This is a genomic window from Lactiplantibacillus sp. 30.2.29 (genome assembly GCF_018991255.1).
Classification (GTDB): domain Bacteria; phylum Bacillota; class Bacilli; order Lactobacillales; family Lactobacillaceae; genus Lactiplantibacillus; species Lactiplantibacillus pentosus.
Map to the genome: position 1 here is coordinate 1 of NZ_JAGYGU010000024.1, position 44752 is coordinate 44752.

Sequence of the window (44752 nt, forward strand, 5' to 3'; positions counted from 1 at the left end):
TAATAAAATCATATCATCGGTTGTATATCATTTATAAAATGGGGGATTAAGATGACAATCAAAAAAGTCGGACTGATTACATTAGTCCTGGTCCTAGCACTCGGCGTACTATTTGAGCTTGCTAGGTTCGTTGTATTGTTGGGCAAGCTTTTTAGCTGATTTAGAGGGGTAAGAATCACTACTGAAGCATAATTAAGGGCCACTGCAAAGTCCGCAACAAATGGACCTGATAAACGGGGCCACACCAAAGCCTGCTCTGCTGCCAAATATTTGATAAACAGCTATGCTACGGACTGTTAACACGACTGCGCGCAGATCAAGGCACAGACCCAGCTTCAAAAAAGCATGCCACCCCAATCGTGATGATTGAGGTGGCATGCTTTTTGTTTGCTCAGCAGCTTTTCCAACGGTTCTCAGCTGGCCATTCCTGATTGTCAATTCCACAAAAAAACTAGCCCCAAAGCACTCAGGCTCTGAAACTAGCTTAATTGGAATCATGATGTTTGGTATTGCAGGGTCATGACTAGTCAGCAGAAACTGGCAAGATGGCACCCTTGTATTTCTTTTCGATCCACTTCTGGGTACTCTTAGAACGTAAGGCCTTCATCAACTTCTTGATGGCCGGCTTGTTCTTGTCGCCTTTACGGACAGCCACAATGTTAGCGTATGGCGAGTCGGATTTTTCAAGGGCGATGGCATCCTTCTTAGGATTCAACCCAGCTTGAACAGCGTAGTTAGCGTTGATCACAACCGCGTCACCTTCGTTGTTTTTGTAGAAGGTCGGCATTAACTTAGCTTCGTAAGAGTGCTTGAACTTCAAGTGACGCTTGTTGGTCTTGATATCGTTAAACGTTGCAGAAGTCAAATCAGTCCCCTTCTTCAACGTGATCAAGCCAGCATCCTTGAATAAGGTTAAGACCCGACCATAGTCGGCAACATTACTACTTACTAAGACCGTTGCGCCATCCTTCAAGTCTTTCAAGTTCTTGACTTTCTTGGAGTAAACACCGATTGGTTCCAAATGAACCTTGCCGGCAGAAACTAAAGTGCCGTTGTTTTCCTTGTTCCAGTTCTTTAAGAATGGAATGTGCTGGAAGTAGTTGGCATCCAATTCCTTTGAAGCTAACGCTTTGTTAGGCAAGACGTAATCTTGGAAGACTTTGATCTTCAAGTTGACGCCTTCCTTTTTCAATTCTGGTTGCACATGCTTCAAAATCTGTGCGTGTGGTACGGCAGAAGCGCCCACCGTAATCGTCGTGGTCTTCGATTCTGAAGAAGACTTACCACAGCCAACTAATAAAATGGCGGTTGCTGCAACTGCCAATAACCCTAAAATCCGCTTTTTTTGCATGACCCTAATTCCTCCTAAGAACTAACTTTAATTGACCCGCTTATCGATATGACGAACAGCGAAATCCCCAATAAATTGGAAAATAAACACAATAATGACAATAATCACGGTTGCGACCAATGTCACGGCATTGTTGTTGGATTGGAACCCATCTTGATAAGCCAAGTTCCCCAAACCACCAGCACCGATCGCACCAGCCATCGCAGTATACCCAATCAACGAAATCGTTGTTACGGTAATCCCAGAAACTAACGCTGGCATGCTTTCGGGCAACAATACTTTGCGGACGATCTGCCAACGTGTGGCACCCATCGATTCAGCCGCTTCAATCACGCCATGGTCTAATTCATGGAACGCTAATTCGACCATCCGTGCGTAAAACGGTGCCGCTGAAATAATCAGTGAAGGCAGCGCCGCGCGTGGTCCAATGATGGTTCCAACTAACTTGGACGTAATCGGTAATAATAGCACGATCAAGATAATAAATGGAATCGACCGGAACACGTTGACGAACAACGCCACGACCCAATTCAAGATTTTAGCTAAGATATTTTGACTGCCGGCGGTCTCGTAAAGTAACAATCCTAAGGCAATCCCTAAAATTGCCACGACCACCATGGAAACGATCGTCAACCAAATCGTTTCCCAAGTTGAGGACATCATGCTTCCCCAATCCACATTGGAAAATTTGAAGTATGAATCTAATCCTTGACTATTCACGGTTTAAGACCTCCGTTTCGACACGCATGGTTTGTAGGTACGCTAAGGCACCTTTGAGTTGTTCTTCATCACCAGTCAATTGCACGTACAGTGACCCAATTGCGCCCTCTTGCGTCTGATGAATCCCACCTTCAATGATGTTCAAATCAAGTGGATACTTCTTCAACATTTCGGACACAATTGGTAACTGGGCTTGGTCGCCGTGGAACGTCAATTGAACGATCGTCCCCTTAGGATATTTTTCAAGCAACTGATCAACGACCACTGTCGTATCATTCAATGAAGGGGTGACCTCTTCGTTCACGAAACGCTTCGTAACGGCTTGCTTTGGCCGCTTGAAGACTTCGAGCACTGGACCCTGTTCAACGATCTTACCGGCTTCCATGACGGCCACGTGATCCGCAATCTTACGGATGACGTGCATTTCATGGGTGATCAAGACAATGGTTAAATGCAACTTTTGATTGATCGACAACAATAAGTCGAGGACTTCATCAGTCGTTTGCGGATCCAAGGCACTCGTTGCTTCATCAGAAAGTAAGATTTGCGGGTCATTTGCTAACGCCCGGGCAATCCCGACCCGCTGCTTTTGACCACCAGATAATTCTGACGGATAGGCGGTCTCGCGACCAGCGAGTCCAACCAAATCTGCGAGGTGTTCCGCCTTCTTACGGGCTTCCGCTTTGGACTTACCCGCAATTTCAAGTGGAAACATGATATTTTCTAACACGGTCCGTGACCACAACAAGTTGAAATGTTGAAAGATCATGCCGATTTTTTGCCGTTGAGCACGTAATTTAGCGCCACTCAGCGTCGTAATATTCACATCGTCAATCACAACTGACCCGCTAGTTGGCGTTTCGAGCCCGTTGAGCATCCGGACTAAGGTACTCTTACCCGCGCCAGAATAACCGACGATGCCATAAATGTGACCGTCCTCAATCTTCAAGTTAACATCTTGGACCGCGTGAACGGCGCCCTGCTTAACATCAAAGGTCTTTGTCACATCTTTAAATTCAATCAAGTCAATTCCTCCTTATGCATCAAAAAAAGCTTCTCATCCCAGACAATTATCACCATAATCATCAATAGGACGAGAAGCTTAGCCTCGTGGTACCACCCATCTTCACAACCAGCTCACACTGGTTGTCTCAAGAGTTACTCTGAACTCCCGCATGGTAATGGATGCGACCCACGTCCAGCTTGCTTTCGTTCACTGAACGCCATTATTTCAAGACCATCTTCCGCTTCACGATTAATCCCCTTGCACCAACGAGGGACTCTCTAAGTAATCGTAGCCACGTACTCATCTTTTCAAAATGAAGTTTTTTTAATCATTTGTTAATGTAACGAGTATACCGAGCCTGTTTCTAATTGTCAAGGCCTGACAATTAGTCCACGTCGATTAACCAAGCAACCCCGTCTTCAACACTGTTCAAGGCATCAAAGTTGTCCTTAAGTGCGGGATTGACTGCAACCACCGTCCCGTTGATTGGGGCGTTAAATTCTGAGACTGCCTTCGTTGCTTCAACGCTTAAAAACGCACTGTTTTGACTAATCTTGTCGCCAATTGCGGGTAATTCCGCATACTTAACTTCGCCCAATGCTTCGTGAGCGGCTTTAGTTAAGCCCAAGCGTGTGTGACCATCGACATCTTTTGTCCAAAAATAAGCTGCATCTTCACTCATACATTCCACCATACCTTTGCAATAATTTTACTATTCGAACCGGTCGTTACGACTGAACATATATGACTTGTAGTGGAACCGCATCGACATCATCAAGCCGATCCCCGCCATATTGGCAATCAACGCCGAACCCCCTTGACTGATAAACGGCAACGGAATCCCGGTCATTGGTAACAGTCCAATACTCATCCCAATGTTTTCGAACACGTGGAAGAGAATCATCATGATGACCCCGGTCGAAATGTAAGCATAAAATTCGTTCTTAGTATCAAACGTAACCCGAATCATTTGGTAAATCAATAGAAAATATAACAAAATAACTACGGCACAGCCGATAAAGCCAAAGTTTTCACCAATCACGGAGAAAATCATATCGGATTCATGCACTGGCACGGTCACGTGTGACACGTTAAACCCACGACCAGTAATCTGTCCGGACCCAATGGCCTTCATACTCTGCCAAACTTGGTACGCATTGTTAGACGTATCCGTTGAGGGATTCAACCAAGTATCGATACGTGCAAATTGGTACTGTTTGAACCCAATGGCTTCCAAAATATGCCGACCACTTTGAGAAATGACCAAGTACAATGCCGTCCCGGCAGCCGCCGCAACGATTGCAAAGGTCGGTGCAAGTAACCGCCATGAAATCCCAGAAACTAAGATCACACCACCCAAAATGGCGAAGAACACGAGCATCGTCCCAAAGTCATTTTGGAGTTTCAGCAGGATGGCAACGGGAATCATGTACGCCACCAATTTACCAATCAGCTGCCAGTCACCCGCCATGGTATGAGTCGGATGCTCCGTATTATGCATCGTCACCACCCGGCCTAACATCAAGATGAAGGCTGGTTTCATGATTTCAGACGGTTGCAGCGTCAACGAGCCGACCGCAAACCAACTTTTGGCCCCGGTACTCGTGTACAACGACCGACTATACAGGACCAGTACGGCCGCTAGTAGGAAAATCCCAAACCAATACGCGATGGGCGCCACGCGCCACAATTGTTCTGAGTCAAATTGCATCACGATCACGGCAATCGCTGTCCCAATCACAAACCACATGACTTGAGAAATCACCTGTTTCGTGACGTTCACTGAACTAGAATCGTGCACTGCGGCGACATAGATCGAGGCCAACCCGATCAGTCCTAGCATCATCACTGAAAATATGATACCCCAGTCAATTCTTGAATCTTCGTCTTGACTGCGGAGTCTAGATTCTTCTGCCACAAATAACGCTCCTAACCTATTTGAATTAGTCCAACGTCCACGTTGAATCTAACCTTATTCACACTATCAATTGGTACTCTAAGATAGCTTTTATTATACAACAACCTGGTGCCGAATTCTCGGGACCAGGTTGAAGGTTTACTAAAAATTAGCCTTTGTGTAAATGGTAAGCTGACAAGATTTCTTGCAAACTCTCATCAAAAGATTTGGTATGTGCAAATGGTTGGTTGTCGCTAACCATTTCGGCATCAAAACGTTCGCCGACTTGGGTGACCTGACCAATCATCTGCTTTCCAATTAAAACTTCGGTAACCGTCTGACCGTTGACCTTGGTCTCATTTAAAGTGACCGAAATCGCCTTATCTTTTCTTGCCACGGTTGTCTTCCTCCTTGTATTGCGGATTACGACGCAGTGAAAAATGGGCTGGTACGGGGTCGAAGCCCCCCTTAACGAAGGGGTGACAACGCAAGACGCGTGCCACCCCCATCAAACTTCCCTTAACTGCGCCAAACCGGTCGATTGCCTCCAACGTGTAATTTGAACAAGTCGGATAATAACGGCAATGGGCCGGACTAAACGCAGAAAAGGCCCGCTGATAGAAGCGGATCCCTTTCATTAATAACCGTCGCATCGCGAATTATTTCTTGTTCTTTGCGGTTTTCTGCATGTGTTCCAGCAAAATCCCGGCACCCTGAGCCACGTTGTTCAACGGATGTTCAGCAACCATGACGGGCACGCGTAAGTTTTCACTAATCAACTGGTCGAGTCCGCTGAGCAGCGCACCGCCACCAGTTAAGGTGATCCCGCGATCGATAATATCCGCCGCAATTTCAGGCGGCAAAGTTTCCATCACGTGATGCGCGGTGCTGACGATCTGCATCAGCGTTTCGTGAATGGCTTCTTCTACCTGATTTGAGTCAATATCAATTGACCGTGGCATCCCGGTAACCGTATCACGACCACGCACTTGGGTGACCTTGTCATCATCACCATCTTGCTTGAAGACTTGGGCAATCTGAATCTTGACTTGTTCAGCACTGCGTTCACCGATCAACAGGTGATGCTGATCCTTAACGTAGTTGACAATGTCTTGGTTCATGCGATCGCCAGCCATCCGTAGTGAGCTACTTGCGACAATGTCACCAAGCGATAAGACAGCGATATCACTCGTCCCACCACCAATATCGATGACCATGTTACCGCGTGGTTGGAAAATATCCATCCCAGCACCGATTGCAGCAACTTTCGGTTCAACTTCTAAGTAGACCTTGTTACCACCGGATTTTTCTGCTGCTTGTAAGATTGCTTTACGTTCAATTTCAGTTGTGTTCGTTGGGGTACAGATCATAATACTTGGACGTGACATGATTCCCCGAACGTTTAATTTTTTGATAAAATAGGACAACATCTCTTCGGTGACGTCAAAATCGGAGATGACCCCGTCTTTTAACGGCCGAATCGCCCGGATGTTGCTAGGCGTCTTCCCAACCATTTGATAGGCTTCGGACCCAACTGCTAATACTTGATTCGTGTTGGTATCAATAGCGACAACGGATGGTTCATTTAGTACGATGCCCTTACCTGATACGTAAATCAAAACATTGGCAGTTCCCAGGTCAATACCAATATCTAAAGCCATGTTTTTGCTCCTCTCAAACATACAATTATACGACTAATCATTATACCATACTCTACAGTTGATGAGAACTAATGGCTGCATGTACCAACGATTCAGTTGTGCGCGCCAAAACGCTCAACAGCCGCTAGTCATCTTGCCGTTTGGACCATTCATCAACGGTCAACGAATAGATGGCTTCATCACGGTACTGCTCATTGACGAGGATGTTCTCAGGCAACGTTGCATCCAAATGGTATTGCCGACGTTCAGCAACGGCGCGGCTCGCTTGATTATTGACATCCGCGCCCAAACTCAACTTGTGTAAGTCTAATTCAGTAAAGGCAATTTCTTCTAATCGTTCGAGTGCTTTGGTCATCACGCCCCGCCCCGTATAGGCCGCGCCTAACCAGTAGCCGATTTCACCCCGATGATTGACGTCACTGATATTGTGAATGTCCAACATTCCAGCAACCTCACCGTCCACGATAATGGTCGTAATAAAGACTTGCCCGTGCGCTTGCTTGGTCAACATGCTTTCAATGAATTGGCGTTCATCGGCGATAGTCGCAGTCGCATCGACCCACGGCATCCATGGTGCTAAGTGGTCGCGATTCTGGTCAACGAGATCAAATAGTGGCTCAGCGTCAGCCACCTCAGTTGGTTTTAACGAAATGTGTTTGTCGATAATATTAATAAACATAAGTGTCCTCCCGAATGATGGGCGTCAGCCACAGTGGCTCGCCACAAAAAAACCTTCAAACACGAGTTTAGCGCACTTTGAAGGTTTTGTAAGCAATTATTTACATTTATTCTGCTGCCTGGTTGGCAAAGTCTGGATTCAGCGCATAAACGGTGCCATCTGGAATCTCGACCCGTTTGATTTCTGCACCCAGCTTGGCTAACTTACCATGGAAGTTGAAGTAGCCCCGATCCAAATACTTGAGGTTAGTCACTTCGGTATAACCCCGACTGACTAAACCGGCGATGACTAAGGCTGCAGCTGCGCGTAGATCAGTAGCCGTCACTTGCGCCCCGTTGAAATCAGTTGGCCCGTACATGATGACCGACCGTCCTTCAATCTTGAAATCAGCGTTCATCCGGCGGAGTTCATCTAGGTGCATGAAACGATTCTCAAAAACCGTTTCCGTCAGTAAACTAGTGCCTTGCGCACACAATTGCAGAATCGTCATCTGTGGTTGCATGTCCGTTGGGAAACCAGGATGTGGCAGTGTCTTGACCGACGTTGGTTTTAACGTCTCCGGACCGATGACCCGGATACCCCCGCGTTCTTCGGTCACCGTGACACCCATTTCGCGCATCTTTGAGATCAACGGCTTGTTATGTTCCGCAATCGCGTCTTCCACCAAGACGTTACCTTGCGTCACTGCGGCAGCGACCATAAACGTGCCGGCTTCGATCCGGTCTTGGACGATGCTGTGGTCACAACCGTGCATCGTCTTAACACCTTCGATTCGGATCGTTTCAGTCCCGGCACCCGTGACTTTAGCGCCCATCTGATTCAGATAGTTAGCTAAGTCGACGATTTCTGGTTCGCGCGCCACGTTTTCCATGGTCGTCACGCCGTCAGCGAGCGTTGCGGCCATCATAATATTTTGGGTCGCACCAACACTTGGAAAATCTAAGTAGATTGCCGCACCATGTAATTTAGTTGCGGTGGCTTCAACGTAGCCATCGTGGCGTTCGATTTCTGCACCGAGCGCATTTAAGCCTTTGAGATGCAAATCAATCGGCCGTGAGCCAATCGCACACCCACCCGGCATCGCAACCTTGGCATGACCTAAACGTGCCAATAATGGTCCCATCACAACAATTGATGCGCGCATTTTAGACACGTATTGGAATGGTGCTTCTGATGATAATTGACGGCTGGCGTCAATATCGATCGTTTTATTAATTTCATCAAAATCAATTTTAGCATTCAAAAATTTCAAGACGTTATTCATTGTGAACACGTCTGACAAAACTGGTACATTTGATAAATGTGTTTGTCCGTCGCTAGCCAATAAACTGGCTGCTAAAATCGGTAACACAGCGTTCTTAGCGCCCTCGATATGAACATTACCTGTCAAACGTTGACCGCCATGAACTACAATTTCCTCCATGGATAAACCCTCCATCACTAAACGATAATCAATAAACAAGCTACGTCAGATTGCAGACCCAATGAAAACAAAACGGTCTCGCACCACGCAGCAGTACATGTCGCCTTGGCTGCTCAGCATCCCAGAGCGACTGGTTCACGTGATGGTGCAATCTCAATATCATTCAACCGCCAGTTGACTTGAAGGCCCCTAGCCAAACGACCCGAGTGTCATTCAAGTTCAAATCGGTTCCTAATCATCATAACATAGAACTACGGTGAAGAAATATTACATTTTACATTTTCGTTACAATTCCAACACAAATATTAAATACTTATGATTAGTTAACTAATGTTGGATTTGTTAGCGTTTTCGCTTGACAATCAAGCAATTGAATCATCACACACCCTTGCCTGTGTTGATTTAGCTAGCGATGGCAGTGTAAGCAGCCACACTTTGAACGTTCCCTATCAGTATCTATTCATAACCCGTCGTTAGCATTTATTCTATCATTTCCCATCCTGACACGGGTCTAATACGCTCACGGGTATTAAAGATGACTGAAACGTACCGGAGTCGAATTCCTGTTCGTCAGCCGATGATCGTCCTAATTCGACTTCCGGGGCTGGCTGACAACGCTGGAACAGGGCGGACATCGATTTGAACTCACGCAGAAGCCCACTGCGCAATTTCAAATACGAGTCTTCTTCTAGCCCGGGAAATTCACCCGGACAAGAAGAATTTTGCCCTTGAGCATTGTCAGCCAGCCCCTTCAGTCGGGAACCCGCTCGAATGGCGGATGAACGGCCACCTATCTTGGTGCAATTGACCAGTGATTTCTTGTGACTGAACCTTTATGCAAACTTTTAGACAATGTCGATAATGATTTGTGAAATTGAATGCAAATCTGAAAATTATTGTCAATTTTCAAACCGAGCCTATTCTTACAGTTAAATGCAGAATGCTATCCGTGTCTGATTTTAGGATTTGTAGTCTCAATCGACTAGAACGTCTCCGACAATATGCATTAATGCAACTAGTCAGTAGGATCAAAGCACAAGTGCGACGAGAGACTGTCGGAAACTAATCTGAAAGTTAAGGAAAAAAACAAAATGCTACTAAGAACCAACGATCAGTTCATCAAAAGTTGGGTCCACACATGTCCGCCTTTCGAATACCATCCCGGCTGGAAGGTGTTTCTGACAATGCTCAGCGTTTTTCAGAGTGTGAGGTTCAGACGGGTTGGGACTGAGGATTAGCCTAGCTAGAGCGTTAAGCGGTGCATTTCCGCTTGGCGTTCTGGCGTAGCTAACCGGAAGTCCCAGTCTGACCCGAACACGTTTCATCCATATCGCAGGCAACGTGGAAGACCAGTATTTAAGACGTGGGTTGTCGGCTTAAATCTGTGTCCACCACGTTCCAGCGTTGTCAGAAATGCCTGGAAGCCGACGTAGGACGCAGCCACCACTGAAAGTTTACCCTTAACTCGCCCTGTTTCCAACGGGTCTTAGCTGGCCGCTTTTGACCCTAAACGGTGTTCAGAACTCGAATTATCGTGGCACAACAAAAAAGCACCCGCAAATAATTGCAGATGCTTTTCAGAATTTTAAGTTGTGGTTAATGCCGGGCAACGTTCAAACGGTTCATAGCCCGACGCAAGGCAACTTGCGCCCGTGCCAACTCAGCATCATCATGCTTTTGTTGGGCAGCTTTGATTGCCGTTTCAGCGCGTTTCCGTGCATTCTCAGCCCGAGCAACGTCAATGTCATTCTGACGTTCAGCACTATCGGCGACAATGGTAGCCGTATTGTTACTGAACTCAACGAAACCACCGTTAACGGCGATTTCATCGTCTTCCTGATCACTTTCGAGTTGCTTGATCCGAACCTCATCGATTGCCAGCGAAGCAATCACTGGAATATGGTTCGGCAAAATCCCGAGTTCGCCGTCAATCGTCCGTACGATCAACATCGGCGTCTTGTTTTCATAGACCTGACCGTCTGGAGTTACGATGCTAACGGTTAATGATTTTGCATTGTCAGCCATGTAAACCCCTCCTAATCAGTTACCATCGATTTCGCTTTTTCGACCACGTCTTCGATCTTACCAACTTGACGGAATGCGTCTTCTGGTAGGTCATCATATTTACCTTCAAGGATTTCTTTGAAGCCCTTGACCGTATCATTGATTGGCACGTATGAACCAGGTTGACCCGTAAAGTTTTCGGCAACGAAGAAGTTTTGTGATAAGAAGAATTGAATCCGCCGTGCACGTGCAACGGTCGTCTTTTCTTCGTCAGATAATTCATCCATCCCTAAGATCGAGATGATATCTTGCAATTCACGGTAACGTTGCAAGACCCGTTGAACTTCAGTGGCAACTTGATAATGTTCTTCACCCACGATTGATGGGTCAAGCGCAATTGATGAAGAAGCCAATGGGTCAACGGCTGGATAGATCCCTTGTTCCGTCAAAGAACGTTCCAAGTTGGTCGTCGCATCCAAATGGGCGAAAGTCGTTGCAGGTGCCGGGTCGGTATAGTCATCGGCAGGCACATAAACGGCTTGAATCGAAGTAACGGAACCCTTCTTAGTCGAAGTGATTCGTTCTTGTAATTGACCCATTTCAGTCGCCAAGGTTGGTTGGTAACCAACGGCTGAAGGAATCCGGCCAAGTAAGGCGGAAACTTCAGAACCAGCTTGGGTGAACCGGAAGATGTTATCGATAAATAACAGCACGTCTTGACCTTGAACATCACGGAAGTATTCCGCAATCGTTAACCCAGTCAAGGCCACCCGCATCCGGGCACCTGGTGGTTCGTTCATTTGACCATAGACCATGGCGGTATTCTTCAGAACGCCGGAACCCTTCATTTCAAAGTAAAGGTCGTTCCCTTCACGCGTCCGTTCACCAACACCGGTAAACACGGAAATCCCGTTATGTTCTTGAGCAATGTTATGAATTAATTCCTGAATTAAAACGGTTTTACCAACACCGGCACCACCGAACAACCCAATCTTACCACCACGAACATATGGTGCTAAGAGGTCGATAACTTTAATCCCAGTTTCCAATACTTCCGTACTAGTTGTTAATTCATCATATTTAGGCGCATCCCGGTGAATCGGGTTACGTTCTGCGTCTGGACCGAATTCTGGACCACCATCAATGGTTTCCCCTAAAACGTTGAAGACCCGGCCTAACGTCTCTTTACCAACAGGAACGGTAATTGAAGAACCAGTGTCTTCAACCGTCATTCCCCGGCGTAAACCATCCGTACCGTCCATCGCAACGGTCCGAACGACCCCATCACCTAATTCCAACGATACTTCCACCGTTAAAGTGTCATCGTTGTCCTTTTGAATGATCAAGGCGTTATTAATATCGGGTAACTTGTCGTTTAGAGAGAATTCAACGTCAACAACGGGTCCAATAACTTGTACAACTTTACCTGTACTCATTAGTCGTTAATTCCTCCCACTTCGTTATTCTTGCGCAACCAAGCCACCAGTGATTTCAGTAATTTCAGTGGTAATCGCAGCTTGACGCGCACGGTTATATTTCAGATTTAACTTATCAATTAAATCGCCAGCGTTATCTGATGCAGCCTTCATCGCAGTTGACGACGAAGCATGTTCAGCAGTCTTGGCATCCAAGATTGCACCATAAACTAGGCTTTCAGCGTATTGTGGCAACACGGCCGACAAAATCGCTTCTTCTGACGGTTCCATTTCGTACTCAGGACCGACATCGACCCGACTGTCCTTGGCTTTACGGTTGTCTGATTCACTTTGTTCAAAAGTCTCTTCAGAGATCGGCAGCATTTTAACTGACCGGAAACCAGAAGAAAGCCGGTTGATAAAGTGATTGTAGAACACGTAAAGTTCATCAAAGACTTCGTTATGATACATTGATGTGACTGTCTTAACGATTTCACGAACTTCTTTAAAAGTTGGTACGTCAGAGACGCCGCGGTATTCATAGGCCACGTTTAAGCCGTTCTTTTTATAGAAATCCGCACCAGTGCCACCAACCGCCAAAACGACTGCGTTATTGGCATCAAGCTTATGCGTCCGCATGAAGTCATTGGTTTGCTTTAACACGTTACTGTTATAGCTCCCCACGAGACCACGGTCGGAAGTGATGATCAATAAACCAGTCTTTTTAACAGGCCGTTGTGCTAATAATTCGCTTACCGAGATGGTATTGGAATTACTATTGGCAACACCGACACTTGCTGACATCAGATGAGCTTTGGCTAGATGCGAAACGATGCTTTCAACTTTGGAAGCGTACACTTGATACGTCGTCGTATGCTTTTGAATCTGATTCAACTTAGAGGTTGAAACCATTTGCATTGCGGACGTGATCTGATGAGTCTTCTTCGTTGAGTCAATCCGGCGCTTGACATCCATTAATGATTCTGCCATGCACTACTCACCATCCTTTTCAGCCATAACTACTTTGCAGCGGCAGCGGTTGGCTGGAATTGTTCTGCGAATGCATCCAGCGCACTGTTCATCTTGTCGGTATCTGGCAACTTCTTAGTTGATAAGATCGTGTCAAATAGGTCTTGATGACTAGCGTGGACGAATTCGAACAATTCGCTTTGATAACGGGCAATATCGTCTACTGCCACTTTATCGAGATAACCGTTCGTCAAAGCGTATAAAATCATAACTTGTTCTTCAACCTTTAATGGTGAATGAACAGGTTGCTTTAAGACTTCAACGATCCGTTGCCCACGATTTAACTTCGCTTGGGTTGCGGCATCCAAATCAGAACCGAATTGTGAGAATGATTTCAATTCACGGTATGAAGCCAAGTCCAGACGTAACGTCCCGGCAACTGACTTCATGGCTTTGATTTGAGCATCCCCACCAACCCGGGAAACAGAAGCCCCGGCATCGATCGCTGGCCGAACACCAGAATAGAATGAATCACTATCCAAGAATATTTGGCCATCGGTGATGGAAATAACGTTAGTTGGAATATATGCTGAGATATCCCCGGCTTGCGTTTCGATGATTGGTAAGGCAGTCATTGAACCGCCACCCAATTCATCACTCAACTTAGCGGCCCGTTCGAGCAACCGTGAGTGCAAGTAGAAGACATCACCAGGATAGGCTTCACGACCTGGAGGACGACGAAGAATCAATGAAAGTTCACGGTAAGCCGTTGCTTGCTTTGAAAGGTCATCATAGACGATCAACACATGCTTGCCATTGAACATGAATTCTTCACCCATCGCTGCCCCAGCATAAGGTGCTAAGTACAACAATGGTGCTGGTTCAGAAGGTCCGGCGGTAACGACGATCGTATAATCCATCGCACCTAACTTCTTCAACGTTTCAACTTGGGCCCGCACCGTTGAGTCCTTTTGACCAATTGCGACGTAGACACAAATCATGTCTTGGTCTTTTTGGTTCAAAATGGCATCAATGGCAACGGACGTCTTACCAGTCTTACGGTCACCGATAATCAATTCACGTTGGCCACGACCAATTGGAACTAAGGCATCAATGGCCTTGATCCCAGTTTGGAGTGGTTCGCTAACTGATTGCCGTTGCATGATCCCTGGGGCTTTATGTTCGATTGGCCGCGTGTTCGTGGTCTTAATCTCACCTAAGCCGTCGACTGGTTGACCTAATGGGTTCACGACCCGGCCAATCATGGCATCCCCAACTGGAACTTCCATGATGCGGCCAGTCCGCTTAACAGTATCGCCTTCACGAATACCATCAAAATCCCCTAAGACAACGATACCAACATCGTTGCTTTCGAGGTTTTGTACCATCCCGTAAACTCCGTTACTGAATTCGAGCAATTCACCTTGTAAGGCGTTGTCGAGTCCGTGAGCACGGGCGATCCCATCACCAACGTAGGTGACAGTACCGGTTTCAGCAACTGAGAGCTCAGTTTGATAACTTTCTAATTGTTGTTTGATTAGAGCACTGATTTCTTCAGATTTAATGCTCATAAAAGTTTCACCTCTTCGTAAACTAATTGTTGATGAGTGCTCGTCTTAAATTCGTTAGTTGTAACGCAACGCTTCCATCAAACGTTTGATTATTTGATTTCACAATTACTCCGCCAATGATTGCTTCATCGACTTTACGTGACAAAACAACCTGATTGGCACCAACGCGTTCGGCGAATGCCTTTGCGATTGCATCAGCTTGCTCATCTGACAACTTGACCGCGGACGTTACTTCGGCATGCACTATTTTACGACTCTCATCGAAACGTGCTTCAAACGCGTCAACAATGTCAACTAAGTTAGACATGCGGCCGTAATCATACAACATTTGAATAAAGTTTTTAATGTATTCTGAAGCGTGGTCAGTCAAAGTTGACAACGTTGTCTGTTTTTGATCAACCGGAAGCAATGATCCTGAGAGGACCTCTGCCAATTGCGGGTTGTCGACAAAGACTTGCCGTAATTGCTTTAATTCAGCCAGGAATGCTTCGGTCTGATCCTTTTCAACTGCAAGTTCAAAGAGTGCCTTTGAATAGCGACTTGCAATTGTAAGATTATCAAGACTCATGCTTTCCCAACCCTTCAATATACGAATTAATTAATGCCTGTTGGCCTTCCGGATCCAATTGCTTCTTAATGATCTTCGTCGCAATCGCAACCGAAATGTCAGCGACGTCTGATTGGACGTTCTTCAAGGCATCTTGACGCTCCTGTTCAATATCCTTACGCGCATTTTGTTTATACTGCGTTGCTTCGTTTTGCGCATCGGCAATGATACTTGACCGTTGCTTTTCGCCACTCTTTTTCGCGTCAGCGACAATTTCACTCGCTTCAGCTCGAGAGTGTGATAGCGCATCACGCCGTTGATCAGCTAAGTCACTCGCTTCTTGCCGAGACTTTTGTGCTGAATCAATGTCGTTCGCAATCTTGTCGGCTCGATCAGCCATCATTTTTGTGATGGGCTTCCAAGCAACAACAGAGATCAATGCCATCAAAACAATAAAGCTAATCCCGATAAACAACATATCACCAAGGTAGAGACCGGATGCACCGATAATTAAATGCGAGAGCATCTAATGACACCTCCTTCTTTCATTTTCATTAAAATGAACTCGTTGACCAATGATTACTTGTTCATAACCATCAAAGCAACAACGAAGGAAATGATAGGCATTGATTCGACCAACCCAACACCGATGAACATGTTAGTCCGTAATTGACCAGATAATTCTGGTTGACGGGCCATCCCTTCAAGCATCTTAGAAATAACCAAACCGTCACCAATACCAGCACCTATAGCGGCACCACACATAGCAATACCTGCAGCAATTGCTCCCATAATCTGTGTATCCTCCTTAAAATTAAAAAACTAGAAATTATTCCTCGTCGTTAACCTTCTGAGAAATATAAACTGAAGTCAAGGTTACGAACACGAACGCTTGAATGCTCCCGATAAACACTGAGAAACCTTGCCATAAGAGTTCAATTGGAAATGAGTAAACATAGCTCAACCAACCGTTGCTCTTTGCCAAATCAGCAACCTTCGTTAGTAACAATTCACCAGCAAAGATGTTCCCGAACAGCCGAAGACCTAAAGTTAGGAAATCGGTAAATTGTTCAAAGACGTTAACAACCGCGAAAACAGCAAAAGGTTGTGTGTATTCTTTCAAATAACCACCCATACCTTTCTTACGAACACCCGCAGCATGTGCAAGTGCAACGGTCATAAACGATAACGTCAAAGTCACAATCGGATCGGCGGTTGGACTCTTCAGATACGTATACTGCCCGACCTGAACGTGAATGAACAATCCAAGTTGGTTAGCGATGAAGATAAAGAGAAACAATGTAAATGCGTACAAACCGAAGTTAGACGCTTCGTTACCCTTGATCGACCCTTTGACAATGCCATTCGTGAACTCGATGAGCCACTCCAGCACATTTTGTCCACCCTTGGGCTTCATCGTAATATGTCGCGAAAGCAAAAATACAAACAAGAACACAATTAGACAAGTCACGATTACTGAGATGTCATTCGCGATATTAAACGTCAGCCCAAGGAATTTGACTGTAGGAACTGGATCACCCACTGAATATCACCTCTTTCCTTTAATTTCGGTACTATGATAACCTTAACCGTTGCGACTAGCAACGTCAATTTTATCGTAATCCGAAATGATAGATCAGGGTCGCCCCTAATCAAAATACAAAGGTAATAATACCACCACCGTCGAAAAAATTCAAAATAATTTCAACTTTTCGTCAATCAATAAAAATCCAACAACATCAAGCTTTCATGAAGCTTTCACATCGTTGGATTTTCATCATCTGGACTTTATTTTCATGTGCTAACTGACAACCATCGATTTACTTCTCGTTGACAGCCACCTTTGGTAATATCAGGTTCATAGCGATTCCGAGCACTGTTGCGACAGCTAAACCACTAAATTGAAAGCTCCCAATTTGTAAGTAAGCATTCCCAATTCCAATCACCAAAATCGCTGATGCAATCATCAAATTACGCTTCTGATTAAAATCAACTTTATTATCAATCAGGATGCGCATTCCACTGGAGGCAATCACCCCAAATAGCAAGAAACTGACACCACCAATGACTGGAGACGGAATACTTTCAATCAGTGCGGACAGCTTGCCGACAAAACTAAAGATGATGGCAAAAAACGCCGCGCCACCGAGCACGTAAATACTGTGAACCCGAGTAATGGCCAACACACCGATATTTTCACCGTAAGATGTCACGGGCGGGCCACCAACAAAACCAGCAATAATTGACGCGGTCCCGTCACCAGCTAACGTGTGATTAAGACCTGGATCTTTGAAAAAGTTTCGTTTGGTCAACTTGTTCAGCACCATAATGTGGCCCATGTGTTCTGACATCGTGACAAAGGCAATCGGCGCCATACTTAAAATTGCCCCCCAGTAGATGCCGGGATGGTAACTAATAAACGGTAATTGAAAGGCTGGCATCGCAAACCAGTGCGCCTTTTCAACACCAGAGAAGCCCACGATTCCGACTAAGACCGCCAAAATATAACCACAGACGATGCCGAGTAAGATTGGCACTAAACTCATGAAGCCGCGCAGATACATATTAAAGATTACCGTCAGTAACATCGTCGCAATCGCGACCGCAAAATATTTCAAATCATAATTATTGCCATTCATCGTCGCGTCCTTGGCCGCGGTACTGGCGAGTGACAATCCAATCACCATGACGATTGGTCCAACAACAATTGGTGGCAACGCCTTGTCGATCCAATCCGACCCAATCAATGTCACCAACAGACTGACAAGCAAGTAGACGCACCCAACGGCGACCGTCCCTTGCGCGATTGCTGGATAACCAGCCGTCTTCATCAGCGACTGCATAACAACGATGAATGAAAAGCTAGACCCCATGTACGCTGGAATCTTACCACGCGTAATCAGGATATACATCAACGTCCCGACCCCGGAACTAAAAAGCGCAATGCCCGGATTTAACCCCACCAGAATTGGCACCAGGACGGTCGACCCAAACATGGAGAACAGATGCTGTACGGATAATCCTAACCAACTACCAAACTTTGGTCGGTCATGAATGTCTAATACGACTTCATCATTATGAAACGCCGCTTTCTTTGTCATAACGCACCCCTTTATTAAATCATTGCAAAAGAAAAGACAGCCCACCACTCAAAGCGGCTAGGCTGTCCGAAATTACGTCTGGCTTCCTTACAAGTCGACGTCCGTTCATCCTTATCAGCCTCTCTGAGCTAATTTAAAGGAACTGTTTAATTGCAATTAGTGTACTCGTCTGTTGAATACTTGTCAACTAACGGTTTAAATGTCTTTGCTTTTTCGCTGGTATGTTTGGTGGTTTGTGGTTGTCGATCCGTTAAAGTCAACTGCGGCCAGCTTAGGACCGCTGGGAACAGTGCGAGTTAGCGCAAACTTACAGCAGTATGCTCGTCCTACGCCGGCTTCCAGGCATTTCTGACAACGCTGGAACGCGATGGACGCAGATTTAAGCCGACAAACCACGTCTTAAATACTGGTCTTCCACGTTATCTGCAATATAGATGAAACGTGTTCGGGTCAGACTGGGACTTCCGGTTAGCTACGCCAGAACGCCAAGCGGAAGTTCACCACTTAACGCTCTAGCTAGGCTAATCCTCAGTCCCAACCCGTCTGAACCTCACACTCTGAGAACCACTGAGCATTGTCAGAAACGCCTTCCAGCCTGGGCAGTTTTCGCAAGGCGGACATTTGCGGACCCAACTTCAATTGAACTGATCATTGATTCTTAGCCAACCGTTCATTTGATATTTATCTGTAAGACTAGTTTTCAATCACTGACTAAATGTTTGAATTAGATAAAGTATCAGTATCACAGGATATCATCAGGAATATTCACAATTGGCAGAGAAGCCCAAGACCACAGTTGGAAACAAAAGCAAATTTTATCGTCTAACCATATGTTCAGTTTCAATTGGAGTAAATAATAATCTGTGGGCGATTTTACTGGTGTATCTAAATTTCTTAAATCATCAACGATACTGATTCAAGTTTCACTTGAAGGTCGGTCTTCTAACTGCCAGTGATCAATTGCGCTAAGTTAGGTAGCCGTTCATCTGCTATTCGAGCAGGTTTCCGACTACCCCACTGTTTCACCGTAAACAGCCGCTCTCAAAAATTTTTCTGAGACTCATAAAGAACATGCCAACTAATCGTCTTTTTGAATCACATTTAAAGCGAAATAGTGATTAGTGCAACACGTGCACACTTATTCATTCATAGTTTTACCAAAAATCCGGTAGTCTCATCGACAAAGATCAAATTCACTGTGGTAAGTAATCGTGAATCCAGTCTATCTCTCACTGGACAGGTCCTATAATATAGTAAGGATTTTTTCAAATATTAGTGAACCAAAAAGGCAGCCCCACCCCACGCGTTTGTGGAATGGTGCTACCTTTTTTATGGCAACTTACTTCGTACCAAATAACCGGTCGCCAGCATCGCCCAAACCTGGAACGATGTAGCCATCTTCATTTAAATGGTCATCAAGTGCTGCGGTATAAACATCGATGTCTGGATGTGCGTCGCGAAGGGCTTTAACCCCTTCAGGCGCTGCAACTAAGCACATGAACTTAATATTGCTAGCACCACGCTTCTTCAACATATCCATGGCCATGATGGCTGAACCACCAGTGGCTAACATTGGATCAACGACAAATAACTGACGTTGTGAAATGTCACTTGGTAATTTAACAAAATATTCGACTGGCTTTAACGTCTTTTCGTCACGATACATACCGACGTGACCAACTTTAGCCGCTGGAATCATGTTTAAGAACCCATCGACCATTCCTAAACCAGCCCGTAAAATCGGCACAATGGCAACTTTCTTACCAGCCAATGTCTTTTGCGTTGACTTGGCAATCGGTGTCTCGATTTCAATGTCCTTCAATGGCATGTCGCGTGATACTTCGTACGCCATCAACGTTGAAATTTCGTTGACCATTTCCCGGAAGACTTTCGTCCCACAGTTCTTTTCCCGAATAATTGTCAATTTATGTTGAATGAGCGGATGATCCAAAACCTCAAACTTACCCATGTTGCTACGCACACTCCTTAGTGATTTCTTTCTATTGTAGCTAATTTGGAAAGAAAAAACCAGACCTGATATAAATTACTTAATCAACATCAATTGGATGTTTGGCTGTTAATGCCATGGCTTGTTGCTTAACGTCATCCAAGTTTGCTTGGTCTGTCGGCGCTTGTAACGCTTGCAAGATTAATTCAGCAACCTTGGCGGCATCCGCTTCATCAAATCCACGTGTCGTAATCGCTGGCGTTCCTAAACGAATCCCAGACGTCTTAAAGGCCCCTAAAGTTTCGTTCGGGATGGCTTCCTTGTTGACGGTGATGTAGACCGTATCGAGTAGATCTTGAACTTGCCGACCATTTAATCCCGACTTCGTGACGTCGATCGTCATTAAATGGTTGTCCGTCCCACCAGAGATGACCCGGACTAGGTCAGATTCAGTAAAGACCTTCGCCATTGCTTTCGCATTATCAATAATGTGTTGTGCATAGACTTTAAATTCTGGTTGTAAGTCTTCGCCCAAAGCAATCGCCTTACCAGCAATCACGTGGTCTAACGGGCCACCCTGATTGCCAGGGAAGACGGCTGAATTGATTTTCTTACCATATTTTTCCTTCGCGAGGATCATCCCACCACGAGGACCACGTAACGTCTTGTGTGTCGTCGTCGTGACCACGTCGGCGTAAGGGACTGGATTTGGATGCAATCCGGCTGCCACTAAACCAGCAATGTGGGCCATGTCGACCATCAAGAGTGCACCAACGGCATCCGCAATTTCACGGAACTTCTTAAAATCAATTAACCGACTATAAGCCGAAGCCCCCGCAACGATTAATTTTGGTTGGAATTCTTGCGCTTGTGCCAAGATGGCATCATAGTTCAGCTCTTCGGTCTCAGGATCTAACCCGTATCCTTGGAAATCATAGAGCTTACCAGAAAAGTTAACACTCGAGCCGTGTGTCAAATGGCCCCCGGCGTCTAATGACATCCCCATAACCCGGTCGCCCGGTTGAATTAATGCCATGTACGCTGTCGCATTCGCTTGTGAACCTGAGTGAGGTTGAACGTTAGCGTATTCCGCGCCAAATAATTTCTTAGCACGTTCAATCGCTAAGGTTTCAACTTGGTCAATATATTCGTTACCGCCGTAAAAACGGTGACCTGGATAACCTTCGGAGTATTTATTAGTCAGCACACTCCCCTGTGCTGCTCGAACACCTTTCGAGACAATGTTTTCGGAAGCAATCAACTCAATGTTGTGCTGTTGCCGTGCCTGTTCCTTACTAATCGCAGCCCATACTTCTGGATCTTGTTCTTGGTAATTCATGAATAAATCTCCTCCATTTCACAAGTGACAACTTTCGGGTTTTCCCGGCTTGCAATTATTATACACTAAAATGAGTCTGTCCGGCAGATTTATTTAAGCGATTCATGTAAGCTAACCCTAACCCTTTATTTTCAAAGGCTTGGCAGAGAATATCCTTAATTTCAGTTTCCGTATCAAAGTGTCGTAAGCCGGCAAACAATCGTTGACTTGCCGATTGAATATCAGTCCCAAGCGAAAATCGTTCGCAATTTGACGGGATTTGATTTTGATTCAGAATGGCACCCGTCGCCATGACCCCCATCGGGACGTCTTGTTGCGCTGCCCAGGCTAAAGCTTGTGGCCAATCTTCCGAACGATCAACGATATAAACCTGTGCATTCGGTGCATAGTGCTTGTATTTCATCCCCGGCGCCTTAGGAACTTCAGTGGCCCCGACGTGATGTGCTTCTGTCTGAACGGGCATGCCAATCACGGCTTCGATTGCTTCTGGCGTAATGGCGCCGGGCCGCAAAATCGCCGGCTGATCAGTCGACAGATCCAAGACGGTTGATTCCACCCCGACCTTAGTTGGGCCATCATCCAGAATACCGGCAATCTTACCGTTCAAATCGTGATAGACGTGCTCAGCCAAGGTCGGACTTGGTTTGCCTGACGTATTCGCAGACGGCCCCACGATTGGTGTCTTAGCTGCCCGAATCAATGCCAAGGTCGCAGCGTTATCCGGATTGCGAAATGCTGCGGTCTGTAAGCCGCCCGTCACCTCGGTGGCAAGTGCGTTTGGTTTTAACTTAAAAATCATCGTTAATGGTCCGGGCCAAAAGGCTTTGATCAACTTCTTGGCTGCTTCTGATAGCGGCATGGCAAACCGCTCAACTGTCGCCACGTCGGCAACGTGGACGATCAGCGGATTATCACTCGGACGTCCCTTCGCGCGATAAACTTGTTTCACTGCATCGACATTCGTGGCATCCGCACCTAAGCCATACACGGTCTCGGTCGGGAAAGCCACTAGTTCACCCGCAGCTAACAACGCCGCGGCAGCTGGAATTTCATCCGGCTTAAATACTTTGGTTTCCATAATTACTGATTCCTCTACTTTATTGTATTTATAATTTGTGATTGACGATTTAATATGCATTATTAGTGCTAATTTGTCTTGAATCGTGATTACAACGTGCTGATTTTTAAATTCAAAACAGCCAGCTGGAAAATGGGGCGAGTTTCGTGTAAACCTATATGACAGATGCATCCTACTCCGGCTTCCAGGCATTTCTGACAACGCTGGAACGCGATGGACACAGATTTAAGCCGACAACCCACGTCTTAAATACTGGTCTTTCACGTTAGTTGCAGTATGGATGAAACGTGTTCGGGTCAGACTGGGACTTCCGGTTAGCTACGCCAGAACGCCAAGCGGAAGTTCGCCGCTTAACGCTCTAGCTAGGCTAATCCTCAGTCCCAACCCGTCTGAACCTCACACTCTAAGAGCCGCCGAGCATTGTCAGAAACACCTTCCAGCCGGGGATCCTATTCGAAAGTCGGACATGTGCTGACCCAACTTTTGATGAACTGATCGTTGGTTCTTAGTAAAATGTTGTTTTTACATTTAACTTTCAGAATAGTCTCCTACAGTCTCTAGCCACACTTGCGCTTTGATTTTTCTAAGCTAGTAACATTTTTGAATATTGTCAGAAATTCTATAGTCAGTTGAGATTGAGACTACAAATTTTAAAAATTTACATGGATACACGCTGCGACTAACTGTAAGAATTAGTTCTACGTGAAATTGGTCAATAGTCTTCTAATTAGCATTCAATTTTTGACTCACGATTAATGCTGTCTAAAAGTTTGTTTGAAGATCCAGTCACTAAAAAGCTGTGGTCAATTGCACCCAGATGGGTGGCCGTTCATCCGCCATTCGAGCGGCTTCCCGACTGGCCGGACTGCCGGACAATGCTCAGTAGCCAAATTATTCTTAGCTGGAAGTGGGGTACTTCCGGCTTAGAATAAGACTCGTATTTGAAATTGCGCAGTGGTCTTCTGCGTGAGTTCAAATCGTCGGCTGCGTTCCAGCAATTGTCAGCCGACCCCGGAAGTCGGACTCAGACGTTCACCGGCTGACGAACCGAAGTCCAACTCATCAGCACGTTTTAATCATTTTTAGCACAACCCAATAACTAATTGTAAGTCATCTGACCTACCCAGGTTGAACGACCCGTAACATTCGGTCGTGTCCGGCCATGTCTTGACGCAAGGTCACCGTTGCGGTTGGCAACGCTTGTTGAAATAAGTGCTGGACTGCCGGGCCTTGATGATAGCCGAACTCCAAATATAAGCGTCCAGCTGCCGTCAAGTGTGGCGCAACCGTCGCGGCCAGTTGCTCATAGAGTGCTAGGCCGTCGTGGGCCGCAAACAAGGCTGTTTGTGGTTCATAGTCTAAGACGCTGGCATCCATGACATCTTTTTCATTCGTCGCGATGTACGGCGGATTACTGACGATCACGTCAAACGGTTCGGCCGCAATCGACTGCAATAAATCACTCTGGACAAAGTTCACGTCAAGTGCGAGCTGTTCAGCATTGCGTTTGGCGACCGCTAACGCCGCTGACGAGACATCACTCGCCGTCACCTGCCAGCTCGGACGCTCGTGTTTGAGTGCCAAAGCGATTGCCCCGGAGCCAGTACCGATGTCTAAGACCCGTAGCGGGGTATCAGCGGCTGCATAATCGGTCAAAATCCAGTCTACCAGTTCTTCGGTCTCAACCCTAGGAATAAGAACTGCTGGATCGACTTGCAAGTCTATGCCATAAAAAGGTGCCTTGCCCAAGACATACTGGACTGGTTCTCCAGCCACGACCCGCGCAATGCCCTGCTGGTAGGCTTGCCAAATTGACGTTGGCAAACTGTCACGATAATGGATCAAGAGCTGGGTCTGGTCCAGATGGCTTAATCCCAATAACAAAAAACGGGCACTATCGGTTGGCAATTTGGCCGTTTTAAGACAAAAAGAAGCCCACTGCTGGGCTTCAAAATAGGTCGGCTGTTGTGGCTTATTCATTGGTTAAGCGCTCCATCTTTTCAGCCTGGTCCGCTAAGACTAATGCATCGATAACTTCGTCTAATTCACCGTTCATGACCCGGTCTAATTTGTTCAACGTCAAACCGATTCGGTGGTCAGTCACCCGGTTTTGTGGGAAGTTATAAGTCCGGATTCGTTCAGAACGGTCCCCGGTTCCGACTGCCGACTTACGCTCAGCATCGTACTCATTTTGTTCCCGTGATTGATAGTAATCATAGACCCGCGCACGCAAGATTTCCATGGCTTTGGCCCGGTTTTGTTGTTGTGAACGTTGGTCTTGCATCGAAACAACGATTCCCGTTGGTAAGTGAGTCATCCGCACCGCTGAAGAGGTCTTGTTGATATGCTGACCACCGGCACCAGATGAACGAAAGACGTCGGTCCGAATATCTTTAGGATCAATATCAATATCCACGTCTTGGGCTTCTGGCATGACTCCGACCGTGGCAGTTGACGTGTGCACCCGCCCGGCAGATTCGGTAACTGGTACCCGTTGCACCCGGTGTGCGCCACTCTCATACTTCAGTTTGGAGTAAACTTTGTCACCAGAAATAATCAGCACGATTTCCTTAAAGCCACCGACTTCGGTTTCGTTACGGTCAGCGACTTCCACTTGCCACCCCTGCCGTTCAGCATACTTGGAGTACATGTTAAAGAGGTCCGCAGCAAACAGACTGGCTTCATCACCACCGGCAGCACCGTGGATTTCCATGATGATGTTCTTATCATCGTTCGGGTCCTTTGGTAACATCAACAGGGTAATTTCATGTTCAAGTTGGTCTTTTTCAGCGTTGAGGTTCTTCAAGTCGTCCTTGACCATCGCATTCATCTCGTCATCGAGCTTTTCATGCAATAATTCATCGTTTTCCTCAATCTGACTCGTAACTTCTTTGTAGTGGTTATACTTTTCAACCGTCTCACGCAGGTTACCCATTTCTTTAGATAACTTCATAAAACGTTGTGAATCCGCAATCACATCGGGATCACTCAGCAGTTCGCCAAGTTCTTCATACCGATCAGCAACGGCTTGTAATTTATCAAAAAACTTATCCATTCTCAGCTATTCCTCACTTTGTTAATTTCGGCGGGTAAAAATAATGATGGCGACAAACTGGGTAGTACGCCTCATTACCCCCGATTTGAACTTGTTCGCCCTCATAGACTGGCTGGCCGTCGTGGAACCGTAAATTCATGATGGCTTTCTTACGGCAGAACCAGCAGATCGTCTTCATCTCTTCGATTTTATCGGCATACAGTAATAGGTACTTGCTGCCTTCGAACAATTCATTACGAAAATCGTTCTTCAAACCAAACGTCATGACTGGAATCTTCAACTTATCAACGATGTTGGCAAGTTCCAGCACGTGATGTTTCTTTAAAAATTGGGCTTCATCGATCAGGACGCAGGCGGCATCCGGATTGGTCCGCTCAACCACGTCGAAAACGTCCGTGTCATCGAAGACCGGAATGGCTTCCCGTTTGAGTCCGATGCGACTAGCAACGTAGCCGACGCCGTCACGATTATCTAAGCCACTCGTTAAAATAATGACCGACTTATCCTGTTCCTCATAATTATGGGCAACTTTCAGAATTTCAATGGTTTTTCCACTGTTCATCGCGCCATATCGAAAAAATAACTGTGCCAAGTGACTAATCCCCTTTTTTACACATTTCTAGTCAATTATAGCGGATTTGAGCATGAATTTCAGCATTCTGTCATTAAAACTAATTAACGAATTGATAATATGCGTACAAATGGCAGGAGTATCACTTTTCTTTTAGGGGCGTTCAGTATAAAATACTTGAGAGTAGGACATTTCGTCCGGTAATTATGATTTTCATACCCAGTCAGTGCTTTGTTCGCATTGACGGGTAAATCAAGAATTAGGGGTACCGATAACTTATGTCAATTAATAGTACATTAGCCACTTGGACGGGAAAATCAGCCTACTGGTTTTTACACACCTTTCGTGGTGGTGGGAGTTCACTTCCCGGCAAGTTGGCGTTGAAGCTTGATCCATCGATCTTGAAGCATCTCGCCAAAAACTACGACGTCATCGTCATCACTGGGACCAATGGTAAAACGTTAACGACTGCATTGACGGTCAAAGTTTTACGTGAACAGTACCCTGATATTTTAACCAACCCAAGCGGATCAAATATGAAGCAAGGCATCGTCACGACCTTTTTAACGGCCCCGAAAGCGCACCAAAAGCCCCTCGCCGTGCTCGAAGTCGACGAAGCCAACGTGATTATGGTCACCAAGTACATCACGCCAAAAGCGTTCGTATTCACCAACATTTTCCGTGACCAAATGGACCGTTATGGTGAAATCTACACGACTTATCAAAAGATTCTGGACGGCGTGGCGCTGGCACCCGAAGCGACGATCATCGCCAATGGTGACTTACCGTTATTTAACGCCAAACCACTGCCGAACCCCATCCTGTACTACGGTTTCGATTACCAAGCTGACCATGACCAACAAGCCCCAGCCAATACGGACGGCCTGCTGTGTCCACGCTGTCAGCACATCTTGCGTTATCACAGCCGCACCTACAGCAATATGGGCAAGTATTTCTGTCCCAACTGCGGCTTTGAACGGCCTCAGTTGACTTACAAACTGAATGCCTTGACTGCCATGACACCAACCAGTTCGGATTTTGAAATCAACGGTCAGGCGATGCACCTGAACATCGGTGGTCAATATAACATCTACAACGCACTCGCTGCCTATGCGGTCGGTCGTTTCATGGACGTCAGCCCGGCTAAAATTGCCCACGCACTCAGCGACAACGATGAACAAGTCTTCGGTCGTCAAGAAACGTTCCACGTTGGTGACAAGGACGTCACACTGATTTTGGTCAAAAATCCAGTTGGCCTGAACCAAGTTTTGCAAACGATCAGTACTGACGACCGGCCCTTCTCGTTTGCGGCCTTACTCAACGCCAACTACGCGGATGGAATCGACACGAGTTGGATCTGGGATGGCGACTTTGAAAAATTGCCATCGCTGAATATTCCAGCCTTTATTAGTGGTGGCGAACGTTACCGCGATATCACGTTCCGACTTAAAGTCGCTGGTGTCCCTGAGGACCAACTCACTATCATTCCAGATTTAACTGAAATGACGGCAGCGATTCAAAAATTACCAACCAAGCAAGTTTACGTCGTGGCAACTTACACGGCGATGCTGCAATTGCGTAAACAGCTTGCCAGTCAAGGCATTATTGATGGAGGGATGGCATAATGACTTATACTTTACACGCCGCACACCTCTACGGCGACTTGATGAACACGTACGGCGACATTGGCAATATTCTTGCCATGCGGTACTACGCCAAGGCGGTTGACGCGGACATCACCGTTGATTTAGTCAGCTTAGATGATCCATTCGACCCGGCCGCTTATGATTTCGCCCTCTTCGGTGGCGGTCAGGACTACGAGCAAACAATCGTTTCGAAGGACCTGCAGACCAAAAAAGACGCATTAACGGCTTACATTGAAGCTGGCGGCCCCCTACTGGCTATTTGTGGTGGCTTCCAGATGCTCGGCCATTACTACATCGGCGCGCATGGTGAGAAAATCGCCGGAATTGGCGCGCTCGACCATTACACGCTGAGCCAGGACAATAACCGTTTCATCGGTAACATCACGATTGAAAACGCCGAGACGCACCAGACTTACTATGGTTTCGAAAACCACAACGGCATGACCTTCCTGGGCGAAGGCGAACGGCCACTCGGCAAGGTGCTCCAAGGCAACGGGAACAACGGCAAGGATCAGTCTGAGGGTGTCATCTACAAGAATACCTTTGGCTCATACTTCCACGGCCCAATCTTAGCCCGCAATGAAGCCCTTGCCAAACGAATCTTGAAGTTGTCGCTACAACGCAAATATCCGGATGCCAACTTCGACGCCTTGGATCAATTGAACGAAGATTTAACCAAAAACGTGGTCGTTAAGCCGTAATTCAGTGTCGCGTATGTCGATTCAGAAGGTGTTTGGCGTATTCAAACGACTCCAGATCATCTGTGGTATCACGTCAAAGTAACCTCGCCTCATTACAAATTATTTTATACTCGCTGTCAGCAGCCAGGACCCATGCTGACAGCGAGTTTTTGTTTGGGGATAATTAATGGCTGCCCTCACCCAGGTGCTGGTGCTGAATCCAATGCAAACCCTTCCTGTCTACTTTCCACTTTCAAGCATGTCACGATTCCCGTTGACAAAGGGGTACTGGACGGATGCCTCCATGACAAATTGGCAGTGCGCCAAGCGACCCGCACGATATTCCGACAACACTTCGACTAGAATCATCCCGGCAAGAACTTTTGATTGCGCACGACTGATGTAAGCGTCAACATTAGTAAACCCCTTAAAGTTATAATAAATATTTATATACTTTTTGATAGCAATAACTAACAAACTGACAGCATCAGTCTAACTGGCAAAAAAAGATTGATAATGGCAAACGCCAATATCAATCTTTTTTATCCCATCAGGGGTTTAACTAATTAAGCTTTGTCGCCAGGTTCTGAGGCAATGATCTGTAAGTCACCTGACAAGGTCCACTGTTTCACATCGTATGGCAACATGAAGTGGACACCTTTATGCAATGGATAATCCTGACCGTCGACCGTAATCTTTCCGTCACCATCTAAGACGGACACCAAGGTGTAAGGTGCTTTACCGCGGTTGAAAGTCGCTTGGCCATTCGTCAACCGCCATTGCCAAACGCTAAAGAATGGTGATTGGACGTAGGTCGTGACAGTCGCATCGCCGACCTGAGTCGTGGTGATATTCAAGTCCGGATCATGGTGGGGCACATTGGTCGTGTCAATCGACTGTGGTAAGTGCAATTCGCGCTTCTTACCCGTCGTCTTATCAACCCGATCCCAGTCATAGAGCCGGTAAGTCGTATCAGAACTCTGTTGGGTCTCTAAGACCATGATGCCCTTGCCGACCGCGTGAATCGTTCCCGATGGCACGTATAAAAAGTCCCCGGCTTTAACGGGAACCCGCCGTAATAGCTTCTCCCATTCGCCATTGTTGATCCATTCAGCGAGCTGTTCGCGCGTCTTAGCATGGTGGCCGTAAATCATCGTTGCGCCTGGTTCTGCAGCGATGACGTACCAGCATTCAGTCTTGCCGAGCTCATGTTCATGTTCGGCCGCGTATGCGTCATCTGGATGAACTTGAACCGACAAATCTTCACTTGCATCCAAAATCTTAGTTAACAGTGGGAACACATCCCCTTTGGCGTTACCAAAGACGTCGCGATGCTGTGCCCAGACTTGATCTAGGGTCATGCCAGCATACGGGCCGTTTTCAACCGTGGCAGGGCCATGCGGATGTGCCGAAATTGCCCAACATTCGCCGGTATGGTCGCTCGGAATATCATAGCCGAAATCATCATGTAATTTCGTGCCACCCCAAATTTTTTCATGAAACACTGGCTTTAAAAAGTACGGTTCACTCATAAGATTTACTCACTCCATTGCTGAATTTGATACTTAAAGTTTAGCATATATGAAAGCGGTTGTGAAACTAGAGCGGCAATTTTGTAACCGTATCCGCCAACCAAGCCGCAATCAAGCGACGACGCGCTGGTAAAAACTGCTGATTATTGGCAACTGGATGGACGCGGTTTGATAAGAAGACCAGCCCCTGTTGCCGTTGACGGTCGAGCATCAACAACGTGCCGGTGTATCCGGTGTGAAAAATGACCGGTTGCTGTCCTGCTGCACGGTGCCAGAGATTCCAGCCAAAGCTCCGCCGCAAATGGTGGTTCGGCGTCCAGTCTTGATACAGACTTGCAATCGTCTCCGGTTCCAAGACTTCTGGAATCGTCATTTGACCAAGCATCAACCGTGAAAACCGGACCAAGTCAGCAACACTCGCAAATAACCCGGCTGAGCCGCAACGTGCTCCTAACACCCGGGCTTTCGGATCATGTACGATTCCTTGCAATAACCCTGTCGCTTCCGTATACGTCGTTGGAATGGCTTGTTGTGGGTCTGGATCAAACGTCGCGTCTGGCAAGTTCAATGGCTGGATAACACGTTCTGTAATGACTTGCTGAACTGGCTGGTGATAGACTTGCTCAATGACTAAGCCCATCAAAATCAACCCTAAGTCCGTGTAAACGACACGATGATTCCGATTACGTTCACTAAGCGGTAACTGTTGAATCGCAGCTAATAGGGCTGTGGCACCCAACGCATTACGATTCGGAATATACCCGCTCAAGCCACTCGTATGCGTCATCAGGTTGCGAATCGTAACGGTCGTGGACGGTAACGTTGGTAAATAGTCATGAACTGGCCGGTCCAGGTCTAACTTCCCAGCTGCCAACAATTGTAAGGCCACCGTGGTCGTTCCCACGACCTTGGTCACCGATGCCAGATCATAAACGGCGTGTGGCCAAATCGGCTTAGTCGTCGGTTGCAGCTGGGCCACACCCACTTGGCGTTCAATGACCTGCTCACCATCAATCAGTGCATAGCTCGCACCCGGAATCACCTTTTGCGCCACCATTGCCGCAATCTGGGCTTCAGTTCTCTCAAAATTCACCATTAAATCACTCATTCTCTCTCAAATTTATCCCTTGGCTAACATCCTACATTGCAGACCGTAGCCGACTTCATACTACTTATTGTACAAAATACAACTAATACGCATTGTGCTAGTTAATTTGTCATGATTCATGGTTAAATCATGGCAAGTTGGCGTCCTGTTCGTCAGCCGATGAGCGCCTTAGTCCGACTTCCGAGGCTGGCTGACAACGCTGGAACAGGGCGGACATCGATTTGAACTCACGCAGAAACCCACTGCGCAATTTCAAATTCGAGTCTTCTTCTAGCCCGGGGACCCCACCCGGACAAGAAGAATTTCGCCCTTGAGCATTGCCCGCCAGCCCCTACAGTCGGGAACCCGCTCGAATGGCAGATGAACGGCCACCTATCTGGGTACAATTGACCACTGAATATTAAGTGACTGGTCCTTCAAGCAAACTTTTAATCGATATTCGATGATGCTTTATGGCACTTTAATACTGAGAAGACTATCGAATATGATTTACAAAATCCACGGCCGATAGTCCTGAATTTAGTCGATAGAATTGCCTTCGTTTGTAGTTTCTGGCTTTGCCATCTCAAACGGCTAAAGAAAATTCTGACAATTTCAGTGAAACTGCTGGTTAGAAGTTCAAAACATGGGTAAAAAGGTTCAGCTATTGTTTAAAACCAGCCTTACAGTTGAATGTCAAAATGACCGTATGCTAAGAACCGACAACTAATCTAACAAAAAGTTGGGTCCGCACACGTCTGCCTTTCGAATACCATCCCGGCTGGAAGGTATTTCTGACAATGCTAAGCGATGAAATTCCACTTAGCAAGCGTCCTTGGCTTGGTTAGTGGAAGACCAGTATTTAAGACGCGGTCTTCGGCTTAAATCTGTGTCCATCGCGTTCCAGCGTTGTCAGAAATTCCTGGAAGCCGGCCTAGGACGCAGCTGACCAAACAAGTTTACACGAACTCGCACTGTTACCAGCGGTCCTCAGCTGGCGGCACTTGACCTCCGCAATCAGCCTCATGCTCGCCTAAACAGCCGTGGTAGAACCACTAACCAGTAACAGCCAAGCGCGATGCCGCCAATCACGAGTGACCAAGGTTTGGACAGCAGCTGATGTTGATAGCCGAGTGTACACGCAACTAGCACCACCGTACTTGCCCATTCAATAACTTGCCAATGCCGATTCAATACTTTCATCCGCCCATTCGTCTCCTTTTATTGTAACGCGTTCCCCGTCCTGCTCGCAGGATCCTCAATAATCTTAACCTAACCATAATCGCTTGACCACCCTCTTTTGGCCAATTAGAAACCCCTGGTCTTTGTTACGGCTACGAATGATTTTTGCTGACTAATTGACATCAAAAATATCTGCCGCCAGTATCAAATTTTTCACCTACTTACTAACAACAGATCTTATGGCGCCAAAAAACGACCTCAATCGCGTTCGGATTACGAACCGACCAAAGTCGTCATTTAATGCTTCAAAATTAGTCTAAATCAACCTTTTGAATCCAGCCTTCAGGTGCTTCACGGTCACCGAATTGGATCCCAGTTAATTCATCGTATAACTTCTTCGTAACTGGTCCAACTTCCGTCTCGCTATAGAAGACGTGTAACTTGCCTTGATGTTCCAAGCCACCAATTGGTGAAATAACGGCGGCAGTCCCACACGCGCCGGCTTCAGCAAAGCGGTCTAAGTCATCGATGTAAACATCGCCTTGTTCCGTCTTCATGCCGAATTTGTGTTCAGCTAAGTAAAGTAATGAGTACTTCGTCACTGAAGGCAAAATCGAAGGTGATTTTGGTGTTACGAAGGTGCCGTCCTTGGTGATTCCAAAGAAGTTCGCTGAACCAACTTCTTCAATCTTACGATGTTCAACGGGGTCTAAGTAGACACAGTCTGAGAACCCATCGGCATGCGCCTTTTGACCTGGGAATAAGCTGGCGGCGTAGTTCCCGCCGACTTTATAAGCACCGGTCCCTTTGTGGGCGGCACGGTCATATTCAGAAGTAGTGAAGTTCGTTGGCGTCATGCCACCTTTGAAGTAGCTCCCAACGGGCATCGCAAAGACGGTGAAGATATATTCGTCAGCTGGGTGCACACCGATGTTACCGCCGACCCCAATCATGAGTGGCCGTAAGTATAACGTTGCGCCAGTACCATATGGTGGCACGTAGTCTTGGTTCGCCTTGACGACTTGCTTAATGGCGTCCACAAACATGTCAGTTGGCACTTGTGGCATTAATAACCGTTCACAACTCGTTTGCATTCGAGCAGCATTACGGTCTGGCCGGAATAATTGGACACTGCCATCCTTAGTCCGATAAGCTTTTAAGCCTTCGAAATCTTGTTGGCCGTAGTGTAACGCGGTTGAACCTTCACTGATATGTAAGGTTGCGTCTCCGGTTAATTCTTTCTTATACCAGTCACCATCTTTCCAATACGCGCGGTAACGGTACGGAAGGTTACGGTATTCGAATCCTAAGTTGTTCCAGTCCAATTGTACGTCTGCCATATATTTCGACTTCTTTCATATGTAATTTCCAAATTGATTAATTTGAATTTAATTAAAAGATTAATGGTTAATTAGAACTTTGTCAAGGGGCAATGAAACATTTTCAACGTTTGACTCAATTTTTGGTATAATGGGGGTAAATATCGCAAAGGACTGGTTCGTCGTGGCTAGTAATTCAGATTCAATTTATAACGTCATGTTCTATATCGCCCATCATCCGGCTGAAATCGCCTTTACGCAGCCAGAATACACGAATGTCGTGCGGATGGGCATCCCCGACAGCGTCAAGGTCGCTAACCCTGAAATTTATTTTCCTGACAACAAGTTATTAGTCAATCGATTTCAAGATGACTTCGTTGCTAAAAATGGGAACCTGCTAGACTTCTTCTTCGATTATACTGAGAAAAAGGTGCCGAATTACCACGAAGTCTGGGTTTCATCCGCGCATCTCCCAGCTAAGAAAATGTATTTCCTGGAACTTTCTTTTGAATAGTGTGTGGCATTGCTATTAATTAGCGAAAAACCTGTATCACCGTATGCCAAAAGCACCGTTTAGTTCACCCCAATCTTGGGCTGACTAAACGGTGCTTTTAAGTCTGACCTACTTCGTCATAAAAATGTATAAATCCGAAGCAGAGACACCAATCGTGAACCGCACACCCTTAGAGGTGATTGGATCGATGGTGGTCGTCGTACTACTGTTATCCTTAGTTTCCTTTTGGAACTGCTTCATCACCGTCTTGGCATTGGCACCAGTGGTCGTCGCCATTAATGCAAACGCGGTTCCGAAGTTCTTTTGACGGGTCTTATTCTTAAAGGCCTTCGTTGGCACAATCATCGCTGCGCCCATCACGTCACCTTTTTGAACGTTCATCCGAATCTTATAGTCCTTAGTCGTCAAAACATTGCTCAGCCCATCGCTAGGCGTCTTAGTCGGCAACAACTGCGACTTGACCTTTTGCTTAGCAGTCTTCATTGCCGCCGCAACGGCTTGTTGACTCGTCTGGAGACTAGCCGCTTGCGTCTTAAGCTTGGCCGCGGCAGTTTGTTGCGCTTGTAGCGTTTGAGCTGCCGTGGTTGCGCCAGTCCCGCCAGCCTTGAGTTGGGCTTCGGCTTTTTTGACCTTCGTCTGAATCGTGGCCTGTTGCTTCTTGAGTGCGGCACCTTCTGCCTGCAATTTCTGGGCCTTCTTCTGGTCCGCTTTGCTTAATTTCGAGGCAATCAGTGCTTGATTATAAGTCGTCGCCATCTTTTGATAACTGGCGAGCTTCTTAGCCCCAGCCACGTGGACGGTCTTTGAATCAGAACCGGCTTTGATCTTGACCGCTTGGCGGGTCGTCTTGGTCGGAACTTGAATAACGAACGTATGATTATGCACATTCGCCGTCTTTTGTTGGCCACCGTCGAGCTGATAACGAACCGTTTTGGTATTGGCTTTACCCTTAACGGCCGCAACCAGCCCATTCTGTTTGTAAGTGGTTTTCGTTGTCGATAACGTCGTTTTACCACAGCCTGCTAACAAGACCGTTAGCACACCGGCAGTCACGGCAACTAATGCTGTTTTCCGGAACAATTGACACCCCTCCTTTAGCTGAGACTAATATTACCGGTAAATTGGCTATTATATAGATCGGCGTAGAAGCCATTCTTCGCCATCAACTGTTCATGATTCCCAGTTTCGACTACGGAACCATGGTTCATGACGATGATGTTGTCGGCATCTTGAATCGTTGACAAACGGTGCGCGACCACGAAGCTTGTCCGATTCTTTAAGAGCCGTTCCATCGCGTGCTGGATATGAACTTCAGTCCGTGTATCGACTGAACTCGTGGCTTCATCCAAAATCAGAATTTCGGGATCCGCAACGAACGCGCGCGCAATCGTTAATAACTGCCGTTGTCCTTGCGAAATATTTGACGCTTCTTCGTTCAGAACAGTTTGATAGCCATCTGGTAATTTCCGGACAAAACTGTCAACGTGAGCGGCTTTAGCAGCGGCGTAGATTTCATCATCCGTCGCGTCTTCACGCCCATACTTTAAGTTGTCAAAAATCGTTCCAGTGAACAGCCAAGTATCTTGGAGCACCATCGCGAAATGGGACCGCAAGTCTTCACGGTCTAAGTCACGCGTATCCGTCCCATTCAACTTGATCGAACCGCCCTTAATATCGTAGAACCGTTCCAATAAGTTGATGATGGTCGTCTTACCAGCCCCAGTTGGTCCAACAATGGCGACTTGCTGACCACGTTTCACATCCAGATTGTAATCGGTCATTAACAGGTCGTTGTCCGTATAGCCGAATTGGACGTGTTGCAAACTGATTAAGTTATCCGTATCCGTTTCAGCAGGCAAGTTCGACTTGGTCTGCTTCATTTCTTCTTCGTCTAAGACTTCGAAGACCCGTTCGGCAGAAGCGACAGTCGATTGAATCGTGTTCAATAAGTTGGCCATTTGTGAAATCGGTTGTGAGAACTGTTGCGTGTATTGAAGGAAGGCTTGGATGTTCCCTAATGAGACCTTCCCATTGGCAACGTCGATCCCACCAATAATGGCGACAAACACGTAACCGATGTTGTTCAAAAACATCATCAACGGCATGATGATTCCAGAGATAAATTGGGCTTTCCATGCAGACTGATAGTAATTTTCGTTTTGGACTTCGAAGTCATCGATGGCATCTTGTTCCTTGTTGAAACTCTTGATGACCACGTGACCCGCATAGTTTTCTTCAACTTGGTTGTTCAGTAACCCCAAGCTCTTTTGTTGCGTGCCGAAGAATTTTTGTGACTTCGGTGCAATCACACCGACGACCACGACACTCAGTGGAATCGTCACGAGCGCGATCAAGGTTAACTTCCAACTAATAGAAATCATCATCCACAGCGTCCCGATAAAGGTCACCGTACTGGTTACCGCCTGCGTCAGGTTTTGTTGTAGCGTATTGGCGATGTTATCCATATCGTTGACGGCCCGACTCATGATATCCCCGTTAGAATGGGTATCGTAGTATGAGATCGGCACTTTTTGCATCTTGCCCTTAAACGACCGCCGTAATTTATAAACGGTCCGTTGCGAGATCCGGGTCATGATATATTGTTGGATAAAGTTGAACAGTGCTGAGGCCAAATACATGATAATCACGATTAGAATAATCTGACCGATTTTTTCAAAGTTGATTGGATAGCCTGATTGACTGATTCCGGCCTTCTGTTGCGCAGCACCCTTCATGATTCCTTTGTAGATTTCGGTGGTTGCTTTCCCTAAAATCTTAGGCGTCCGAATCTGGAAGATAACAGATGCAATGGCAAAAATCATCACAACGGCCAAACCGACCCAACGATCTGACATGTAGCGCATCAACCGAATCGCCGTTTTCCAAAAACTCTTAGGCTTTTCAACTAAGCCAGCGTGACCACCAGGGCCATGTCCGCCAGCTGGACGTGCCGGTTTTGTACTGGTATTCTTCTCACTCATTACAGCTGATCCTCCTCTCGTAATTGTGATTTCATAATTTCTTGATAAACTTCATTATTAGCCTTCAATTCAGCATGCGTCCCCTTACCGACTAATTTGCCGTTATCAAGAACTAGAATCAAGTCAGCATCCGCCACCGTTGCGATCCGTTGCGCAACAATGACCACGACACTCTGTTGAATCTGCTTATCTTGCCGTAACTCAGCCCGCAGTTGGGCATCCGTCTTGAAGTCCAAGGCAGAAAACGAATCATCAAAGACGTAAGCTGAGGCTTGTTTGACCAGCGCACGGGCAATCGCTAACCGTTGCCGTTGTCCACCGGAGAAGTTACCCCCGCCCTGTTCAACGTGGGCATCTAAGCCGCCTTCTTCTTTGACGAAATCGGTCGAACGGGCAATTTCAAGTGCATGCCAGATTTCATCATCAGTGGCATGTTCGTTCCCAAACTGCATGTTTTCTCGAATCGTCCCAGTGAACAATGTCGCCGTTTGTGGCACGAATGAGACCGCTTGGTGTAAATCAGCTAGTTTCAATTGACGGACATCCGTCCCATCCAGCTTGATCGACCCACTTTCAATATCATAGAACCGTGGAATCAGGTTGACTAAGGTCGTTTTCCCAGACCCAGTTCCCCCAATAATCGCCACAGTTTGACCAGAATGGGCCTTGAAGTCGATATCAGCTAGTGCCAACTGTTCTGCACTTTGATACCGATAGTCGACATGGTCGAATTCCAGCGTATGTTCCGTCGTTGCAGGCAAGGTCGTCGCCTTGTCAGGATCAGTAATTTTCGGTTCAATATTTAAGACTTCTTGAATCCGGGAAGCTGAGGCGGCCGCCCGTGGAATGAAGGCGAACACCATCGCCAGCATCATGAAGCTCATCAGTACTTGCATCGCGTAAGTCATGAAGGCAATCATGTTCCCGACTTGCATGGTTTGGCTGCTGATCAATTGACCACCAAACCAGACGATTGCGACGTTGGTTCCACTCATGATCAAAGTCATGACGGGATAAGCCAAGGCAACGATCGTATTAACTTTAATGGCATTCTGCGTGTAATCTTGGTTGGCATCTTCGAAGCGATTCTGTTCGAATTTATCTTGACGGAAAGCCCGAATAACCCGAACCCCGGTCAAGCCTTCACGAAAGACCAAGTTGATACGGTCGGTCTTGGTTTGCATCGCCCGGAAGAGCGGAATGGCAAAGGCCATGATTAAACCAATAAAGATCAACAGGACTGGAATCGACACGACGAAGATCCAAGTCAATTCATGACTCTTGGTGTAGGCCAAAAAGCTCGCCCCGACCAGCATGATTGGCGCCATGATCATCATTCGCAACGCCATCATGGCAACGTTTTGAATTTGAACCACGTCATTGGTCGTCCGCGTAATCAGCGAAGACGTCTCAACTTTATCAAATTCATCATTAGAAAAGTTGATGACCTTCTTATATATATCTGACCGCAAGTTCTTCCCTAACTGTTGGGAAGACCGCGCCGCCAAGAAGACGTTTCCAAAGGCCGCCACGACAGACAATAACGAAAATCCAATCATTTCAAATCCGATTTTCCAAATATAATCAATGTCACCAGTGGCAACCCCGTTGTTCACAATATTAGATGTCAAACTAGGTAGATTTAAGGTCGCAATGACTTGCACGATCATAAATAAAATCGCGCCAATCACCGCGGGATAAGAAATCCGACCCTTTGCTATTTTAAGCATTTACACGCTCCCCTTCATTCATTATTAAATTAATAATGCAGTATATTAATCTAACGAAAAACGGTCATCTTGTCAACCATCTTTACAAGTCTCACGCAAACTATTGTAACGCACTGACCACTAATTGGCACTTAAAAGGTATTAAGAATTCTTTAAGGCCGGTTGTGACGACTCAAAAAAAGCGCCCGCTAGCAACATTGCTAGTCAGACGCTGGTCTAATCATGATTTTAAGGCTTGTCGTGCGCGTTGTGGGACTGCACTCACCGTGACCGCTTCCCAGGAATTCACATTTTGGCCCTTGGTGTCGATTTTCAAATAGTGGCGTTGTTTCAGGCGGTGATCCGCGGTAAACGTTAACCAACGCCGCTTACCCTGACCGTCACTAGTCCGCAGACGATAGGTGTAGACATCCTCCCCCATCTGACCCAAGTGATGGTCGATTGGCTGATTCGTCAGCGCGTAAACGGTCGTTTCAGCGACCATTGGATTGACATTATCCAATGCCATCGCAAACTCATCACCCCGATCCTTCGTCAAGGCTGGACTCAAGATACCGAGTCCAACTCCGAATAACCCCACCAGTGCAATTAAACCCAGTAACCCCTTTTTCTTCATCATGCGACTCCCCCTCGTATTAATTAAGTTAAGTTCTAAGCTTAACGGAAGTCTGGCACGAACGCCACGGCAATTAGGCTTTCTTAATTGCCTTAACAAATTACTAACATGACTAACACTTCCTTAATTATTAAGGAAGTTATTTTAACAATAGTACAATTATTATCGCGCGACGGTCGGATATCGATTAGAATGAGAAGTAAGATAACTGGTCATTACATTATGGGGGGAACAACATGACTATTCGGGGAATCAAAGCTTTACTCAGTCTGGCACTCGGACTGGGTCTTTTATCAGGCTGCCAAGCCGCTACGACCGCGACCAAGACAACTAGCAGCCAATCCAGTCAGACATCCAGAGTCACCACTAAACGCACGCAGAAGGCCACTCAGCGCCATTCTACAAGCCAGCCGTATCGGCATTGGCATTCTGTCAAAGTCGTCCACTTACCGATTTTAATGTATCACAGCATTTCTAGCGGCAACCAGTTACGCGTCCCAGCAAGCGAATTTCGCACCCAGATGACTTATCTGAAGCGTCACGGGTACCGCACGCTGACCGCCGACGAAGCCGTTTACGCACTCAAAACTCATCGGGTCCCGCAACAAAAAATCGTGTGGGTCACGCTCGATGATAGTTATAAGGACAATCTAACGGCAGCTTGGCCGATTTTGAAGCAGACGCACCAACACGCGACCATCAACTTCATTACCGGCTTCACTAACAAAAAGAATCACCTGACGCTTGCAGATGCCCAACGCATGAAAGCCTCAGGCGTCGTTGATTTTCAAAGCCACACTGTTCGCCATTTGGATCTCAATAACCTCACCTATCAAGTCCAACTGAGCGAGCTCACTAGCTCCAAAAAGTGGCTCGACCAGCATCTGCAACAAAAGACCGCGGTCATCTGTTACCCAGCTGGTCGGGCGAACCAACAGACGATCAGAGCGGATAAGCAGGCTGGCTACCAGTACGCCCTCTCAACCGCGCCAGGAATCGCCACTAGCACGCAATCACCCTACAACTTAACTCGTCAACGGGTCACACCTGGAATGTCGCTAACGGCCTTTGAGAGCTTGCTGACGGGGGTACAGTAAAGCCAGTTGAGTCTTTTATTCATTTGGTCGATTATTGGCGCTAATTTGGCAATCAAATTCAACTTGCGTGATTGTTGGACTGCTGCAATCCATGCTCACTCGTCACACTAACCGTTCGCTTGATGGAGAACCAGAAAATAGGTGCAAAAAAATCCCAGCTAAGCAAGGCGCTAGCTGGGATTATCCGTTTGATTCAATTGGGTATACTGGGCTCGAACCAGTAAATTACGGATTCAGAGTCCGCTGCCTTACCAATTTGGCGAATACCCAATAACAACTATTTAATAGTAACTTTTCCATCAAATACTGTCAAGACTTTGCTGAAATTTTATGCAGCTTTTTTGGATTTTTTCTTGTACTCAACCACGGTCATCAACTAAACTAGTCAACAAGAAGGTGAGGACTTGTCAAAGACAGAACTTGATCGGCTATTTAACCATTTTCGCCAGCAACTGATCGTCTGGGCGGTGACTGCAATTGGTTTAGCCGTGATGCGTAATTTTTTGTTACCACAATTATTAACGTTTGTCTTCTGGTGCAGTGTGGCATATTGCTTGCTACTTTTCATCGGCCTAGTCATCGTCACTATTTTTCGTTGGCGACGCTCATAATTCATTTGACAAGTGCCTTATCATTCGGTAAGATAATAAATGAATTTGTGCCCGCTGGTCAAATTGGTTAAGACGTCGCCCTCTCAAGGCGGAGTTACGGGTTCGATCCCCGTGCGGGTGATTAACCCACGAACGCTGGGAAACGGCAAGGATACGAAACGTTGATATAACAGCGTTTCGTATCCTTTTTTGTTGGCTCAAAAACCCTCAAACACGAAACTCTTGTACTGGATTTGTAACGGACACCTAAAAAGACGCCAAAAATTACGTTCCGTTACAAATTCCATTACAAATTTTAAAATCAAAGATGATTCAATCACTTATGTACCAGCGATTACAGCCGTAATGCAAAAAAAATTATGCAGTCTTTTTTGACTGACATAATTTTTTTGTTCCTATTTTGAAGAATTAGCTATTTGCATCATCTTTTTTGTGGAAGAAGTCTTCGTTCAGCATCTAAGCGAGCTTTCCTAGCTTCCTCTATCGTTTCAAACTTGTATGTTGTAACCTCGTTAAAATAAAAATATGCACAAAAAAAGACCCGCACCAGCCAATTAAGGCTAGTGCGGGATTCGTTGTCACAACAAACGTAGACCAGATTCTTGTTTATCATCCAATGAAGACATTTTCTCATTGATCAACCAGTAGTTAACTTCAGCAATTGACAAACCCGTGGCTCTTGAAATCTCTTTCAAGCTATAATTGGAATTATCATTTGAAAATTTAATCGCGCTTTGAATATAAGATGGCCTTTCTATTGGAATTTCATCATCAAGTGGCTCATTAATTCTCCATTTATTTCTATAAATAGTCTGTCGTAAGAAAAGCGCTTGAGAATCGCTTATTAAGCCCATCTCATTTCCGCGGTAAACTAACGCCTGAATAGCTACTTTCCAATGCTTTTTCAGCTCAATTATATAACTCATATTCGTTCTAATCATATCTAGTGATATTCCATAATCTGGCATTAGTAATGCTCCGGCAAAATGATTCGCTTCACTCTCAATTGTTTTTAAATTTGAACTACTATTAATAATATTACTGGGATAATGTGCATGTAAAAGTATATGTCCTAATTCATGTGCCAAATTGAATCTTAATCTAACACTCGAAAGTCTTCTAGAATTCAATAAGATATACGGCCGTGACATTATATTTCCTGTAACAGCATCTATCTTTTCACTCTCAAGATCAGAAAATTTAACTCTTATCCCCATTCTCTCAACTATCAATGTCATATTTGCAATGGGACCATCGCCTAAATTGAATTGTGATCTTACATTATCCGCAATTCTATCTATTGTTTCATATGACAAAATCTCAAAATCTTTAGACTTATTTGCATAACTAGGTTCTGCATATGTCGGTAAATTAAGTATTTCAGTTAATAATCCATCAACTATTGCAAATCCTTTCTCCTTTGATTGAGCCTGTGTTACCTTTCTTTTTGGTAAAACTGCTGCCTTTCTAAAAAATACAGGGCCATCAAACTCAGGCACATCTACCCTTGACAAGAAAAAATGATGGTCAACATTAAAATGTTTTGACAGACTCATTATGCCAGAAAAGTCAGGTATAGATCGCCCCTTCTCCCACTTTGAAAGTGTAGTCACGCTATAACCGACATCATCAGACACTTGTTTTAAGCTCTCACCTTTCAAATCACGAAAAAATCTTAGTTTTTTGCTCGAAAATCTGCCTGACTCTATTGCTGACATATTCCTCATCCTTCAGTTTTAAATTCTTGGTATTGTCGAAATTCATCCATACTAAACGATGCAACTTCTTTTGCTGTCGTCTTTATATCTTTTTCTTCATTACTAGAAAGTACCTGCAAATTATTCTGCAAATTTAGTCTAGCTTCCCATAAGCCTGTACTATCCGGTTTACCGAGTATTGTAAATGATGGTTGATCTGACTGATAGCCATGGTTCAATTCCAGATAAACTGAATCTTGACTTCTTGCTTCATCATCAAACAGCACAAATCGATTATCACATTGATCAAATAAATCAGCTCTAAACTTTGCATGTCGACTAGCACGTCTATCAGACGGTGTTTGGTTTATAGTTAATATCACTTGTTTTTCATTGTTAATAAGCTTCAAAAATTTATTTTTGTTTTTTTCAATAGTTCCGATTTCATATGAAAATGGAATGATTTTTTGATCGCATGCACGTCTCAGCGAAAACTCAACAGCCATATTCTTCAACTCAGGATATAGCTTTTGGGCCCGATCCATTTGAAGCCACTCTGGTGCGTTAACACTTACGAAATGTTTTTCAGTTTGGTATCCTGCTGCTATAATTCCAACAACTAAACGTTGCTGAGTTGGTGTAAACAAAGTCTGGACTAGTTTTTGCGCTGATTTATTTGATTCAGAAAAATACGGAATTTTCGTCATTGAAGCCAACCACCTTACGTCTTTTTTCTAATTTTACATCTTTATGTGTTTTTTGTAAACCCATTAAAAATTTTCAACCCAGCAATTGCCAGTGTGGGGGTTTTGTCTATTTTATAATCAATTTTTTGCCCGAATAAATCGTTGAATAGATTGTTTTGCCGTTTTTAGTAGCCAGCGTATATACGTTCGAGCCGTTGCGTTGAGCGATCACCCACCATGAGTCACCTGAAACGACCGTGTAATACGTGTGAGAATAACCAGCTTTAGAATACCACCTGCCAATTGCCAGTAATGTAGTTTCACAGTAGTGAGTATTAAAGTTGCACGATTTTCTCATATATTCCTATGATAATAATGGAACCTAGTAATAATCTGGTTTCCTCTTTCGCTGAGATACTTTCTCTTATGTATTAGCCATCTGCCTTTACAGCAGGCGGATTTTTACGCAAAAAATCCCCCACGTCGAAGCGCAGGGGAATTAATCAAGTTATAACTATCATCTAGAAACTACACTAGAGACAATTAATATTATACTTATTACTTGCTATTCTGTAAAGTCTTGTAGTTATCTAATTAGCTATATTGACAGCTAATAATGCTAAATCTAAACTCTCACTAACAAAATATACAGGCAAGCAACACAAAAAAATCTTCCACTCATCAAGCAGAAGATTATCCTCATCACTTCCGGCACCACTAACCGACAATCTTGGGGGGATTTGAAAGCTGTGATACTAATAACAGGACAAGGAACATAATAACACTTGTCGTTTTATATCACAATACCGAAAGTAATCTATATAAAAATATTAATAAGTCCTTGTTATATTAATCAGGTTTAATGTATAATAACTGTGTTCTTTATTATCTTAGGAGAAACAGAACACCCATTTTATTTATTTAAACATTGGGCCAGTCTTGACTGGCTCTTTTTTATATATTTCGTTAACAAAAAATCCCCCACGCCGAAGCATGGGGGGACTAGAACAGTTCACGATTATTATACTACTTTTTCTCC

At 45.7% G+C, this 44752-nt stretch carries 40 protein-coding genes, 2 tRNA genes, 1 pseudogene and 1 other annotated feature; of the genes and pseudogenes, 6 read left to right on the top strand and 37 right to left on the bottom strand.

What is annotated here, in order from left to right; all coding sequences use genetic code 11:
- Positions 1 to 523 precede the first annotated feature (523 nt).
- From KGF65_RS12575 to KGF65_RS12695, 25 genes are all read right to left on the bottom strand, one after another.
- Positions 524 to 1351 (bottom strand): MetQ/NlpA family ABC transporter substrate-binding protein, encoded by an 828-nt coding sequence (locus KGF65_RS12575; protein WP_003639208.1) that lies wholly within the window; start codon positions 1349 to 1351, stop codon positions 524 to 526.
- Positions 1352 to 1378: 27 nt separating this feature from the next.
- Positions 1379 to 2071: a methionine ABC transporter permease gene (locus KGF65_RS12580; protein ID WP_050339391.1), complete on the bottom strand. Its 693-nt coding sequence runs from the start codon at positions 2069 to 2071 to the stop codon at positions 1379 to 1381.
- Complete coding sequence (locus tag KGF65_RS12585; RefSeq protein WP_003639210.1) at positions 2064 to 3095, bottom strand: methionine ABC transporter ATP-binding protein; 1032 nt, start codon at positions 3093 to 3095, stop codon at positions 2064 to 2066. Before KGF65_RS12585 ends, KGF65_RS12580 begins: the two co-directional genes overlap by 8 nt.
- Before the next feature lie 62 nt (positions 3096 to 3157).
- Positions 3158 to 3398 (bottom strand) — a binding site (T-box leader).
- 64 nt (positions 3399 to 3462) lie between these two features.
- Positions 3463 to 3759 (bottom strand): glycine cleavage system protein H, encoded by a 297-nt coding sequence (locus KGF65_RS12590; protein ID WP_003639211.1) that lies wholly within the window; start codon positions 3757 to 3759, stop codon positions 3463 to 3465.
- 30 nt (positions 3760 to 3789) lie between these two features.
- Positions 3790 to 4995 (bottom strand): FtsW/RodA/SpoVE family cell cycle protein, encoded by a 1206-nt coding sequence (locus KGF65_RS12595; protein WP_216748588.1) that lies wholly within the window; start codon positions 4993 to 4995, stop codon positions 3790 to 3792.
- 148 nt (positions 4996 to 5143) lie between these two features.
- Positions 5144 to 5371, bottom strand: coding sequence for a DUF2969 domain-containing protein (locus KGF65_RS12600; RefSeq protein WP_003639213.1), 228 nt, complete (start codon positions 5369 to 5371; stop codon positions 5144 to 5146).
- On the bottom strand, positions 5355 to 5627 hold the full coding sequence (yidD, locus tag KGF65_RS12605; protein WP_003639214.1) for a membrane protein insertion efficiency factor YidD: 273 nt from the start codon (positions 5625 to 5627) through the stop codon (positions 5355 to 5357). Before yidD ends, KGF65_RS12600 begins: the two co-directional genes overlap by 17 nt.
- Before the next feature lie 6 nt (positions 5628 to 5633).
- Positions 5634 to 6635 carry a rod shape-determining protein gene (locus KGF65_RS12610; protein ID WP_050339392.1) on the bottom strand — a complete coding sequence of 334 codons (1002 nt, stop codon included), beginning with the start codon at positions 6633 to 6635 and terminating at the stop codon, positions 5634 to 5636.
- 124 nt (positions 6636 to 6759) lie between these two features.
- Positions 6760 to 7314, bottom strand: coding sequence for a GNAT family N-acetyltransferase (locus KGF65_RS12615; RefSeq protein ID WP_050339393.1), 555 nt, complete (start codon positions 7312 to 7314; stop codon positions 6760 to 6762).
- Between the two features lie 106 nt (positions 7315 to 7420).
- Complete coding sequence (murA, locus tag KGF65_RS12620) at positions 7421 to 8737, bottom strand: UDP-N-acetylglucosamine 1-carboxyvinyltransferase (protein WP_050339394.1); 1317 nt, start codon at positions 8735 to 8737, stop codon at positions 7421 to 7423.
- A 1596-nt stretch (positions 8738 to 10333) separates the two neighbouring features.
- Entirely contained in the window at positions 10334 to 10762 is a 429-nt protein-coding gene (locus tag KGF65_RS12625; protein WP_003639218.1) for a F0F1 ATP synthase subunit epsilon, read from the bottom strand.
- 11 nt (positions 10763 to 10773) lie between these two features.
- Positions 10774 to 12177: a F0F1 ATP synthase subunit beta gene (atpD, locus tag KGF65_RS12630; RefSeq protein WP_003639219.1), complete on the bottom strand. Its 1404-nt coding sequence runs from the start codon at positions 12175 to 12177 to the stop codon at positions 10774 to 10776.
- A gap of 24 nt (positions 12178 to 12201) precedes the next feature.
- Entirely contained in the window at positions 12202 to 13146 is a 945-nt protein-coding gene (locus KGF65_RS12635) for a F0F1 ATP synthase subunit gamma (RefSeq protein WP_050339395.1), read from the bottom strand.
- Positions 13147 to 13175: 29 nt separating this feature from the next.
- Positions 13176 to 14696, bottom strand: coding sequence for a F0F1 ATP synthase subunit alpha (gene atpA, locus KGF65_RS12640; RefSeq protein WP_159258615.1), 1521 nt, complete (start codon positions 14694 to 14696; stop codon positions 13176 to 13178).
- Positions 14697 to 14718: 22 nt separating this feature from the next.
- Complete coding sequence (gene atpH, locus KGF65_RS12645; RefSeq protein WP_056952768.1) at positions 14719 to 15264, bottom strand: ATP synthase F1 subunit delta; 546 nt, start codon at positions 15262 to 15264, stop codon at positions 14719 to 14721.
- On the bottom strand, positions 15254 to 15769 hold the full coding sequence (gene atpF, locus KGF65_RS12650; protein WP_050339397.1) for a F0F1 ATP synthase subunit B: 516 nt from the start codon (positions 15767 to 15769) through the stop codon (positions 15254 to 15256). Before atpF ends, atpH begins: the two co-directional genes overlap by 11 nt.
- Before the next feature lie 53 nt (positions 15770 to 15822).
- The gene (gene atpE, locus KGF65_RS12655) at positions 15823 to 16035 is read right to left on the bottom strand and encodes a F0F1 ATP synthase subunit C (RefSeq protein WP_159258617.1); all 213 of its coding nucleotides are present in this window, start codon (positions 16033 to 16035) and stop codon (positions 15823 to 15825) included.
- A gap of 37 nt (positions 16036 to 16072) precedes the next feature.
- Positions 16073 to 16786 (bottom strand): F0F1 ATP synthase subunit A, encoded by a 714-nt coding sequence (atpB, locus tag KGF65_RS12660; protein ID WP_159258619.1) that lies wholly within the window; start codon positions 16784 to 16786, stop codon positions 16073 to 16075.
- A gap of 277 nt (positions 16787 to 17063) precedes the next feature.
- The gene (locus KGF65_RS12665; RefSeq protein WP_050339399.1) at positions 17064 to 18344 is read right to left on the bottom strand and encodes a uracil-xanthine permease family protein; all 1281 of its coding nucleotides are present in this window, start codon (positions 18342 to 18344) and stop codon (positions 17064 to 17066) included.
- Positions 18345 to 19683: 1339 nt separating this feature from the next.
- A complete protein-coding gene (gene upp, locus KGF65_RS12670; protein ID WP_003639227.1) occupies positions 19684 to 20313 on the bottom strand; it encodes a uracil phosphoribosyltransferase in 630 nt (209 codons plus the stop codon).
- 79 nt (positions 20314 to 20392) lie between these two features.
- Positions 20393 to 21631: a serine hydroxymethyltransferase gene (glyA, locus tag KGF65_RS12675; protein WP_216748587.1), complete on the bottom strand. Its 1239-nt coding sequence runs from the start codon at positions 21629 to 21631 to the stop codon at positions 20393 to 20395.
- A gap of 58 nt (positions 21632 to 21689) precedes the next feature.
- Complete coding sequence (locus tag KGF65_RS12680; RefSeq protein WP_050339401.1) at positions 21690 to 22709, bottom strand: L-threonylcarbamoyladenylate synthase; 1020 nt, start codon at positions 22707 to 22709, stop codon at positions 21690 to 21692.
- 1119 nt (positions 22710 to 23828) lie between these two features.
- The gene (prmC, locus tag KGF65_RS12685; RefSeq protein WP_159258620.1) at positions 23829 to 24689 is read right to left on the bottom strand and encodes a peptide chain release factor N(5)-glutamine methyltransferase; all 861 of its coding nucleotides are present in this window, start codon (positions 24687 to 24689) and stop codon (positions 23829 to 23831) included.
- Positions 24682 to 25764: a peptide chain release factor 1 gene (gene prfA / locus KGF65_RS12690; protein ID WP_003639231.1), complete on the bottom strand. Its 1083-nt coding sequence runs from the start codon at positions 25762 to 25764 to the stop codon at positions 24682 to 24684. Before prfA ends, prmC begins: the two co-directional genes overlap by 8 nt.
- Before the next feature lie 13 nt (positions 25765 to 25777).
- Entirely contained in the window at positions 25778 to 26356 is a 579-nt protein-coding gene (locus KGF65_RS12695; RefSeq protein ID WP_050339403.1) for a thymidine kinase, read from the bottom strand.
- 257 nt (positions 26357 to 26613) lie between these two features.
- On the opposite strand from KGF65_RS12695, the gene KGF65_RS12700 reads away from it, so the two are divergent.
- Entirely contained in the window at positions 26614 to 27960 is a 1347-nt protein-coding gene (locus KGF65_RS12700) for a Mur ligase family protein (RefSeq protein WP_003639233.1), read from the top strand.
- Positions 27960 to 28682, top strand: a complete 723-nt coding sequence (locus tag KGF65_RS12705; protein WP_050339404.1) for a type 1 glutamine amidotransferase — start codon at positions 27960 to 27962, stop codon at positions 28680 to 28682. Before KGF65_RS12700 ends, KGF65_RS12705 begins: the two co-directional genes overlap by 1 nt.
- A 545-nt stretch (positions 28683 to 29227) precedes the next feature.
- Here the strand turns inward: KGF65_RS12705 and manA are convergent.
- The 4 genes from manA to KGF65_RS12725 form a co-directional block, all read right to left on the bottom strand.
- Positions 29228 to 30193 carry a mannose-6-phosphate isomerase, class I gene (gene manA, locus KGF65_RS12710; RefSeq protein ID WP_216748586.1) on the bottom strand — a complete coding sequence of 322 codons (966 nt, stop codon included), beginning with the start codon at positions 30191 to 30193 and terminating at the stop codon, positions 29228 to 29230.
- A gap of 67 nt (positions 30194 to 30260) precedes the next feature.
- Entirely contained in the window at positions 30261 to 31289 is a 1029-nt protein-coding gene (locus KGF65_RS12715; RefSeq protein ID WP_050339753.1) for a serine hydrolase, read from the bottom strand.
- 1014 nt (positions 31290 to 32303) lie between these two features.
- Entirely contained in the window at positions 32304 to 32483 is a 180-nt protein-coding gene (locus KGF65_RS12720; protein ID WP_021338350.1) for a hypothetical protein, read from the bottom strand.
- A 290-nt stretch (positions 32484 to 32773) separates the two neighbouring features.
- Positions 32774 to 33802 (bottom strand): branched-chain amino acid aminotransferase, encoded by a 1029-nt coding sequence (locus KGF65_RS12725; RefSeq protein ID WP_216748585.1) that lies wholly within the window; start codon positions 33800 to 33802, stop codon positions 32774 to 32776.
- Positions 33803 to 33932: 130 nt separating this feature from the next.
- On the opposite strand from KGF65_RS12725, the gene KGF65_RS12730 reads away from it, so the two are divergent.
- Positions 33933 to 34295 carry a hypothetical protein gene (locus KGF65_RS12730; protein WP_152706087.1) on the top strand — a complete coding sequence of 121 codons (363 nt, stop codon included), beginning with the start codon at positions 33933 to 33935 and terminating at the stop codon, positions 34293 to 34295.
- 108 nt (positions 34296 to 34403) lie between these two features.
- Here the strand turns inward: KGF65_RS12730 and KGF65_RS12735 are convergent, their stop codons facing one another.
- The 4 genes from KGF65_RS12735 to KGF65_RS12750 all read right to left on the bottom strand — a co-directional run bounded on the left by KGF65_RS12735 (position 34404) and on the right by KGF65_RS12750 (position 39625).
- Positions 34404 to 35375: a hypothetical protein gene (locus KGF65_RS12735; RefSeq protein ID WP_105962022.1), complete on the bottom strand. Its 972-nt coding sequence runs from the start codon at positions 35373 to 35375 to the stop codon at positions 34404 to 34406.
- A gap of 14 nt (positions 35376 to 35389) precedes the next feature.
- Positions 35390 to 37276 (bottom strand): ABC transporter ATP-binding protein, encoded by a 1887-nt coding sequence (locus KGF65_RS12740; protein WP_050339409.1) that lies wholly within the window; start codon positions 37274 to 37276, stop codon positions 35390 to 35392.
- Positions 37276 to 39006, bottom strand: a complete 1731-nt coding sequence (locus tag KGF65_RS12745) for an ABC transporter ATP-binding protein (protein WP_050339410.1) — start codon at positions 39004 to 39006, stop codon at positions 37276 to 37278. The genes KGF65_RS12740 and KGF65_RS12745 overlap by 1 nt, the downstream gene beginning before the upstream one ends.
- Positions 39007 to 39226: 220 nt before the next feature.
- Positions 39227 to 39625, bottom strand: coding sequence for a YxeA family protein (locus KGF65_RS12750; protein WP_225083567.1), 399 nt, complete (start codon positions 39623 to 39625; stop codon positions 39227 to 39229).
- A gap of 233 nt (positions 39626 to 39858) precedes the next feature.
- On the opposite strand from KGF65_RS12750, the gene KGF65_RS12755 reads away from it, so the two are divergent.
- Positions 39859 to 40719, top strand: a complete 861-nt coding sequence (locus tag KGF65_RS12755) for a polysaccharide deacetylase family protein (protein ID WP_050339411.1) — start codon at positions 39859 to 39861, stop codon at positions 40717 to 40719.
- A 197-nt stretch (positions 40720 to 40916) separates the two neighbouring features.
- Here the strand turns inward: KGF65_RS12755 and KGF65_RS12760 are convergent.
- Positions 40917 to 40989: transfer RNA gene (locus KGF65_RS12760), tRNA-Gln, on the bottom strand.
- A 134-nt stretch (positions 40990 to 41123) separates the two neighbouring features.
- Between KGF65_RS12760 and KGF65_RS12765 the strand changes: the two genes are divergently transcribed.
- Positions 41124 to 41330 (top strand): hypothetical protein, encoded by a 207-nt coding sequence (locus KGF65_RS12765; protein ID WP_003639245.1) that lies wholly within the window; start codon positions 41124 to 41126, stop codon positions 41328 to 41330.
- 48 nt (positions 41331 to 41378) lie between these two features.
- A tRNA-Glu gene (locus KGF65_RS12770) sits at positions 41379 to 41451 on the top strand.
- Between the two features lie 457 nt (positions 41452 to 41908).
- Here the strand turns inward: KGF65_RS12770 and KGF65_RS12775 are convergent.
- The 3 genes and pseudogenes from KGF65_RS12775 to KGF65_RS17100 form a co-directional block, all read right to left on the bottom strand.
- Positions 41909 to 43048 carry an ImmA/IrrE family metallo-endopeptidase gene (locus tag KGF65_RS12775; RefSeq protein ID WP_101873204.1) on the bottom strand — a complete coding sequence of 380 codons (1140 nt, stop codon included), beginning with the start codon at positions 43046 to 43048 and terminating at the stop codon, positions 41909 to 41911.
- A gap of 5 nt (positions 43049 to 43053) precedes the next feature.
- Positions 43054 to 43734: a hypothetical protein gene (locus KGF65_RS12780; RefSeq protein ID WP_101873203.1), complete on the bottom strand. Its 681-nt coding sequence runs from the start codon at positions 43732 to 43734 to the stop codon at positions 43054 to 43056.
- Between the two features lie 106 nt (positions 43735 to 43840).
- Positions 43841 to 43987: pseudogene (locus KGF65_RS17100) on the bottom strand (LysM domain-containing protein); the annotation flags it as partial.
- Positions 43988 to 44752: the final 765 nt, after the last annotated feature.

What these genes read in the sequence shown, in the direction of transcription:
- KGF65_RS12625 (WP_003639218.1), bottom strand. Translation starts at nt 10,762, where the DNA reads ATGGCTGACAATGCAAAATCATTAACCGTTAGCATCGTAACTCCAGAC.
- KGF65_RS12725 (WP_216748585.1), bottom strand. Translation starts at nt 33,802, where the DNA reads ATGGCAGACGTACAATTGGACTGGAACAACTTAGGATTCGAATACCGT.
- KGF65_RS12715 (WP_050339753.1), bottom strand. Translation starts at nt 31,289, where the DNA reads ATGGTGAATTTTGAGAGAACTGAAGCCCAGATTGCGGCAATGGTGGCG.
- atpE (WP_159258617.1), bottom strand. Translation starts at nt 16,035, where the DNA reads ATGGGAGCAATTGCTGCAGGTATTGCTATGTGTGGTGCCGCTATAGGT.
- KGF65_RS12665 (WP_050339399.1), bottom strand. Translation starts at nt 18,344, where the DNA reads ATGACAAAGAAAGCGGCGTTTCATAATGATGAAGTCGTATTAGACATT.
- KGF65_RS12730 (WP_152706087.1), top strand. Translation starts at nt 33,933, where the DNA reads ATGGGGGTAAATATCGCAAAGGACTGGTTCGTCGTGGCTAGTAATTCA.
- upp (WP_003639227.1), bottom strand. Translation starts at nt 20,313, where the DNA reads ATGGGTAAGTTTGAGGTTTTGGATCATCCGCTCATTCAACATAAATTG.
- KGF65_RS12775 (WP_101873204.1), bottom strand. Translation starts at nt 43,048, where the DNA reads ATGTCAGCAATAGAGTCAGGCAGATTTTCGAGCAAAAAACTAAGATTT.
- prfA (WP_003639231.1), bottom strand. Translation starts at nt 25,764, where the DNA reads ATGGATAAGTTTTTTGATAAATTACAAGCCGTTGCTGATCGGTATGAA.
- KGF65_RS12740 (WP_050339409.1), bottom strand. Translation starts at nt 37,276, where the DNA reads ATGAGTGAGAAGAATACCAGTACAAAACCGGCACGTCCAGCTGGCGGA.
- KGF65_RS12635 (WP_050339395.1), bottom strand. Translation starts at nt 13,146, where the DNA reads ATGGCAGAATCATTAATGGATGTCAAGCGCCGGATTGACTCAACGAAG.
- KGF65_RS12680 (WP_050339401.1), bottom strand. Translation starts at nt 22,709, where the DNA reads ATGGAAACCAAAGTATTTAAGCCGGATGAAATTCCAGCTGCCGCGGCG.
- prmC (WP_159258620.1), bottom strand. Translation starts at nt 24,689, where the DNA reads ATGAATAAGCCACAACAGCCGACCTATTTTGAAGCCCAGCAGTGGGCT.
- KGF65_RS12720 (WP_021338350.1), bottom strand. Translation starts at nt 32,483, where the DNA reads ATGAAAGTATTGAATCGGCATTGGCAAGTTATTGAATGGGCAAGTACG.
- glyA (WP_216748587.1), bottom strand. Translation starts at nt 21,631, where the DNA reads ATGAATTACCAAGAACAAGATCCAGAAGTATGGGCTGCGATTAGTAAG.
- KGF65_RS12755 (WP_050339411.1), top strand. Translation starts at nt 39,859, where the DNA reads ATGACTATTCGGGGAATCAAAGCTTTACTCAGTCTGGCACTCGGACTG.
- manA (WP_216748586.1), bottom strand. Translation starts at nt 30,193, where the DNA reads ATGAGTGAACCGTACTTTTTAAAGCCAGTGTTTCATGAAAAAATTTGG.
- atpA (WP_159258615.1), bottom strand. Translation starts at nt 14,696, where the DNA reads ATGAGCATTAAATCTGAAGAAATCAGTGCTCTAATCAAACAACAATTA.
- yidD (WP_003639214.1), bottom strand. Translation starts at nt 5,627, where the DNA reads ATGCGACGGTTATTAATGAAAGGGATCCGCTTCTATCAGCGGGCCTTT.
- atpH (WP_056952768.1), bottom strand. Translation starts at nt 15,264, where the DNA reads ATGAGTCTTGATAATCTTACAATTGCAAGTCGCTATTCAAAGGCACTC.
- KGF65_RS12575 (WP_003639208.1), bottom strand. Translation starts at nt 1,351, where the DNA reads ATGCAAAAAAAGCGGATTTTAGGGTTATTGGCAGTTGCAGCAACCGCC.
- KGF65_RS12750 (WP_225083567.1), bottom strand. Translation starts at nt 39,625, where the DNA reads ATGATGAAGAAAAAGGGGTTACTGGGTTTAATTGCACTGGTGGGGTTA.
- KGF65_RS12610 (WP_050339392.1), bottom strand. Translation starts at nt 6,635, where the DNA reads ATGGCTTTAGATATTGGTATTGACCTGGGAACTGCCAATGTTTTGATT.
- KGF65_RS12615 (WP_050339393.1), bottom strand. Translation starts at nt 7,314, where the DNA reads ATGTTTATTAATATTATCGACAAACACATTTCGTTAAAACCAACTGAG.
- atpF (WP_050339397.1), bottom strand. Translation starts at nt 15,769, where the DNA reads ATGCTCTCGCATTTAATTATCGGTGCATCCGGTCTCTACCTTGGTGAT.
- KGF65_RS12590 (WP_003639211.1), bottom strand. Translation starts at nt 3,759, where the DNA reads ATGAGTGAAGATGCAGCTTATTTTTGGACAAAAGATGTCGATGGTCAC.
- KGF65_RS12705 (WP_050339404.1), top strand. Translation starts at nt 27,960, where the DNA reads ATGACTTATACTTTACACGCCGCACACCTCTACGGCGACTTGATGAAC.
- KGF65_RS12700 (WP_003639233.1), top strand. Translation starts at nt 26,614, where the DNA reads ATGTCAATTAATAGTACATTAGCCACTTGGACGGGAAAATCAGCCTAC.
- atpD (WP_003639219.1), bottom strand. Translation starts at nt 12,177, where the DNA reads ATGAGTACAGGTAAAGTTGTACAAGTTATTGGACCCGTTGTTGACGTT.
- KGF65_RS12745 (WP_050339410.1), bottom strand. Translation starts at nt 39,006, where the DNA reads ATGCTTAAAATAGCAAAGGGTCGGATTTCTTATCCCGCGGTGATTGGC.
- murA (WP_050339394.1), bottom strand. Translation starts at nt 8,737, where the DNA reads ATGGAGGAAATTGTAGTTCATGGCGGTCAACGTTTGACAGGTAATGTT.
- KGF65_RS12780 (WP_101873203.1), bottom strand. Translation starts at nt 43,734, where the DNA reads ATGACGAAAATTCCGTATTTTTCTGAATCAAATAAATCAGCGCAAAAA.